The sequence below is a fragment of the Lentzea terrae genome (assembly GCF_003265345.1).
Lineage (GTDB): Bacteria > Actinomycetota > Actinomycetes > Mycobacteriales > Pseudonocardiaceae > Lentzea > Lentzea terrae.
Map to the genome: position 1 here is coordinate 362,403 of NZ_QFWW01000001.1, position 57,671 is coordinate 420,073.

Consider the following 57,671-nt stretch of genomic DNA (forward strand, 5'->3'; position numbering starts at 1 on the left):
CACGGTCGCCGTCGCGTACCAGGTCTACGTGCTCACCGGGTCGTCGTGGATGGTCGGTCTGCTCAGCGTGGTGGAGCTGGTGCCGCAGGTGCTCGGCATGTTGTTGGGCGGGGTGGTGGCCGATCGGATGGACCGGCGGCGGCTGTTGCTGGTCCTCCAGTGCGTGTCGGTGTTGACCTCCGGTGGGCTGGCGGTCGTGGCGTCGGGGGCCACTACTCCGTTGGTCGCGGTGTTCCTGTTGGTGGCCGTGCGGGCGTTGCTCGGGGGGCTGACCGCCCCGGCCTACACGGCTCTCAGTGCGCGGGCTGTCGGGCCGAGGCTATTGCCCTCCGCTGCGGCGCTCAACGCGATCGTCATCCAGGCCGGTGTGTTCATCGGGCCCGCGATCGGCGGTGTGCTGATCGGGTCGGCCGGGCTGCCCTGGGTGTACTTGGCGGACATGGTGAGCTTCGCGGTGTTCGCCGTGCTGCTGGCGATGACGAAGCCCGCGCCGCCCGAGCGTTCCGACGCGCACGGCGACGTGGGGCTGCTGGGCATCGGCCGGTCTCTGACACGTGGTCTCAAGTTCACCAAGGACCAGCCGATCCTGCGCGGGGTCATGCTGATCGACCTCAACGCCATGGTGTTCGGGATGCCCAGGGCGTTGTTCCCGGCGTTCGGCACCGCCGTGTTCGCCGCCGGGCCGGAGAGCGTCGGCCTGTTGTACGCCGCACCGGCGGCCGGCGCGTTGCTGGCGGCGCTGGGCAGCGGCTGGGTCGGGCGGGTGCACCGGCTCGGGCACCTGACCCTGTACTCGGTCGCGGCCTGGGGTGCCGCCATCGCTGTTTTCGGTCTCGTCACGTCGTTTCCGATCGCGTTGGTCGCGCTCGCCGTGGCCGGAGCGGCCGACGTCGTGTCGGAGATGTGCCGCAGCACGCTGGTGCAGCGCTCGGTCCCCGACGAGCTGCGCGGACGGGTCAGCGGACTGTGGCTGGCCCAGACGAACGCCGCGCCGCGACTCGGTGACGCCAGGGCAGGCGCGATCGCCAGCCTGGCGTCACCGGCGTTGGCCGCTCTCTCCGGTGGGCTGCTGTGCATCGCCGGCGTCGTCGTGTGCGCCTGGCTGCTGCCCGACCTGCGCAAGGCCGTCAACACCGAACACGAGCCCGAGCCACGAGCCACCGAACCCGCACAGGAGTGAGCCGCACGGGCCGGGCGGGTCAGCCGACCTGCCGGCCCCGGTACCGTTCCAGTCCCCGCACCGCCGACCGCACGTCCCCGGCGTGGCGGTCGGTCAACGCCGAGACCCACCGCTCCAGCCCCATTCCGAGACACGCCGAGTACGCGAACCCGTTGTCCGGCAAGGTGATGTCGCACCGCTCGGAGAAGAAATTGCGGTGGAAGTTGACCGATGCGATCGCCACCCCGCGTTCGCTGACGAGTTCCTGCTTGACCGGGATCAGCCGCTGCATCTTCGCCCGCGGCCCGTCGGAGTCGAAGAAGGGATCGGTCGCGTCACGCAGCGTCGCGTTCACGTCGAGCGCCTTCGCGAACGCGACGAGCCGCTGCCGGGCCTGTTCCACGAACTCGCCCACGGTGTCGGCGCCACCGATCCGGACGATCTCCCGCATCGAGAAGCTGAGCAGCCGGTCCAGCCCGACGTACTCCTTCTCCTGCCGAAAGCACCGGGCTCGGGTGGTGACCGTCGTCCGCTCGTCCACGGAGGTCCCGCTCAAGGAGAAGTACACGTTGTAACAGGCCGCCGAGGGCAGGACGTACCCGCTGTCGGCCAACATGTCGGCGCGCACGGTGTCCCGGTCCGCGGTGTGCGCCGACATGTCGGCGAGCTGGTCGGCACGCAGCCCCGTGACCATCATCCCCAGCTGGGGGAAGTTGTCGAAGTAGTCGATCCGCTTGAGGTCGGCGACCTGAAGCAGCGGCGGGTACGACACCTCGTCGGCCCCGAACTCCCGGGCCCAGTCGAGGAAACAGGCGTCCAGCAGCCCGACGAGCCGCAGCATGTCCGGACCGATGGTCGCCAACCCGTCGGCCGCTCCCGACCGGGGACTCTCCCGACGTGTCCGCACGGTCACCGCACCAAGAAGTGGTCGTTGATCATGCGGAGGGTCCGGAAGGACTCCAGCTGCACGTCGTCGGACAGCAGCGGCTCACCCCTCAGCTCCTCCACGAACAGCAGGAGGGAGATGAACTCCAGCGAACTCACGATCCTGCTGTCGATGATGTCCAGGTCAATGTCGATGTCCTCCAGCTCCGGGTGCTTGTCCAGCACCCACTTGCGCAACTCGTCGAGCAGGCCGTCGTTCATCGTCGTCTCCTCAGCAAAGTGGTCCACCGACCCGGAATGCCGCGTCACCGGCGGCGCAGCCGCACGGGGATGTGTCCCGCCCGGCGGAAGATGTGGCCGGTGATCCCGGGCGGCGAACCGCCGACCGCCTCCGGCTCGAGGAACCGTTCCCGCAGGACGCCGAGCAGTGTGTGGAACTCCCGCTCGGCCAGGAACATGCCCGGACACGCGTGCTGGCCGACCCCGAACGTCAACGCGCCCCGCTCGGCGCGCCCGAGCCGGAACCGCTCCGGCTCGGTGAACGCCCGCTCATCCCGGTTGGCGCTGGCAATCGAGAGCAGCACGGCGCTGCGCCTGCCGATCGGAGTTCCGCCGATCTCCAGGTCCTTCGCCGCGAACCGCAGCACCGAGTGCAGCGGCGGCTCCCAGCGCAGGCTCTCCTGGACGGCGGGTGCGATGGCGTCCTGATCGCGCCACACCTCGGCCAGCACGTCGGGGAAGCTCAGCAGGCAGTGCATGATGTTCGAGATCGCCGAGACACTGGTCTCGGTACCCGCGACCAGCATCAGCATGATGGTGCCCAGCAGTTCCGACTCGCCGATCCCCGCCGACCGGGTGGTGTCGGCGTGGCGCAGCCGGTCGATGATGGAACCTTCGGGCAGCCGGTCGCGGTCGGCCAGCAGGTTGCGGAAGTAGTCCTCCACGACCTGTTTGGCCTTGTGCGCCGGTTCGAGCTCGCCTTTCGGGTAGTCGAGCACCCGCACGATCGGGCGCATCTGCTCGTAGAGCCACGGCGCGTCATCCGGCGGGACGCCCATGAGCCGGCACACCACCCCGTACGGCACGGCGACCGCGATCCGCGAGACGAAATCGACCTCGCCGTCGTCGGGCAGGCCGTCCACCACTGAGTCCACCACTGGTCTGATCACGTCCCGGAGGTGGACCGCTACCGCCGACGCGCCGAAGAACGGGTTGACCAGCCGCCGCAGCGTCCGGTGCGCCTCTCCGTCGGTGTCGAGCATGTTGCGGCCGAACATGAGTCGGCTGGCGCGCAACACGAAGTCCGCCGCGAGATCGGCGCGGGCCAACCCGTCACGTACGTCGGCATGTGCGGTGACGACGTAACAGCCGCTGGGCTCCGAGAAGTGCACTGGCTCGGTGGCGCGCAGGTGCGCGTACACGGGCCACGGGTCGAGCAGGAACTGGTCCTGTCCGAAGTCGAGGGTGTGCTGCACCGTCATCGCTCCGCCAGCGCCCTGTGCAGCCGGGCGACCTCCACCGCCATGGTGATCTGCCGTCCGAGTTCGCCCGCGAGCGCGACGTCGGACGCGCCGAACTCGGCCTTCTTCCGGACTCCGGCGCGCACCAGTGTCAGCGTCCCGAACATCCGGCCGCGCGCCGAGAGCGGGATCAGCAGCGCCGAGAGCACCCCCAGTTCGGCCGCGTCGCTCCGCGACTTCTCCGTGGCGCTGCCGCCCGACTCGGCGTAGACGACCTGCTTGCCCTCGGCCAGCACGTCGGGTGTCCGGTCACCGAGTCCCGCCGCGCCGTCGGCGAAGAACGCCAGTTGGCGTGCCACCACGGCGGGATCGAGGCCGACGACGTGCTCGGTGACCGTCTCAGCGGGTACTTCCCCGTCCACCAGGGAGATGCGGCTGACGTCGGCGAGGAACGCCACGCTCGCACGTGCCACTTCCCGCAGCGAGACGTCGAGGTCGACGGTGCCGGACAGCGCCGCTCCGCAGTGCGCGAGGAAACCGAGCGCCTCCTCGGCGGACTTGCGGCCGACGATGTAGCGGATCGCCACGCCCCAGGTCTCCTGGGTGCTCGACGTGCTCGAAGTGGTGGATGTGGTGGATGTGCCGTTGTCGTCCATGTGATGCTCGCTTCCCGCTCAGTCGTTGCGTGGCCAGCCGAAACCGCTCGGAACGGTGAGCTCGGCGTCCGGGTCGTGGTCGGAGAACAGGAAGCAGCGGGTGTTCTCGAACCTGCCGTCCTTGAGCCGCAGACCGGAGTAGATGATCACCGGCTCGGACTCGCCGTCCTTGCGCAGCAGCCGCGCCCGGAAGTTGATCACCGGTTCGCCCTCGACCAGCCTGCGCAGCAGGTCCTCGACGATCGCCTTGTTCGAATGGATCTTGCGGACGTGGTGGCCGACGTACTCGTCGCGGTGGTCCTGGTAGCCCAGCAGTTCCAGTTCCATCCGGTTGGCCCGGAGAATGAGGCCGTTGAACCCGACGAAGTGCACCCCGGCGGGCGCGCCCTCGAAGAAGTCCTCCAGCTCCTCCAGCCGGGTCTGCTTCTCCTCCTGGCTGAGCCCGGCGAGCACGTCGTCCGCGTCGTGGTTGACCAGCTGGGCGCCCCAGATGAAGGCGTCCTCGTTGGTGCCCGGCGCGCCGTGCACCTCGATGTGCGGGTTCACGCTGGGCAGCTGCGAGATCAGCCGCCGGCGCACGAACCACCGGGTCGCCACCCACTCGCCGGCGACGAACCGCGCGGACACGTCGATCAGCACGTCGCACGTCGAGCCGTCCGCGGTGCGCAGAGCCGCTTCGACGTTGTTCAGCCGCGCACCGCCGGCGAGCCGGTCCCGCAGCGACCCGGCCAGGGCGGGATCGGCGAAGAAGTCGGCGAAGTTCCGGCCGACGATCTCGTCCCGCCGGTCCAGCGCACCCAGGATCTGCAGCATCGCGATGTTGGCGGACCGCACCGTGCCGTCGTTGTCGGTGATCTGCAACCCCAAGGGGGCGTTGACGAAGAAGTCCTCCAACTGCTGGAGCCGGGCCAGCTCCTCGTTCGTCGTGGCCTGCTCGATACCTGAACTCACGGTGTCTCCTCGTCGTCGGTGTCGTTGACGTCTCGCGGCGCGTGCTCCACTGCTCCGGCCAGCGCGCGGACGGTGCGGAGTTCGAAAAAACGCTGGAACGGGATCTCGACGCCGAGCGAGTCCCGGACCCGACCCAGCACGCGCATGGCGAGCAGGGAATGCCCGCCCAACGCGAAGAAGTCGTCGGACAGCCCGATGTGGTCGGCACCGAGCAGCTCGCTCCAGATCGCCGCGATCTCCCGTTGTGCGGCGGTGACCGGCAGCGGGGCGGGAACAGGCGACGGATCGGCCTTTTGTTCGGCCAGTGCCCTCCGGTCCACCTTGCCGCTGGGCGTCAGCGGCAGGTCGGCAACGACGCGGATCGTCGACGGAACCTGGTGGGCGGGCAGCGACAGCCGCAGGAAGTCCAGCAGCAGTTCGGGTGTCGGTTCCGTCCCCGGCTCGGGTACCACGGCGCACACCAGCCGGGTACCGCCCGCCGAGTCGACCGGGACGACCGCCGCCCGTGCGACCTCCGGGTGGGACCGCACGGCCCGCTCGACCTCCGCCAGACCGACGCGGAATCCGCGGATCTTCACGATCCCGCTGTCCCGTCCGAGGAGTTCGAGGGTGCCGTCGGGCCGGTAGCGGCCCCGGTCACCGGTTTCGTACAGCAGGCGGCGCGATCCCGCCGGGGCGAACGGATCCGGGCGGAACCGGTCGTCCGAGTCGAGGTAGCCGTCCGCGGGTGCGGCACCTCCGACGTGGACGGAGCCGGGCAGCCCGGCCGGAACCGGCCGCAGCGACGGGTCCAGCACGTACACCGAGGTGTTCGCGATGGGCCTGCCGAGCGGCACGGTCGCCGCGTCGCCCAACTCCGCGGTGTCGAACCAGGTGCAGTCCGCCGCGACTTCGGTGGACCCGTACAGGTTCCACAGCGTCGCGCCCGGCACCTGGCGGTGGAAGCGGGAGACGAGGTCCACGGGCAGTTCCTCGCCGCTGCTGATCCAGTGGCGCAGCCGCGGCAGGCGGTCACCGAGGTCGGGGAACGCCTCCAGGAGCGCGTGCAGCAGTGACGGGACCAGGGTCATCCGGGTGACGCGGTGCGCGTCGAGGCTCCGCACCAGGGCAGGAGCGTCGCGCACCACCTCGTCGGGCAGCACCACCGTGGGAACGCCGCGCAGCAGTCCGCCGAACATCTCCCCCAGGGAGTCGACGAACCCGAGCGCCGTCTTGTGGACGCACACGTCGTCCGCCTCGAACGGCCGTTCGTCCCACAGCCACGCCAGGCGGTTGACCATGGCCGAATGCACACCGCGCACGCCCTTGGGGCGGCCGGTGGAGCCCGACGTGTAGAGCACGTAGGCGAGGTCGTCCGGCGCATCCGCCGCCGGCGGTGCGGTTGTGGGCCACCCACCGAGGTCGGCGTCGACGGTGATCGTCGGCAGGTCGGTGCCGGGCAGGCGGTCGCGGTCGCCGGTCGTCGTGAGCACGAGCCGGACGGGTGCGTTCTCCAGCGGCCACGCGAGGTGCGCGGCGGGGTAGGCGGGGTCCAGTGGCAGGTACGCGCCGCCCGCCTTCAGCACGGCCAAGACGCTGATCACCGACAGCACGGACCTCCGCTGGTGCACCGCGACGAGCGCACCCGCCTCGATCCCCTTCTCCCGCAGCAGGTTCGCCAGCCGGTTGGCCCGCTCCTCGACGTCGCGGTAGGTCAGTGCGGTGCCCGATGCCGGCACGAGCGCGGGCGCGTCCGGGGTGCGGGCGACCTGCTCGGCGAACAGTTCGTGCAGGCGACGTGCCGGAACCTCCAGCGAACGCCCCCGGACGTGCGGCGCCACCGCGTCGGCGAGGGTCAGCCGCGACAACGGCTCGTCCGGGGCGTCCAGCGCCACCCCGATCAGACTGCTCAGGTTGTCCGCGAACATCCCGGCGCCGCCCTCGGTGAACAGGTCCCGGTTGTACTCCCACGCACAGCGGTAGCCGTCGGACTCGCGCACGGACAGCGCCAGGTCGAACCGGGTCGTCTCCCGTTCGACGCGCAACGCGCCGACGTCCACGCCGGGCAGCCGCCACGGCACCGGGTTGGCGTTCTGGTAGGTCAACACCACCTGTGCCACGGGGTCGCGTGCCGGATCGCGGTCCGGGCGCAGGTGGGCCACCAGCTGGTCGAAGGGCAGGTCCTGGTGGGCGAACGCGTCCACGTAGCTCTCGTGCACCCGCCCCAGCAGTTCGCGGAACGACGGGTCCCCGGACAGGTCCACCCGCAGCACCAGCGTGTTGATGAAACAGCCGACGACCTTCTCCAACTCGGCTCGGTTGCGGTTGGCCACCACCGTGCCGATCGCCAGGTCGTCCTGCTCGGTGTACCGGTGGAGCAGCGCGAACAACGCCGTCATGAAGAACACGAACGGCGAGACGTCCTCCAGCCGGGCGAATTCGTCCAGTCGCGCCGCCGACGCTCCGGTCAGGGCGAACCGCGTCCGGCCGCCTCGGTGGCCGCGCCGGGCGGGACGGGCCAGCTCGGCGGGCGGCACGCTGACCGGCGGCAGGCCGTCCAGCCGTTCCCGCCAGTGGCTCACCAGCCGCTCGAGGGGTTCACCGGTCAGCCACTCCCGTTGCCAGCGGGCGAAGTCCCCGTACCGGATCGGTGGTGGAGCGGGCTCGGGCCCACCCCGGTAGGCGTCCGCGAGCTCGCCGGCGAGGATGCCGAGCGACCAGCCGTCACCGACGATGTGGTGCAGGCACAGGACGAGCACGTGGAGGTCGGGACGCGCACGCAGCAGCCGCACGCGGAACAGCGGCCCTGCACCGAGGTCCATCGGTTCGGCGACGATCCCGGCCGCCCGTCGCGCCAGGTCGTCCTCGGCCGCCTCGTCGACCGGCAGCCGTACCGGCCGGAACGGCGTCACCCTGGCGACAGGCTCGCCGTCGACCACCGGGAACGCGGTGCGCAGCGTCTCGTGCCGCCGTACGAGGGTGTTCAGCGCGGCTTCCAGCGCGGTGACGTCGAGCTGTCCGCGCAGCCGCAGCACGACCGGCATGTGGTAGGCCCCGGCCACCTGGTCGAGCCGGCCGAGCAGCCACAACCTGTTCTCGGAGAAGGACAACGGCCGGTCGCCGTCGTCCGCCCGTGCGCGCAGGGGCGGTAGTCCGCGCTGCCGCGCGTGCACCGCCCGGACGGCGTCGAAGAACCGGGCTCCCCGGCACTCCCGCTGGTCTGCCGCGTTCACCGCCCCACGCTCCCTTCTGGTTGGCGCATCACGGATTCGAGGGTCCGCCACAACCGGGGCCAGTCCTCGGTGAAGTAGAGGTGCCCACCCGGCAGCTCGATCAGCTCGAACGACGATGTGGACCAGTCGGCCCACCGCGCGCACAGCCTGGCGGGCACCGCGTCGTCGTCCACGCCGCGCAGCGCGGTGATCGGGAAAGGCAGCGCCTGGACGACATCCGCGCGATACCCGGAGAACAGCGCCACATCCGCGCGGAGCGCGGGAAGCAGCAACTCCCGCAGCTGGGGCACCGACCACACATCCGACTCGGTTCCCGCTCCCCTCCGGACCCAGGCGATCAGCTCGTCGTCGTCCAGCGCCGCCAGGTGATCGGGCCGGCGGGACGCCGGGTCGGCCGCGCCGCCCACGACGAGCCGGCTCGGCAGCGGACCTCCGGCGGCCACCAGCTCCCGCGCGGTCTCGAACGCCAGCACCGCACCGAAACTGTGCCCGTACAAGGCGAACGGCTCTCCGCCGGCCAAGTCGAGCACCTGCCCGGCACACCGGCGCGCGGCCTCCGCCATCGAACCGGAGTGCGGCTGGGTGAACAGTTCCTCCCGGCCCGGCAGCTGGACCGGCACCACGCGCAGGACGTCCGACTCGTAGTCCTGCCACGGCCGGTACAGCCCCGCGCCGGCACCTGCGTGCGGCAGGCACATCAGCCTCGTCCGCGTCATGGCCGCCCCGCTCCGTCGAGCCGAGCGGAGAACGCGGTGGACAGCGCGTCGAGCCGGCTCGCCCAGCCGGCGTGTTCGGGCGCCTGGAACACGCCTTGCCAGCGCTCACCGTCCCGGACCTCCAGCAGCACCTCGGCGTAGCCGCCGCGCGGACTGACCGGTCGTGACCGCAGCCGAGCGGGACCGGCGTCGTGGTCCACCCGCGGCCAGCTCTGGTAGAGCAGTGTGGCCTGGTAGAGCGGCATCCTGCGGCGGTTGCCCGGCGCGCAGGCGGCGACGATGTCCTCGATCGGCAGCTCGCTGTGGGTCAGGGCGTCCACTGTGGACTCCCAGACGCGGGCGAGCCCGCCGTCGCGGCCCGCGCCGACGACCCGGATCGGCAGCATGTTGATCATGCAGCCGATCTCGTGGTCCGCGCCGGGCGGCCGGTCGGCGAACACCGTGCCCACGCAGAAGTCGTCGGCGCCACCGACCTCGCCCAGCGCGGACGCGAACGCCCACAGCGCCAGGGTGAACACCGACATCCCCGCTCTCCTGGCGTACGCGCGCAGTCGTCCGGCTTCCTCGGCCGGACGGCTCCACTCGTGCTCGACCACGGTTCCGCGGGTCAACTCGCGCAAGGTGGTCGGCGCACCCAGGTCAGGCAGCTCCGGCACACCGTCCAGCCGGGCCCGCCAGTGCCGTTCCAGCAGGGCCCGGCGCGGCGCGGCGATCACCGGCTCCGGACGGCGGTCCGACACGCCCAGGTCGGCGCGGCCGGTGTCGAACGCCTGGCGGTAGGCCGCGGCGAGGTCCTCGGTGAACACCTGACCGGACAGGCCGTCGAACACGATGTGGTGCACCACGACGAACAGGTCGCCACCGCGCAGGCCGACCCGGATCAACGAGCCTCCGGCCAGGTCGAACGGGACGGCGGTCAGCACCCGCGGCACGTCGGCGAGTCCGACGTCCGGTGGCAGGCGCACCAGTTCCGGGCCGCCCTGCCCCGCGTGCACCTCGCGGACCAGCGCCGTGCCGCGCAGCGCGAACCCGGTGCGCAGCGCCTCGTGCCGGGCGCACACCGCGCGCAGCGCCTCGGCGAGCGCGATCTCGTCGACCAGGCCGTCGATCTCGATGTGCAGCAGCACCGACCGGGTGCCGGCGCCGATCTGTTCGGCGAACCAGAACCTGCGCTCACAGGTCGACGCGGGTTCGGTGCGCGGGCTCACGAGCCGGCCTCCTCGATCGTCTTCGCCAGGTCGGACAGCGTCGAGTACTGGAAGACGTCCCGGAGCGTCACGTCCGGGTGCCCGGCGTCGTGCAGCGCGGTCAGGACCCGGACCGCCAGCAGCGAGTTGCCGCCGATCCGGAAGAAGTTGTCCTTGCGCCGCACGTCGAGGCCGAGCACCTGCCGCCAGATCCGCGCCACGGTGGACTCCACCCCGGTGAACGGCTCCTCGTCCGGCTCCGGCACCGGCACCGGACGCGGCACGAGAGCGGTCACGTCCAGCTTTCCGTTGGCGGTCAACGGGAACTCCCCGACCGGCGTGATGGTCGACGGCAGCATGTAGGCGGGGAGTGCGCGTTCCAGGTGCGCCCTGAGCTCCTCCCCCGGCGTCTCGTCGTCGAGCACCACGTAGGCGTCCAGCCGGGGCGGGGAACCGGTGGCGACGACGGCCGCCGCCCGTACGCGCGGGTGTCCGGCCAGCACGGCGCGGATCTCGCCGGGCTCCACGCGGTGGCCGCGGATCTTCACCTGGTCGTCGATCCGGCCGAGGAACTCCAGTTCGCCGTCAGGCCGGTAGCGGCCCAGGTCTCCGCTGCGGTAGCAGGCGCCGCCGGGGAACCGCAGGGCGGTCAGCTCCGGCCGGTTGAGGTAGCCGGCGGACACGCCCGAGCCGGCGACGTGGATTTCACCGGCGACGCCGACCGGGACCGGGTGCCCGGCGGTGTCGCGCACGTGCAGTTCCCACCCCGCGAGCGGCCTGCCCACCGAGCGCTCGGACCGGGCGGTGTCGGCGGCGGTCAGGTCGCGCAGGGTGCAGTGGACCGTCGTCTCGGTGATCCCGTACATGTTGACCACGCGACCGGGTTCCGGCCGGTGGTCGAACCAGGGCCGCAGCGATGTGGTGTCCAGGGGTTCGCCGCCGCAGACCAGCAGCCGGACCGCGAGCCGGGACAGCCCGCTCCCGACCGAGCCCGACAGCACCGCCAGCGCGGACGGCGTCTGGCTGAGCACGGTGACGCGGTGGCGCACCAGCGTCCGGTGGAACTCGGCCGGGTCCCGCGAGGTCCACCGCGGCACGACGACCAGCCGTCCGCCGGTCAGCAGACAGCCCCACACCTCCCACACCGAGAAGTCGAAGGCGACCGAGTGGAACCAGCTCCACACATCGGACTCGCCGAGCCCGAACTCGCCGGACGTCGCGCCGATCAGGCTGACCACGTTGCCGTGGGTGACCACCACACCCTTCGGCTCGCCGGTCGAACCCGACGTGTGGATGACGTAGGCCGGGTCCCCCGGTGACACCGGGACCGGCGAACGTCCGGTGGCTTCCGCTGCCACGTCCACCGTGCGCAACCCGGTCAGCGCCGTCGCACGGTCGGTGACCGCCACCCGGAGCCCGGCGTCGGCGGCCGTGAAGGCCAGTCGCTCGGCCGGGTACGACGGTTCGAGCGGCACGTAGGCCGCCCCTGCCTTCAGCACGGCGAGCAGCGCGACGACCAGCCCCGCCGAGCGCTCCAGGCACACACCCACGCGGTCCCCGCCGACGACGCCGGCTTCCGCCAACGCTCCGGCCAGGCGGGTCGACCGTTCGTCGAGTTCGCGGTAGGTCAAGTCGCCGTCCACGTCGCTCACCGCGACCCGCTCGCCGGAGCGGGCCGCCTGCCGGGCGAACAGCGAGGTGACCGTGTCCACCACCGGAGCGACCGGCGCACCGCGCCCCAGGGCGAGCACCGCGTCCCGTTCCGCGGCCCCCAACGTGGGCACGTCGGCCAGCGGGCGGTCGGCGCCCCTGGCGAACTCGGTGAGCACGGTCCGCACCTGCCCGGCGAACCGCTCGACGGCGACCGGGCTGAACACGGCCTGGCGAAAGACCAGAACGCCGTGCATGGAGCCGTCCGCGCGGTCCTTGACGTAGCAGGTCATGGGGAACGGCGCGGATCCAGGACCTGGTGCGGGCACCGGCTCGCAGCGGGTCGGACCGGTGCTCAGCGTCGGCAGGTCGGCTCTGGGCACGACGACGACCTGAGGGCCCGCGCCACCGTGTTCGCCGAGGACGAGGGGCAGCGGGAAGTGCGACCGCCGGTAGGCGCGCAGACCGGAGTCGTGCGTGCGGCGCAGGTACCCGCCCACCGTGAGGTCCCCCGCGGCTTCGACCAGGACCAGCACGGTGTTGCCGAAGTAGCCGATCGACGCGGCGTGCCGGGGCGAGCGGCCGTTGACGGTCACACCGACCACCGGCGTCGCGGTGCCGCAGTTCCGGGAGAGCACCAGCCCCACGGCGGCCAGGCACGTCGCGTGCCAACTGGCACCGGCCGCCGCCGCGACCGACCGCACGCCGCCCCACGTCACCGGGTCCAGCGTGAACTCGACCCGCCCGGATCCCACGCCGTCGTGCGCGGGCATCCCCCACGCCAGATCGAGCGCCGTCGTGGCGGCACGCAGTTCCGCGCGCAGGTCGGCGAGACCCGCCCCGTCGCGGGCGACGCGTTCATGCCGGTTCGCGGACCACTCACCGAACCGTCCTGGCTCGGGCGGCACGCCGTCGACCAGGAGCCACCGCGCGACGAGCTCGACGGACGGCTCGTCCACCACCAGGTGGTGCGCGCCGATGACCAGATCCGCGCTCTCCGCCGAGTACCGCAACAACACCAGCCGCACCAACGGTCCGCGGACCAGGTCGTACGGCCCGGCCACGGCGTCGTGCGGAGTCCGGCACCGGCCGGGCCGGTCCCGGACCTCCAACACCACCGGCCGGTCCGCCGCGACGAGGCGGAACCCGTCCCGTCCGGTGACGACGCGCGAGGCGAGCAAGGGGTGCAGGCGGACGAGTTCCTCGACCCGCTCGGCGAGCCTCGCGTCATCGCGGGGACCAGTCACCCGGTACACCGCGGACACGGTGTAGCCCACCGGGTCGGCCGCCGCGGTGTCCGCGAGGTAAACGCCTTCCTGACCGGGCGAAAATTGCACACCAAATGACACGCACAGCCCCCCGTGATCCACAGCGCCGGTCGGAAGAAACCGGCGCCCCCGATCCTGCGATCGAACGCGTCGAATACCCGGGCAAACCCGCCGCAAGATTTGCGCGAATCTGCCTCGGTTGAAGTACGAGACCCCCCTCATACCGGCCATGACGTCCGCGTCCCTGCCCGAGCTCACTGGCAGGACCGGCTGACCTGCTTCGAACATAGCGGCGAGGTGGAACTTGTCAAGCCGCCCTGCATCGACGCCCAGGTCTGCCGAGCCGGCTTATTTACAGCTGGACACCGCCTGTGGTACCTGTGGAATGAGCCTCGGACGAATTGATCGGGGCCACCTGGGGGAAATAGTGTCTTTTCGAATGCCGAATTCACCGGGTAGAGTCCGCGCCCGACCGCCCGCAGCGCACTCCGCTTGGGCGGAGTTGCGCGCGTACAGCGACGTGTTCACCTGCTACAGCGCGGCCGTCGCGGCGGCCTTGGCGGTCACCGGACCCGACTGGCGCGACGCGATCGACCCGCGCCTGACCCTCACCCTGACCGACGAGCCGGACGGCCTGTTCGGATTCGTGCACTTCGCACCGGACTTCGGCGCACGCGCGCGCCTGGTCAGGGCAGGCACCGACTCGGCCGACGAGGCGGTCGGCCGGATCACCGCCGCGCTCGGTCGCGGCGAGCCGGTGGTGGTCGCGGGCGACACCCGGTGGCTGCCCTGGCAGGTCGGCCACGGAGGGGACCCCGCACCTCACTGGTTCACCGTGGTGGCCCACGACGAGGGCGTGGAGGTGCTGGACGCGTTGGCGATGCGCAACACCCGCGGAGAGCAGCGTCCCGTTCGGACGGTCGTGGACGACCTGCGCGGGCTGCTGCTCTCGGTTCCGGTGCACAACCCGGTGATCGCGCTGCGCGAGCGGTACGCGCTCGGTGACGATGCCGGCCCGATCACCCACCGGCACAGGTGGCTCGAGATCGGGGAACGACCCGCCGGCCCCGCGCCGGGCGGGTCCCGCGGGCCGGCCGCGCTGCGCACCCTGGCCCGGCACTTCCGCGACCACGCCACCGACCCGGACGCCTACCGCCAGGTGGACGACCTGTGGAGCGTCGGACGTCACCGCGCGTTCGCCGTGCGGCGGTGGACCGAGCTCGCCGACGACTGTCCCGCCGAGCGGGACCGGGTGCAGCGCTACGGCGACGACCTGCGACGGCTCTGGGCACAGGTCCCACCCAGGGCGATGTACGCGGCGACGAGTGGTGGCGCGGGCGCGGGCGTGTTGTCCGACCTGCTCGACGAGTTGGCCGACCTGGAGTCGGCGGCGGGCTGCGGAGAAGGCGTGGCGACTTGACCGACATCGAGCTGTCCGAGCGCGTCCGCACGCTGGCCGCCGAGGGCGGTTTCGCCGAGGCTTGGGCATACCTGCGCCCGGCGTTGCGGCTCGGCGGCGACTACGGGCTCTTCCGCCGGGCCGTGCGGCTGCTCGCCACCGCCGCCGGCCGGGGCTGGACACCCGGGTACCGCCGCGCGGCTCGGCTCGCCCTGGTCAGCACGTTCGAGACCGCCGAACTCGGCGAACTGCTGCCGGCCGCGGGTGCGATCCACGGCCTGCGGGTGGAGATGCACGTGCCGCCGTTCGGCCAGGTGGAACAGTGCCTGCTCGAGCCGGCCGGGCTCGCGGCCTTCGCGCCGACGCACGTCCTGCTCGCTCCCTGCACGCAAGACCTGGGGCTGTCGGACCTGGTGGAGAAGCCCGAGGCGGTCGTGGACGCGGTCGTGGCGCGGTGGACGGGCGCGTGGCGGCTGGTGGCGGAACTGGGCGCACGGCCCGTCCAGCTGCTGTTCGCCGTGCCGGACAGCGACGTCCTGGGCAACCTCGCTTCGACGATGCCCCGGTCGCGGACAACCGTGGTGCGGGAGATCAACCGCCGGCTGGCCGCCGCCGCGAGCCGGAGCCACGTGCTCGTCGTGGACGTCGACCGGATCGCGTCCGACCTGGGCAAGCGGACCTGGTTCGACCACCGGATCTGGCACGCCACCAGGCAACCCGCCGGGTACGAGGGCCTGGCCGCGACCGCACGGGAGATCGGTGCCGTGCTCGCGGCCGACGCGGGCCTGGGCTGCAAGTGCCTCGTGCTCGACCTGGACGGTTCGCTGTGGGGCGGAGTGGTCGGCGAGCTCGGCTGGGACGGTGTCGAAATCGGTCCGGGGAGTGCCAGGGGTGAGGCGTTCCGCGCGTTCCAGGAGTTCCTCGCCAGTCTCCGCGAACTGGGCGTGATGCTGGCGGTCAGTTCCAAGAACGACGGGGCGGCCGCACGGGAGCCGTTCGAGCGCAACCCCCACATGCGGTTGCGACTCGGCGACTTCGCGGCGTTCGTCGCGGACTGGCGGCCGAAATCCGAGCAGGTGCGGGACATCGTCGACGCGCTGGGCGTGTCACCGGAGGACGTCGTGCTGCTGGACGACAACCCGGCGGAGTGCCTCGAAGTGCGCCAGCGCCTGCCCGACGTCGGCACGGTGGTGCTGGCCGGTCCCATCGCGGACTTCCCCCGGCTCGTCGCCTCGTCCGTCCTGCTCGAACCGGTGTCCCGGACCGAGGAGGACACCGGCCGCGCCGCGTCCTACACCGCCCGCGGCCAGGCCGAGCGGCTGCGTGGCGCAGCGGCGTCCCTGCCTGAGTTCTGGCACTCGCTGGAGATGACCGCGCGGGTGCGGCCGGTGACCGAACGAACCGTCGAGCGGGCCGCGCAGCTCAGCCAGAAGACCAACCAGTTCAACCTGACGCTGCGCCGCCGCTCCCCCGCGGAGATCGACGCGCTGCGCCGCTCCGCGGACTGGACCTGCCTGACCATCGGCCTGGCCGACCGGTTCGCCGACCACGGCATCGTCGGACTCTGCCTGGCCGGCCCGGTGTCGGGTGGAGAACTGCCCATCGACACCCTGGTGCTGAGCTGTCGCGTGATCGGCCGCACGGCCGAACACCACCTGCTGGCCGCCCTGTCCCGGCAAGCCGCCGATGCCGGGATCCGCCGCCTGCGCGGCCACTACCGACCGGGACCGCGCAACGCGCTGGTCGCCGACCTCTACGACCGGCTCGGATTCCAGCGCGACGACGACGGCTGGTTCCTCGACCTCACCGGGACATCGCCCATCGACAGCCCCTACATCCGGGAGCAACCATGACCGCCCGACTCCAGGAGATCCTGATGGACCTGCTGGACCTCGACCACGAGCCGGCTGACACCGACGGGCGGCACACGATCGAGGACTGGAACTCGCTGGCACACGTGCGGATCGTGCACGCCTTGGAGTCCGAGTTCGACGTCCGCTTCCCCGACTGGGTGCTGACCGCGGACCGGGTCACGGTCGCCGAGTTGGCCGAGCTGATCGAGCCCGCGTGACCGGCACCGTCCGGTTCACCGACGCGGACGTCGCCGCGTTCGCCGACGCCTCCCACGACCACAACCCCCTGCACGTCGACCCGGCGTTCGCCCGCTCGACACCGTTCGGCCGGACGGTCGTGCACGGGGCACTGGCCGGGATCACCGCACTGCACCGGCTCGGTGCGGACATCCGCGGAACGCGCCTGCTCTTCCAGGAACCGGTGTTCACCGACGAGCCCTACACGGTCGTCCACGACGGCCGCCGGGTGTTCCTGCGCGGCCGAGGCCAAGTGGTGCTCAAGGCCGTGCCGCGCACCGGCACGCTGAGCCGTCCGCCGGCCGCGGCATCGATCACGCCCCTCCACGACCCGACCATCCGCACCCGACCGCGGGAACACGCGGAGATCACTCCAGGCATGGAGCTCACCGGCCGGTACGAACCCCGCTGGGACGGCTTGGCCGCTCTCACCGGGGGACCGACCACTCCCGCACACCTCGCGCTCGCCTTCGGCAGCTACGCGAGTGGCATGGTCTTACCGGGCCGCGACGGGGTCCTCGCCGAAATCGACCTCCGCCTCTACGCGCCACCATCGCCGCACCGGCCCCTCGGCTACCGGTTGCGGGTCGAGAACCACGACCCGCGAAGCCGCATCACCACCTGCTCGGCTGTTCTCACCGCCGAGGAGACACCGGTCGCCGAGCTCCGCCTGTGCTCCTTCGCCGGCCGCCGGGTCGAACGGCCCACGCTCGACCGCGTCGCGCGGTTCCTGCCACCGGGTTCCGGTCTGACCGGCCGGACCGTCCTGGTCGTGGGGTGCAGCCGGGGTTTCGGCGCGGCCCTGACACTGGCGCTGCTCAGCCAGGGCGCGGTCGTGCACGGCACCTACGCGAGTTCGCGCCCGGCCGCCGGCGCCGCCGGGCCACACGCCGATCGGCTGCGCCTGCACCAAGCCGACGCCACCGACCCAGCAGCCATGGCGAAGGTGCTGGAATCGATCACCGGCAACCTGACCGGCGTCGTTCTCAACGCCACTCCACCGCTGCGCCCGATCGCACTGTCATCCGAAGCGGCAGCCGACGCCAGGCACCACGCCGACCAGGCCATCGCCGCCGCCATGGTGCCCTTGAGCTGCGCGCTGCCCAAGCTGAACCGAACCGGCCACTGGGCCTTGTTCGTCTCGACCGAAGCCGTCACCGCACCGCCCGCGCACTGGCCCCACTACATCACGGCGAAAGCAGCCATCGAGGGCCTCGCGTCCTGGCTGGCCCACAACCACGCCGAGGTGGACACGGCCGTCCTGCGCCTCCCGCCGATGCGCACCGAACTGACCAACACCCCCACTGGTCATCTGAACGCCCGAGCACCCGAAGAGCTGGCCGCGGCCGTGGTGCGACGACTGCTCCGTCAGGACTGGCCAAGCACACCCTGGTCGTTCCCCGCCGAAGCCACGATCCGCTGAACCGCCGAGCAATCGGTGGCCTCCAGCACATCCAGGTAGTCCACTTCAAGGCCGTACTCCTTGAACACCCGAACGGCGAACACCGTGGCTTTGAAGGAATCCCCACCATTGGCCGTGAAACCGACGTCAAACCGGGCCTGTGCGCCAAGCACTTCCAACCACAGCGCGCGCAACCCGTCGACCGGACTCCCCATTGCGCCCCCTCGTTCCGGTCATCACCGGACAAGTCTGATTCAACCAGGAACGTGACACCGACGGCCAGTACGAATGCCGTGTGGTCAGGGGTCGGCTCTGGCGGTCAAGGCGGCGGGGAGCACCCCGCCTGAGCTCACCTGCCCTGGAGAGCGTCCTCCAGGCTGAAGTACAGCTCCAGCGTCTCGTTCAGCGTGGTGGCCCGCAACGCCCGCAGCACACTTCCGGCCGGAGAAACCAGCCGCAGCGGAGTGCCGCGATCGTCGCCGAGCAGGTGGTACTCCACGAGCACGGAGAGTCCGGCCGACGCGAAGAACTCCACGCGGCTCAGGTCCAGCACGACCGGCAGCCGCGTGTTGAACGCCGCTGCCAGCTGATCGCGCAGCAAGCCCGCGGTGTAGGAGTCGACCTCGCCCTCGGCGCGCAACACGACGGCGGTGTCGCGCCGCTCCGCCTCCACCTTCAACGTCGCCTCGTCCACGTCACGCCTCCCAGGCCTGCGTCAGCGCACGCCCGAACAGTTCGGACGGCTGGGCGCCGGCGACGGCGAGACGTTCGCCGACGACCACGAACGGAACACCGGAGACACCGAGCTCACGTGCGCGCGCTTCGTCGGCACGCACCTCGTCGGCGTAGCGGGCGGGATCGGTGAGAACGGCCTTGACGTCGACGGGGTCCAGTCCTGCCTCGGCGGCGATCTCGGACAGCGACTCGGCGGTGAACAACGTGCGCGCCCGGGCGAAGTTGGCGTGCAGCACGGCGTCGAGGACCTGCTGCTGGATGCCCCGCTCCCCCGCCAGGTGCAGCAGGCGGTGCACGTCGAACGTGTTGCCCACCTCGCGGTCCAGCCGGTACTCGAGGCCCTCGGCGCGTGCGAGGTCAGCGACGGAGTTCTCCATCTCGCCGGCCCGCGGCCCGAACTTGGCGGCGAGCATCTGCAGCACCGGCTCGACGGTGCTTCTGGCCGGATCCAGCTCGAACGCGCGGTGCACCACGGTGACCTCGGCGCGGTGCTCGAACCCGGCGAGCGCCTGCTCGAAGCGCGCCTTCCCGATGTAGCACCACGGGCAGATGACGTCAGACCAGAACTCGACCAGCATCGTCCGATCATCTCACGGACCCAACCTGCCCCGAAACGATAATCGTTGTCATGTAGGCTTCCGGTCCATGGCAGCACGCGTTGTATTCGTAGCCGGGTTCACCGACCACGACGTGGCCGACGAGCTCTGGCGGGCGTCACCGGAGTCAGTGCTGGTCAAGCACGATCTGAGCGATCTCGCCGAGGGTGTGGTGCGACGCTGGACGGACGGCAGGCTCACCGTGCTCGAACTGGCGCACGGGTGCGTGTCCTGCACTCTGCGCCTGGACCTCGTCCCGTTGCTCGAAGGGCTGGACGGCCCGGTGATCGTGCACCTGGACCCGGTGCTCGAACCGGAGGCCGTCTGCTTCGCGCTGAGCGAGACCGACGTCGAGATCGAGGCCGTGCTGACGGTGATCGACAGCGCGACGTGGCTGGAGGACGCGACCGGCGGTGACTCGCTCGCCGACCGCGGCATGCGCGCTGCTCCCGAAGACGACCGGACCGTGGCGCAGGTGGTGGTCGGGCAGGCGGAGTTCGCGGACGCGCTGGTCCTGACCGGCGAGGGCGACCCCGTGCTGGCCGCCGTGCTCGACCGCCTCACGCCGCACGCGCCACGCCGGTTGCTCGACGGACTGGACGTCACCGAGTTGCTCGCGGCGATTCCCGTCACCGCCCGGCGCGGTGAGATCGACGACGGTTTCGGGTCACTGCTCTACGGGCCACCGCCGCTGGAACCGGCGCACGGGGTGTCCGTCGTCCACTTCACCGAGCCGCGCCCGTTCCACCCCATGCGCTTGCACAACTCCATCGACGTGCTGCTCGACGGCGTGGTGCGGGTGCGCGGCCGGGTGTGGGTGGCGAGCCAGCCCGACGCGGCGCTGTGGCTCGAGTCCGCGGGTGCCGGGTTGCGCGTGGGCAACCTCGGGCCGTGGGAAGAGCACCGCCGCAGCCAGGAGGTCGTCGTGATCAGCACGTCCGCCGACGCCGCGGAGATCACCGCGGCACTGCGCGAGGCGCTCGTCACCGACGAGGAGCTCGCGCTGATCGAGGAGCTCGACTTCGCCGACCCGTTCGCCGACTGGCACGAAGAAGAACTGGAACTCTGATGCGCACACCCGTGACCGTGCTGTCCGGCTTTCTGGGCTCCGGCAAGACCACTCTGCTCAACCACGTGCTCGCCAACCGCGAAGGCAGGCGGGTGGCGGTGATCGTCAACGACATGAGCGAGGTCAACATCGACGCCGCCCTGGTCGCCGGCCAGGGCACGCTCGACCGCACCACCGAACGGCTCGTCGAGCTCACCAACGGCTGCATCTGCTGCACGTTGCGGGAGGACCTGCTCGACAGCGTCGGCGAACTCGCGCGCTCCGGCCGGTTCGACACGATCCTGATCGAGTCCACCGGCATCTCCGAGCCCATGCCGGTGGCCGCGACGTTCGACTGGACGTTCGAGGACGGCACGAGCCTCTCCGACCACGCGCGGCTCGACACGATGGTGACTCTTGTTGACGCGGCAGGTTTTCTGCGCGAGCTGACCACCGGCGACCGGCTGGACGAGCGCTCGCTGGCTGCCGCCGAGGAGGACGAGCGCACCATCTCCGACCTGCTCGTGGACCAGGTCGAGTTCGCCGACGTGCTGGTGGTGAACAAGACCGACCTCGTGACGGCCGAGCAGCTCGCGATGCTCGACGCCGTGCTGCGGCGCCTCAACCCCTCTGCGCGGTTGCTGCACACGCGGCAGGGCGTGGTCTCGCTGGCGGACGTGCTGGACACCGGCCGCTACGACCCGATCACCGCCGCGCAGGCGCCGGGCTGGGCACAGGAGCTGGCCGGCCGGCACACGCCGGAGACCGAGGAGTACGGGATCAGGTCGGTCACCTATCGCGCGTCCCGCCCGTTCCACCCCGCCCGGTTGATGGACGCGCTGGTGGACTGGGAAGGTGTGTTGCGCAGCAAGGGGTTCTGCCACATCGCGACACGGCCGGACGTGCTGGCGGTGTGGTCCCAGGCCGGGCCGAACCTGGTGCTGGAACCCGGTCAGCTGCTCGCCGACCCGCACGACGGTCACGACCTCGCCCTCGAACCGCGGCAGCCGCTCACCAATTCGCAAGCGCGGCAAGAACTCGTGTTCATCGGGGTCGACCTCGACGTGACCGAACCGGCGCGCCGCCTGGATCCCGCGCTGCTCACCGACTCCGAGCTCGCCGCCGGCCCGGAGGTGTGGCGTACGTTCGAGGATCCGTTGCCGGAGTGGGACTTCAGCGATCTGCACGATCACTCGTTCCCGAGGTGAGCCCGGCCGCGCACCCGGCCGGGCTCCACACCCTCAGTTGCCGATGCGCGCGCCGACGGCCTGCAGCGCCCTGGTGACGGGCTGGAAGAACGTCACACCACCCCTCCGGCAGTCACCGCTGCCGCCCGAGGTCAGGCCGATCGCGTCGCCGTTGCGGGCGAACATCGACCCGCCGCTGTCACCGCCTTCCGCGCACACGGTGGTCTGGATCAGGCCCGTCACGGCGCCCTCCGGGTAGTTCACGGTGGCGTTGAGGCCGGTGACGCGACCGGAGCGCAGACCGGTGGTGCTGCCCATGCGCTGCACCTGCTGGCCGACCCTGGCTTCCGCGGCGCGGCGGATCCGGACCTTGCCCCCGTTGCCGGTGTCGACCTCGCTGGGCGCGTTGGTGTTGCGGTTGTTGTAGGTGAGCAGGGCGAAGTCGCCGTTGCCGGGGAAGGTCGACTCGACGACGGTGGCCACCGGCCGTCCGCCTGCGGTCAAGGAGAACTGACGACCCGCCGCGGTGCAGTGACCCGCGGTGAGGATGGCCGGGCGGTTGTCGTCCGTGACGACGTTGAACCCGAGCGAGCACCGGCTCCCACCCGCGAAGATCGCGTCACCGCCCTCGGCGAACAGGCGGAAGTAGCCTGGCGAGCGTTGCAGGGTCGCGCGGTCGCCCATCGACTCCACTGTGGACACCAGGTTGTCCCAGCGAGCGCCGGTGACGGACTCGTCCGCGGTGACGATGACCTTGTTCCTGCTGGGGTCCACCGCCCACGCGGTGCCGGGCGTGGAAGCCTTCTCCCGCAACATCGCGGTGGCCTGGGCAGAGGTCAGTCGCTCGTCCGGTGCGGCCTGGCTCGCGGTGAAGGTCGTGGCGGTGATCGTCACCGCCACGAGCCCGATGGCCGCCGCGATCGTCTTGGCCCTGCGGTTGTCATCGTGATGTTTGCCCATGTGGTTGTGCCCTCTCGTGGGATTCGCGACTGCGTGAACAGTGAATCTCGTTGTGCGGCAACGGCAAGTTGCCGATCGTCTCGACCTGCGAGCCGGTCGTCCCTGCCGGTGGCCCGATCGTTTCGAGGATGCGGAAACGATGAACGTGCACCGATCAGGGCCGCGTACTCCGGGCCAGAAGGCACCGCAGCACGAGCGGGCCGGTTGGGAAAGGAAGCGGAAAATGGTGGAGTACAAGGCAAAGCAGGGCTTGGTCGTCGCGGTGCTGGCGGCGGCGGTGGGGTTCGGCGGTGCCGGGACGGCGCTCGCAGGTCCTTCGACCACAACAAGTCCGTCGAGCACGACGAGCTCCGCGCCCACGACGACTTCGGCACCTGCGGCGAGTTCGAACCAGCGGGCCGGTGCCTGCAACGCGCAGCAGAAGCAGCAGGCCCAGCAGGTCGCGAACAACGCGCGCAACCAGGCCGCGCGGACACAACGCGCAGCGAAGCGGGTGGCGAACACGGCCAAGCGCGTCCAGCAGGCGGCACAGCGGGCTCAGCAGCGTGCGAACCAGGCCAGGCAGGCGGCACAGGCGGCGGCGCAGAAGGCGCAGCAGTCCAGGCAGCAGGCTGACCAGAACCAGGCGAACCAGGCTCAGCAGAAGGCGCAGCAGGCCGCCGCGCAGGCGAACCGGGCCAGGCAGCAGGCTGCGGCGCAGGCGAACCGGGCAACGCAGGCCCGCAATGTCGTCGCCCAGCAGAACCAGCGGGCGAACCAGGCAGCCGCGGCGGCGCGCAGGTGTGGCGCGTAACTGCGGCGGTCGGAGAGGAGCCCAGGCACGGCGGTCCTGGGCTCCTTTTCCTGTGGCGCACGGGAGTCATCCCGCCGGCAGCAATCCGGCGTCATGGGCGATGATCGCCGCCTGCACCCGGTTGGCGCAGCCCAGCTTGGCGAGGATGCGGCTGACGTAGGTCTTCACGGTGCCCTCGCCCAGGTAGAGCAGCCGCGCGGCCTCCGCGTTGGAGGCACCGACACCGACCAGCACGAGGACGTCGCGCTCGCGTTCGTTCAACCGGTCCACCAGGCCCTGTGCCTTCGCAGAACGGCTGTCCGCCGGCACCACGTGCGTGGCGATGAGGTCCTTGGTGATCCGGGGCGAGAGGATGGCGCCGCCGTGCGCGGCCGCCCGCACGGCGTGGATCAGCTCCTGGGGACCGCTGTCCTTCAACAGGAATCCGGCCGCACCGGCGCGCAGCGCCCGCGTGATGTACTCCTGTTCGCCGAACGTGGTCAGCATGACGACCTTGACTCCCGGCGCGCGCTCGGCGAGCTGCTCCGCTGCGGTCAGACCGTCCGTTCCGGGCATGCGGATGTCCACCAGCGCGACGTCGACAGGAGTTTCGCAGGCCATCCGCACCGCCTCGGCGCCGTCGCCGGCCTCCGCCGTCACCTCGATGTCGTCCGCGTGCCGCAGCACCAACCGGACGCCTTCGCGCAGCAGCTGTTCGTCGTCCGCCAGCATCACCTTGATCATGGTCACACCCTCGGCAGAGCGAAGCGGGTCTTCTCCACGAGAAGGTCCCTCCGGAAGCAGTAGCGCTCGACCATGGCTGTCCCGTTCTCTTCGAAGTGGGTGTACGAGCAGTCGGCGCCCCTGGGCGGCAACGGTTCGACGCCGCGCGACGCCATGCGGGCGATCGGGCTGTCCAGTCCGACGTTCTGGGCCACCAGCTCACGCGTGCTGCCGAGCGCGAGGGTCTCGTACGGCGGCCGCGCGTCGAAGCCGCCGGGGACTGCGAACATCGCCGTGTTGAAGGTGACGACGAGAATCGCGACCGCGCCGATCAGCCCGGTCGCGAGCACCGCCGACATGCCGGCCCTGGCGAAGGTGTCCTCCGGCTGCTCCGTTCCGGCGTCCGCGGCGAGCGCCAGCGGGGCCGTCGCGGCGAGCGAGAGCTCGGCCGTGACGCGAAAGCCCCTGCCGGGCACGGGTCCTGCCGCGAAGGTGCCGCCGAGCAACCGGACCCGTTCCTGCACACCGGCGAGGCCGAGCCCGGTTCCCGGTGTCGCGCGGGCCCCGCGGCCGTCGTCGAACACGCCGACCCGGACGATGTCGTCTCCGTGCTCCACCACGACTTCCGCCGCTGCGCCCGGTGCGTGCCGGCAGACGTTGGTGAGTCCTTCGCGCACGATCCGGTGCACGGCCTGCCGCACGGGTCTGGCTACTTCGGACAGATCAGCGCCGGTCCAGCTGAGCGTCACCTGGACTCCGCCGGCCTGGGCCTGCCGCACCAGTTGGAAGATGTCGGCTCTCGTGCCGGTGTGGTCGGCCGGCTGGGTGGCCGCGGGCTCGGACTGGCGCAGGATGCCGAGGGTCGACCTCAGCTCGTCCATCGCGGTGCGCACGGTGGTTCTGATGAGTCGTGCCGGCTCACTCACGTGCTCGGGCGCGTCCATCTCCAGGCTGCCCGCGTACAGCGAGATCAGGCTGAGGCGGTGCCCGAGCAGGTCGTGCATCTCCTGCGCGATGCGGGACCGTTCCTGCAACCGCGCGGTCGAACCGGCGTACCGGGACTGCTCCCGCAGCGCGCCGATCAGCTGCTCCCGTTGCGCGAGCAGGGTTTGCACCACGACCGGCCCGGCCACGGTGACGAGCGCGGCGATGCCGAACTCGATGACGACGACCCGCCACTGGAAGCCGGAGCCGACCAGCCCGATCGTCAACGGCAGCAGCGCGGCCACCGTCAGCACGACCGCCCGCCACCGCAGCGGCCGCACCCGCGCGGCCACGCTGTAGGACGCCAGCGCCAGCGCGATGCCGGTCGCCGGATACCAGCCGAACAGCGCGGCCGCGACGAGCACCGCCCCCTCGGGCAGCTGGCGCCGGAGCACGACGGGCAGCACCGCGGCCACCGCGACCAGTGCTCCGACGGCCGGGTCGTCGCACGGAGCGGGGCCCCAGGCCACCGTCACGTACTGGGTCGCCGTGAACGTGACGCCGGCGACGAACACGAGCAGGGCCAGCTCGCGACCCAGTGCCACCACTCGCGGCGACGCCAGGGCGTGAACTGCGCTCATGTCTGGGTGTACGTACAGCGTCACCGACTGGTTTAGGCCGGTGCCTTCTGCACCGGCGACAGGCAGTAGGTGGTGGGCGGTTCGGGGTAGACGATCGAGATCAGGTCGTCGCCGGCGTCCGGGCACTCGGTGTCGCCTCCTGCGGCCTGGATCACCTTCGCGACCTTGACCGTCTCGTCACCGGAACAGGCCGACCGGCCCCAGCTGTCGTCGTTGTCGGCCGGCTGGTAGCAGGCGCCCTCGACGAGGTTGGGCAGCAGGCAGAGCTTGCCGCCGGAGCGCGCCACCTGGATGTACTCGTCGTCACCGCCGGGGCAGCTCGTGCCGGTGTCGGCGAGCACCTTGCCGACCTTGAACCGCGCGTTCTCGGCGGTGCAGCCGGTGGTCGCGAGGTCGGGGTTGCCGGTGAGGCACTCCCCCGCCTTGGCCTGGGGCCCACCGGCGAACTGGATGACGGCGAACGCCGTGGCCGCGACGACCACCACCACCGCACTGAGCAGGACTGGTTTTCTCATGTTCAGGGGTACGGCTGTGACGCACGACGCAGGCGACGGAGAACGTCTTCACGATGGAGACGATGGAAGACTTGATTTTTCCGACGACCCGTGAGACCCGGCCCCTGCTCCAGTCCTCTTAGGACGCATCGGCGAAGATGAGGCACATGAACTCCCTGCTCCTCGCCGCCGCGTTCGCCATGGTCGTCAGGTCGCTCGCGGCGAACCGGCTGGACCGGTTGAACCTCGGCGCGCCGATCCTGATGGTGCTGGCGGGCGTGGCGGTCGGGCTCCTCAACCAGAGCAAGATCGCCGAGGGCCTGAACACCGAGACGGCGCAGCACGCGGCGGAGATCATCCTCGCGGTGCTGCTCTTCGTCGACGCCACCGAGGTGCGCGCGGGCCGGCTGTGGGGCGCCTACCCCGGCCTCGTGAGCCGCGTGCTGCTCGTCGCGATGCCTCTCTCGCTCGCCGCGGCCGCGCTGCTGGGCTGGCTGCTGTTCCCCAGCCTGCCGTGGGCGGTCCTGCTGCTGATCGCATGCATCACCGTGCCGACCGACTTCGCCCCGGCGGAGCAGGTGGTGCGCGACCGGGCGCTGTCGGTGCGGGTGCGCACCACGCTGAACCTGGAGAGCGGGTACAACGACGGCATCGTCTCGCCGCTGTTCCTGTTCGCCCTGATCCTGGCCGGTTCGACGACCGAACAGCGCACGCCGCTCGAGGCGCTGGCGACGGTGCTGCCGTTCGCCGTCAAGGCGCTCGTCGCCGGTGTGGTGATCGGCACCCTGCTCGGCTGGCTGATGGACCGCGCGCACCAGGCGGGCTGGGTGACCGCGCAGTCCGGTCGCGTCGCGGTGCTGCTGGCGCCGTTGCTCACCTACACGGCGACGGTCGCCATCGACGGCAACGGCTTCGTGGCCTCGTTCGTCTGCGGCATCGCGTTCCGCTACGTGCACGGGCTGCTGAAGGCCGCCAGGGTCCGCGCCGGCCGGGCCGACCGCGCCGAGTTCCGCTCCGACGCCCTGAGCTCGGACCTGCACCTGCTGGAGGACGTCACGGGCCTGCTGACGATGACCATGTGGTTCGTCGTCGGCATCGCGGCAGTGCTGATCTTCACCTTCGGCATCACGTGGCAGGACGCGTTGTTCTGCGCCGCGGTCCTCACCGTGATCCGCCTCGTGCCGGTGCTCCTCGCCTTCACCGGGTCGAGGTTGTCCGGCCGGGAGCGCGTGCTCGTCGCGGCGCTGGGGCCGCGCGGCACCACGACGATCGTGTTCGGACTGCTCGCGTTCAACCGCTTGCCGGACGGCCCCGCCGCCGACACGATCCTGACCATCACGGTGGTCTGCGTGCTGGGCAGCGTCCTGCTGCACGGCATCGGAGCGCGGCCGATGGCAGACCTGCTGGCGCCGAGGGGAGACCGCCGATGACCGACCTGCTCACCCGCTTCCGCCGGGTCGACACGACCGCCATCTGCGACGCCGACCGCACCACCAGGGTCCTGGACAGCGCGATCCGCCCCCGGTCCGCCGCAGTGCGCATCTGCGGCCCGGCGTTCACCGTCCGCTGCCGGGAGGACTTCCTGGGCGTGCTGCGAGCGGTGGAGACGGCGTCGCCCGGCAGCGTGATCGTCGTCGACGGCGGAGCGCGCGAGACGGCATTCGGCGGCGAGCTGTTCGCGCGGGCGGGCCTGGCGCGGTCGCTCGGCGGCATCGTCGTCGACGGCGGCTACCGCGACATGTCCTACGTCTCGACCTGCGCGCTTCCGGTCTACAGCCGGTTCGTCACCCCGCGGGCCGGCACCGCGTCGCAGCCCGGTGAGCTGCAGGTGCCCGTGACGTGCGGCGGGGTCGTGGTCAGTCCGGGGGATCTCGTCCTGGCCGACGACGAAGGTCTCGTCGTGGTCGATCCCGCCCGCGTTGACGCCCTGCTCGACGCTGCTCAGGCCATCAAGGACCGGGAGCACGGGGTGATCGAGCTGCTGAACGGCGGGGCGTCGTTGAGCGAGGCGTTGGGCCTGGAGTGATTGCGACGTTCAGTGCCTAACGACGCACCGCTGAGATGCGATGTAGTGGCATGGCAGAGGAGAAGCACGCAGAGCTGGCACGCCGGTTCAACCGCGACATGGACAGAGGCGTCGCTGAACTCGCCGCACTCGGATACGACCCGAAGATCTTCCGCACGATGCTGGCCAACCACGGAGCGGTGGAAGCTGCCCGGCGGCTGATCAAGAACACGAAGCCGTCGTACGGGCTGTGGGAACTGCAGAAGTTGAACAGGCTCGACACCAGTGTGGAGATGTGGGTGCTGCTCCCCTGGTACGAGCCACTCTTCGACCAGCCCACCAGGGACCAGGCGAAGCGAAAGCTCCGGCAGCTCGGGGTCGACGTCGACCGCGAGCTCCGGCAGCTCGTTGCCCGGTTCCAGCCGGAAGGCTAACGACGCCGGCCGCGTGGCCCGATGCGCCGCCCGTTGTCCAGGTCGAAGAAGTGCAGCTGCTCCAGGCACAGGTGCACCCCGACGTGTTCGCCCTGCACCGGCCGCACGTCCGGGTGCACCCGCAACGTGAGTTCGCCGGTCCGCAGCTCGTGCAGCCCGCTCGGCTCGACACCCCACGCACCGACGTCGACCGACACCAACGTCTCGTGCCCGTGGTGCTCGAGGTGCCGCACCTGACCCGTCAGCACAGCACCCGACGCCCCGGGTGCGGCCGGCCGCAGGGCTTCGGTCCGGGCACCGACCGCGATGTCCTCGCCGTCGTAGTGGGCGACGGCACGCGCGCGCATGTCCGGCCACGGCAGGTCGATCACCTGGCCGCCGATGTGCAGGGCCACGTGGCTGTCGACGACGACCTGGACGTACGCCTTGAACAGGCTCATGCGCGGGCTGCCCAGGAACGCCGCCACGTGCATGGTCGCGGGGTGGCGGTAGACGTCGTCCGGCCTACCGAAGTCGTCCAGGACACCGTCGCGCAGGACGGCGATCCGGTCGGCCATCGTCTGGGCCTCGATCTGGTCGTGCGTCACGTACAGCACGGTCAAGCCCAGCGAGCGCGCCAGGCAGGCGATTTCCGCGCGCAGACCGGAACGCAGCACGGCGTCCAGATTGGACAGTGGTTCGTCCATCAGCAGCACGCGAGGGCCCCGCACGATCGCCCGCGCCATCGCCGCGCGTTGCCGCTGACCGCCGGACAACTCAGCGGGCCGGCGACCCAACAGATCCCCGATGCCGAACGCCGAAGCGACCTCGGCGATCCGTTCCGCGCGTTCGTCACGGGGACAACCGCTGACGTCCAGCGGAAACCCGATGTTGTCGGCCACGGAAAGGTGCGGGTACAACGCGAAGTCCTGGAACACCATGGACACGCCGCGCGAACGGGCCGGAATGTCGTCGGCGGGTGCGCCGTCCAGCACGACCTGGCCGCGGGTCGGGCGTTGCAGACCCGCGACCATCCGCAGGATGCTCGACTTGCCGCACCCGGACGGGCCCAGCAGCACCATGAACTCGCCGTCGGCCACGGACAGGCTGACGTCCCGCACCGCGACCGCGCCGCCGGGGTAGACCAGGCTCACGTCCCGCAGCGCGACGGCGGTCATTTCGTCGACCCCGCCAGGACGCCCTGCACGAAGTACTTCTGGAAGACCAGGAACACCGCGAGCGGCACGATCATCGACAGGAACGCGCCGGTCGCGAGCACGTCGATGTTGGTGCCGAACTGGCGCAGCTGGGCCCGCAGCGCCACCGTGATCGGCGCCGAGTCCTGGTCCGCGAAGACCAGGGCCACCAGCAGGTCGTTCCACACCCAGAGGAACTGGAAGATCGTCAGCGAGGCGATGGCCGGTTTGGCGACCGGGAGCACGACCCGCTTGAAGATCACCCACTCGGTGGCGCCGTCCATCCGCGCGGCCTCGATCAGGTCGCGCGGGATGCCGGCGAAGAAGTTGCGCAGCAGGAAGATGGCGAACGGCAGCCCGAACGCGACGTGGAACAGCACGACGCCGGTGATGGTGCCGAACAGGCCGAACGCACCGAACAGCTTCGCCACCGGGATCAGCGCCACCTGGATCGGCATCACCAGCAAGCCCACGACCACGACGGTCAGCGTCTCGCGGCCGGGAAACTCGATCCACGACAAGGCGTACGACGCCAGGGACGCCATGACCACGACCAGAACCGTTGCGGGGACAGCGATGTAGAAGGTGTTGAGGAACGACTGCCACACCGCCTGGTTCGCGACTAGCTCCGCATAGTTGCGCAGGGTCAGCTCGGCGGGCTTGGTGAAGATCGTCCACCAGCCGCTCGCGGTGTTGGCCTGCTCGTCGCGCAACGACGCGATCAGCAGGCCGAACACCGGAACCAGCCAGAACACCGCCACGACGGCCAGGAACAGCTGCATGAAACCGTTGCCCAGCCGTCCGAAGACGCGGGACAGCACACCTCGGCGAGGTGAACCGGACACGGGCACCTCGATGCGGACCTCTTCGGCCACCAGGGTCATGACCGCTCCCGTCGGAATCGGCGGATGTTGAACAGCATCGCCGGGGCGACCAGCAGGAACAGGATCACCGCGAGCGCGCTGCCGGCCCCCTGGTCACCGCCGGTGCCGAAGGAGACCTGCCACATCTGCAACGCCAGCACGTTGGCCTCCTCCTGCGCCGAGCCCGGTGCGATCACGAAGACCAGCTCGAAGATCTTCAGCACGTTGATCACGAGCGTCACGAACACCACCAGCAGCACCGGCGACAGCAGCGGGACGGTGACGCGGCGGAACACCTGCCACTCCGTCGCGCCGTCGACCCGCGCGGCCTCCAGCGCGTCCCGGGGAATCGCCGAGAGACCCGCGGCGATGAACGTGATCGCGAACCCGGTCATGATCCAGATCCAGCACGAGATGATCACCGGGGTGATCAGCGACTCGCCGAGCCAGGTCAGGCCGCGGAACGGCAGCTCGAAGTTCGACAACGGCAGGCGCACCACGACCTCACCCCTCGCCAGGTCGGGGAAGGTGAACCTGCCGTCGTCACCGGTGGTCGTGCGCGCCACGACCTGCCCGTCCCGCACGGCTTCCACCGCGATGCCCGGCAGCCCGCGCTCGATCCCGTCGATCTTGCCCGCGTTGCCGTTGAGCGACACGTCCAGCCACACCACGCCGCGCAGCTCGCCGGCACCGGCCTGCGGTGTGGAGGCCGGCAGCGCCTGCGCGGGCACCTGCTGCGCGTTGACTCCCACGAGCGGCAGCATGATCACGTCACCTGCCTGCGCCGGAGCGTCGGCGGCGAAGCCCGCTTCCGTCTGGGTGTACCCACTGCGCGGCCGGGCGTTGGGGTACTGCGACGACGGGCTGAACACGTCGTGCACGCCGACCATGACCGCGTTGACCACGCCCTGGTTCGGGGCTTCCTCGTAGACGAGCCGGAAGATGATGCCGGAGGCGAACAGCGAGATCGCCATCGGCATGAACAGCACCAGCCGGAACGCGGTCGCCCACCTGATGCGTTCGGTCAGCACGGCGAAGATCAGGCCGAGGCCGGTGACGGCCGCCGGGGCGACCACCACCCAGATCACGTTGTTGCGGAACGCGATGAGCGTGCGCTTGTCGGTGAACGTGTTGACGTAGTTGCTCAGACCGACGAACTCGTCACCCGTGGCGTCGAAGAAGCTGCGGATCAGGGAGAACACCAACGGGTACAGCACGAGCGCCGCGAGCACGACCAGCGCCGGGAGCAGGAACGGGATCGCCTGCCGGGGCGAGCGCCCCGGCGCGGCGTCCACGCTCGAACTGAGCCTTTTCATTTGACGTAAGCCTTCGCCGCGTTGGTCTCCAGCCTCGCCATGATCCCGTCGACGTTCTTGGGGTCGGCGAGGAAGTCCTGCAGGTCCTTCCACTCCCCCGCGCCCTTCGTGCCGCCGAACGCCGCCGGCGCCAGGTCGGACATGTCGAACCGCACGTTGTCGCCGGCGTCGACGATGCGCCGCGCGAGGTCCTGGGTCACCTCGTCCGGGTAGGCCGAGGACTTGATGTCCTTGTTGGGCGAGAGGAATCCGCCCAGACCCGCCCACACCTCACCGGACTCCGGCGAGGCCAGGAACTTCATCAGCTCGGTGGTCGCCTTGTCGTCCTTGAACTGCACGGCCGTGTCGCCGCCCGCGACCACGGCGTCCTTGCTGCCCGCGACCGACGGGAACGGGAAGAACTTCGCGTCTTCGCCGACCTTCGCCTTCGTGTTCTTGGTGATCACGCTCGCCGCGAAGTCCGCGCCGAAGACCATCGCCGCGGTCGGCGACTCACCGAAGACGTTGATCACGGACTTGGGGAACTCGGTCTGCAGCGGACCGCCGGCGACCAGCGTCTGCTCGCCCCACAGCTTCGCCAGTTCCTCCAACGCCTTGCGCACGGTCGGGTCGGTCCACGGGATCTCGTGCTTCGCGAGCTTGTCGTAGTTGTCCGGCCCCGCGGTGCGCAGGTAGACGTTCTCGAACCAGTCGGTCAGCGTCCAGCCGTCCGCACCGCCGACCGACACCGCCGCCAGGCCCGTCTCCGCGACCGACCTGCTGGTCTTCACCAGGTCGTCCCACGTCGCCGGCGGGGTCGCGCCGATCTGCTGGAAGGCCTTCTCGCTGTACCAGAACGCCGACTTGTTCGCCGTCTTGAAGGTGAACCCGTAGAGCTTGCCGTCCACACTGCCGAACTGCTTCCACACCGCCGCGTTGTGCCGGGTGACGGCCTGCTCGACCTCAGCGCTGACCGGCTTGAGCGCACCGGCCTTGGCGAACTGGGCGACGAGACCGGGCTGGGCGACCATGCCGACGTTCGGTGGTGTGCCACCCGAGATTCTCGTCTGCAGCACGGTCGGCAACTCGTCACCGGCGGGCGTGTACTTGACCTCGGCGCCGGTCTTGGCCTTGAACGCCGCCAGCACCTTCTCGAAGCTCTTCTGCTCGTCACCGGTCCACGGTCCGACTACCTCGATCGTCTGGCCCTTCAGGTCCTCGCCGCTGCCCGCCGCGCCTCCGGTGCACGCGCCCGAACCTGCGACCGCGGTGAGTGCGAGCAAGGCGATCCACTGCTTCTTCATTGAAGCTCCTCTACTTCCAGATGGAGGACCCGGTAGCCGGGTCGAAGAAGTGCAGCCGGGACGTGTCCACCCAGGCGGCGACGGGTTGTCCTTCGTAGATGCGGGTGCGCGGGCTGAACCGTCCAACCAGGACGGTTCCCTTGCCGCCGGTGTTCGGCAGGTCGTCCGTGCCGGCGTCCTGTGCGAGCTCACGGGTGTCGTCGGTGACCACGGGCGGGACGTCGACCGGGAAGTGCACGAGAACGTCCGAGCCCATCGCCTCGACCAGATCGGCGACGGAGTGCAGGATCTGGCCTTCGCGGGCGTCCGCGAGAGCCGTGTCCTCCATGTCCTCCGGCCGGATGCCGACCACGACGTCGCGGCCGACGTACTGCCGCAACGCCGGACGTTGCCGCAGCACGGACTCGGGCAGCAGCAGGGCGTCGGAGTTGAGCGAGACCCAGAACCGGCCGTTGTTCTCGTCGAGCCGCGCGGACACGAGGTTCATGCCCGGCGAACCGATGAACCCGGCGACGAACAGGTTCACCGGACGGTCGTAGAGCTCCTGTGGCGGGCCGACCTGTTGCAGCACACCGCGCCGCATCACGGCGACCCGGTCGCCGAGGGTCATCGCCTCGGTCTGGTCGTGCGTCACGTAGACCGTCGTCACGCCGATCTCGCGCTGGATCCTGGCGATCTGCGCCCGCATCTGCACGCGCAGCTTGGCGTCCAGATTGGACAGCGGCTCGTCCATCAGGAACGCCTGGGGCGCCCGCACGATCGCCCGGCCCATCGCGACGCGCTGCCGTTGACCGCCGGAGAGGTTGCGGGGCTTGCGGTCGAGGTGCTCGGTCAGTTCGAGCACCTCGGCGACCTCGCGGACCCGGTGGTCGATCTCCTTCTTCGCCAGCTTGCGCAACGTGAGACCGAACGCGATGTTGTCGTACACGTTCAAGTGCGGGTAGAGCGCGTACGACTGGAACACCATCGCCACGTCGCGGTCACGGGACGGCACGTCGTTGACGACCTGCTCGCCGATGCGGATGGTGCCCTCGGTGATCTGCTCGAGCCCGGCGATCATCCGCAGTGCCGTCGTCTTGCCGCAGCCCGACGGGCCGACGAGCACCAGGAACTCGCCGTCGCGGATCTCGAGGTTCAGGTCGGTGACCGCACGGGTGCCGTCGCCGTACGCCTTGCCCAGACCCGTCAGAACGACTTCTGCCACGTGAACTCCCTGGTTCGGTGTGACTGCAGACCGTAGGGCCGCCCGCCCTAAGGAAGATTTAAGGACGAAACACGATCTGCATAAGCTCACAACATCTCTCCCAATCGGCGGGTTCGCTGCTTACGCTGCGTGTATGTCGAAGGTGCTGGTGGTCGAGGACGACCCGGTGGTCCAGGCGGCGCTCGTGCACGCGCTGACCGACCTCGGGCATGTCGTGCAGGCCGTCGGCACCGCGGTCGCCGCGTTGCGGGAAGCCGGCACGAACGAACTCGACCTGGTGATTCTCGACCTCGGACTGCCGGATCTGGACGGGGTCGCCGCCCTGCGGATGCTGCGCGGGGTGAGCAACGTGCCGGTCATCGTGGCCACCGCGCGGGGTGCCGAGAGCTCGGTCGTGAGCACCTTGAACGCCGGTGCGGACGACTACATCGTGAAACCGTTCTCGTCCGAACACCTGGCGGCGCGGATCAACGCGCTGTTGCGACGAACGGGTGGTTCTTCGGCCGCGGCGTCGGAAGTCGTGGTGCTCGGCGAGCTGTCCGTCGACCTCGCGCAGCGGGTGGCGACGCTGGGTGACACCGCGCTCGCGTTGAGCAGGCGGGAGTTCGACCTGCTGGCCTATCTCGCGCAACGGCCGGGGCGGGTGATCTCGCGGCGGGAGCTGATCCAGGCCGTGTGGGGGCATCCGTACGTCGGTGACGACAAGACGATCGACGTCCATGCCTCGTGGTTGCGGCGCAAGCTGGGCGAAACCGCGGCACATCCGCGTTATCTGCACACGATCCGGGGCGTGGGGTTCAAGCTGGCGGCGCCGGAATGAGATCGGTCATCACCCGCGCGCTGCTCGCCGCCGCGGGTCTGATGACGGTGGTTTTCCTTGCCACCGCTGGGTTTCTCCTGTTCTCACGGGCTGCGGCCGTCGCGGAGTCGGCTGATCAGCGGGACGCGGCCGCCGTTGCCGCGGTGCTGGCGGTTTCGCAGGACGCCGACGACGTTCGCGGGACGATCGCACGCACCGCCGCCGGAGCCGAGGGACGGTTGTCGGTGGTGCTCGTCGACGGAACAAGACTCGGTGCTGGCGGCGGGTCCCCGGTTGCTTCCGTTGGTGGCGCGGTGGTTTCGGTCGTGCCCGCAGCGGTGCCGTTCCCGTTCGCCGCGGTGTTCTCGGTGCTCGGCGTTGCGGCGGTGGCGTTGGGAGTGGCGGTGTGGCTGGGACATCGGCCGTTCACGCCGGTGCTGACCGCGTTGCGCGTGCTGGCTTCGTCGACGGGACGCCGGGTGCGGCTGCGCGGCCCCGAAGAGCTCGAAGCGCTGGCCGAGTCGATCAACGCGGCTTCCGAGCGCACTTCCCAGCTGCTGGCCAAGGAACGCGAGATGATCGCGGACGTCTCACACCGGTTGCGCACGCCGTTGGCAGCACTGCAGCTGGACGCCGACGCGGTGGGATCGGGACCGGTGGCCGACCGGATTCGCAGCGCGGTCAGCACGCTGGGCCACGACGTGGACCGGATCATCCAAGCCCTGCAACCGGTCGAGGGCGAGTCGGCCAGTACGTGCGACGTGGCATCTGTGGTCGAGGCGCGGATGGCGTTCTGGTCCGCGCACGCCGCCGACCAGGGCAGGACGCTCGAGGTCGACGTCAACGAACCGGCCTGGGTGCCGCTGTCCCCCGATGCGCTGGGCGCGGTGGTGGACGCGTTGCTGGAGAACGTCTTCCGGCACACCCCGGCCGCGGCACCGGTCGGGGTGTCGGTGGTGCGGCACGCCGGGTGGGTGACGCTGGTGGTCGAGGACGGCGGCACCGGGGTGGCGGACCCGTCCTCGGCGTTGCACCGCGGCAGCAGCGCCGGCGGGTCGACCGGGCTCGGGCTGGACATCGCCCGTGCCGCCGCGGAGGCCACCGGCGGCACGATCCACCTCGAACGCGGCCGGCTCGGCGGGGCGCGCGTGCGGCTGCGGTTCGGGGAGGCCAACAGCCACCACTCACCCGCCAGCCCACGCGCCTGGAGATTGTGGCGAGGTCATCCCTGACGGGATGTCGAAACGGCGTCATCGGCTTCGACACATGTCTGTAAGCGGTACAGACATGCTTGGAGGACGCCATGACACGCCCGCCCGTCGTCGACTTCGACACCTGGCAGGCAGCCAGCGACGAACTGCTGGTTCGCGAGAAGGCGCACACGCGTGAGGGGGATGCCATCGCCGCAGCTCGGCGGCGGTTGCCGATGGTCGAGATCGACGGCAAGGCCGAAGTCGTCGGGGCGAACGGACCAGTGCCGTTCCTGGACCTGTTCGAGGGCCGCGACGAGCTCGTGATCTACCAGCACATGTGGTGGGACGGGACGCCGCACCAGGGCCAGTGCGAGGGCTGCACCCTCGCGGCGTCGCACCTGCAGAACGCCGCCTACCTGCACGCCCGCGGGGTCTCGTTCGCCATCGTGACCGTCGGCGCGTGGGCCGAGGTGGAGCCGTTCGTCGAGTTCATGGGCTACACCCAGCCCTGGTACTCGGTGCGGGACCTGCCCGCACCGATCGGGGGCGACATGGGCTACTTCTCGTCCTTCCTGCGCGACGGCGAACGGGTCTTCCTCACCTACCGGTCGACCGGGCGCGGCACCGAGCGGTTCGTCGGGTCGTTCGCACTGCTCGACATCACGCCGTACGGCCGCGGCGAGAGGTGGGAGGACAAGCCGGAAGGGTGGCCGGAGGGCCAGGACCCCTGCTGGTACTGGCGCACCGACGTGGACGGCAACGCCACCTGGGGACCGACCGGCAGGCCGGCCGCGCAGTGGAGCAGGCCCGGCGTGACGGCGGAGCAGACGCTCGGCCGCGACGGACACTGCCACTGAGCTCACCTGCCGGCTGACAACAGCCGGGCACACCGGATCAGCCCCAGGTGCGAGTAGGCCTGCGGGTGGTTGCCCAGCGCTCGTTCGGCGACCGGGTCGTACTCCTCGGGCAACAGCCCGGTCGGCCCGGTCAGCCGGACGAAGCTGTCGAACAACTCCTCGGCGTCGGCGTGGCGGCCCACCTTGAGGTAGGCCTCGATCAGCCACGCCGTGCAGAGGTGGAAGCCGCCCTCGTCGCCGGGCAGGCCGTCGTCGCGCAGGTAGCGGTAGACGGTGGGGCCGCTGCGCAGGGTCTCCTCGACCGCGACGACCGTGGCGCGGAACCGGTCGTCGGCCGGGTCGAGCAGCCCGGACAGGCCCACGTGCAGGGAGGCGGCGTCGAGGTCGGTGCCGTCGTAGGCCGTGGTGAACGCGCGGACGTCCGGGTTCCAGCCGCGGTCCAGCACCTCGGCGGCGATGACGTCGCGGAGGGTGAGCCAGTTCCGGTCCAACGGGCGGTCGAACTTCGTGGCCAAGGCGATGGCGCGATCGAGGGTCTGCCAGCACATCACCCGCGAGTAGACGCGGTGGCGCGGCACGTGGCGTTCTTCCCAGATGCCGTGGTCCGGTTCGTGCCAGCGGTGCGTCACGGCTTCGGCCATCGCGGTGACGACATCCCAGTCGCGGTCGTCCAGCCGGGCGCGGGCCAGCGCCAGGTCGTGGACGAGGTCCGCGATCGGGCCGAAGACGTCCAGCTGCACCTGCTGGTCGGCGAGGTTGCCGACGCGCACCGGTCCGGAACCCGCGTAGCCGGGCAGGCAGTCGATCACCTGCTCCGGTCCGAGTGCGGTCCCACGCACCGTGTAGAGCGGGTTCAGGTGTTCCGGTCCCGGGACGGTGGCGAGGACCTCGTGCAGCCAGCCGAGGAAGGCCTCGGCTTCCGCGGTGGATCCCAGCGACACCAGCGCCTGCACCGCCAGCGCGGCGTCCCGCAGCCAGCAGTAGCGGTAGTCCCAGTTGCGGACACCGCCGATCTGCTCGGGCAGCGACGTCGTGGCGGCGGCCAGCACGGCGCCGGTGTCGCGGTGGCACAGGGCGCGCAACGTGAGCGCGGATCTGCGCACCAGCTCTCGTTCGACCGCGGGCAGTTCGAGTGCCGCCGACCACACCGGCCAGTCGGATTCCACTTCGGACGGTGCGCCGAGCTGGAGCTCGAGGACGAACGGCGGGGCGATCACGGCGGTCGCGGTGCCGTCGGCGAGCTGCCAGTCGACGCCCGGCGAACGCAGGAAGATCGATGTGCCGACCAGGTGCAGGCCGTCCGAAATCTTTTCGAGCACCACCGGCGCCCGGCCGAAATCGGGGCGTGGTGCGAACTCCACGACCGCGGGCACCCTGCCTTCGACCGTTCGCACGAGCGATTCCGCCAAATGGTCGGTCACCTGCAGACCCGTCCAGCGGGTCTGGACCGTCATGGTGCCCGGTACGTACCGTTGACCCAAGGGAAGCTGGTGCTTCTGGGGCCGCACGGAGAAATGGCCGGAGCCACCGAGCAGCGCGGCGAACAACGCGGGCGAGTCCGGCGCGGGGTGGCACAGCCAGGTCACGTCGGCATCAGGGGTGACCAGGGCGAGTGCACGGCGGTCGGAGAGCAGGCTGTGCCGTTCGATCGGCACGGCCAGGCGCACCGGCAGGGCGGTGAGGGAGTCCGTCACAGCAGGAAAACTAAGTACGCGACAGGGCCATCCGACCTGAGTTGGTCAAGACTTAGGTCCGTCCTAAACCTCTTTTATTACATCAGTTTCGTATGCGTGGATTGTTCGCGTTGAGTCATCTCGATAGGGTCCGCGTATCAGTCCAGGGCATGACGTAAGGCGGCATTCTTTGATCGGGCAGCGTGGGCGACCGCCGTCGGACGCCGACCTGATAGATGCCGTCCGCGACGGCAAGGTCGAGGCTTACGGCAAGCTCTACGAACGCCACGTGCGTGCCGCCACCATCTTGGCCTTGCAGCTGTCCTCGTCCTCCTCGGACGCGGACGACCTGGTGTCGGACGCGTTCGCCAAAGTGCTCGCCGCACTGCGCGGCGGCGGCGGTCCGGGCGCGGCGTTCCGGCCGTACCTGCTGACGGCGGTGCGGCACGCGGCCTATGACAGAACCCGCAAGGAGAAGCGGCTCGAACTGGCCGGCAACATCGAGGAAGTGCCCGGCGCCGTGCGGGCGACGAGCGTGCCGTTCCGCGACAAGGCCGTCGAGGACCTCGACCAGACGCTGGCGGCCACGGCGTTCGCGTCGCTGCCCGAACGCTGGCAGACCGTCTTGTGGCACACCGCGATCGAGGGTCAGTCGCCCGGCGAGATCGCACCGCTGCTGGGACTCACCGCGAACGGCGTCTCCGCGATGGCGTTCCGTGCTCGCGAGGGTCTGCGCAAGGCGTTCCTGCAGGCGCACGTGGCTCAGGAGCCGGCCGAACGATGCCGTGCGACCGTGACGAAGCTCGGCGCGTGGACGCGGGGCGGGCTCAAGGGACGGGAAGCCGTCCAGCTCGACTCGCACATGGACGACTGCGCCGAATGCCGCAAGCTCGCGAGTGAACTGTCCGACGTGAACGGTGCGTTGCGCGGTCTTGTCGCGCCGATCGTGCTCGGGACGGGCACCGCCGGTTATCTCGCGGCCGCGGCGACCAAGGGCGCGGCGGTGTCCATCAGTGCAACGTCCTGGCTCGGTGTGGCCGCCTCGGCCGCGGTGGTCGTGGTCGTCGCGGGCTCCGGAGTCGTCACGTCGAACAACGAGCCGGGCACCTCGCAGGGCGCCGCGCCGGTGATCACGACGAGCACTCCGTCCGGGACCTCACCGGTCGGGACGTCGAGCTCCTCCACGCCGACCTCCGGCGCTGCGGCCACCGGAACCACCGCCGGCGCCGCGACCCCCGCCACCGATCCTGGCAGGACCACCGGACCAGGACCCACGACCACGGTGCAGGCAGCGCCGGGCGCGGCGAAGCTGTCCGGGAGCGCGCCGAGCACGTTCGCCATGTCCACCCAGGGCCCGCCCGACGAGATGACCATCGGCATCACCAACACCGGCACCGCGCCGACCGAGGTGCCAACGTTGACGTTGAGCCTGCCGGACAAGATCAAGACGGTCGGGCCCGGCAACGTGCCGGAGGGTTCGGTCGGCTGCCCGGCCGGCAAGGACACCGTCACGTGCACCGGCGGCCAGACGCTGGCACCGGGTCAGACGATCACCTTCAAGGCCCGGCTGCAGGCGGGACCCAAGGCGGGCAACGGGACGATCACCGGCACCGCGGGGCCGTTGACGATGACCATCAACGTGACGATCTCCTAGGTATTCCACCTCGGGCAGCGAGATCGCCCTGGGCACCGCACCATGAGCGGGTGGACGAGCTCACGGCGGCACTCACCGAGCTGGAGGCGCCGTTCCGCACGCTCGTCGACGACTCCGAGTGGGCGCACGCGAGCGTGGAAGGGCTCGTGCTCGACATCGGCACGTGGTGGACCGCCGACGCCGGCGCCCGCCTGACGCCGCACGTCACGTTCAGCGTCGCTTTCAGCGAGGCGGGCCGGTCGCAGGGCGCGGTGTACGTGGAGGGCTACCTCTGGACCGACGGCCACCCGGTCGCCGCCGCGTGGTGCGGGCTGCACGACCGGGTCGTCTACGGGCCGCGGGCGCAGGCGTACCTGGGAGTCGCGCTGGCGCCCCACTTCTGTCGCAAGGTCCAGCAGCGCAACGGCACCGCCGCAGTGCTGATGAGCAAGCACCCCAAGCTGTTGCCGTTGCTGCGCGATGGGTTGCCACGCGGTGCCGTGTTGCCGGGCGGAAAGCCCGGGCCGCGCTCAGTCGGTTCCTAACGCCGCGAACCGCTCGTCGGCTTCCCGCTGATGCCGTGCCGCCTCAACCGGATCCGCGACCGCCTTCGCCAAGTGCTTGTGCGCGTTGGCCGCCTCACGCCGGTCATCGATCCGTTCCGCCAGCTCCAACGCCTCGCGCAACGGCGCCAGGGCCTCCGCCGGACGTCCGGCCGCCGTGAGCACCTCGCCCAGGTAGTTCAGCACCACGGTCTCGGTCGTCACGTCACCGATCGCGCGCACCGCCGCCAGCGCCGAGCCCAACGCGTCCAGCGCCTCGTCGTGCCGGCCCATCGCGTGCAGGATCATGCCCAGCGCGCTCTGCGTGTCGGCCTCGTCGCGGCGGCTGCCCAGCTCCCGCATCAACGCGAGCGCCGACGTGCAGGCCTCCAGCGCCTCGTCGTAGCGGCCGAGTGCGCGGTAGATGTTGCTGACGTTGCTCATCGCCTGCGACTCGAGGTGCCGGTCGCCGAGCTGCCGCGCCACCGTGATCGCCTGTTCCAGCAGCTCCGCGGCTTCGGCGTGGCGTTCGATCGAGCGGTAGACGAGTGAAAGGTTGTTCAGCGTGCCCGCCACGGCCTGCAGGTCGCCCAGCTCGCGCAGCATCTCGATGGCGCGCTCGTTGTGGAAGATGGCGTCCTGGTACCGCGCGGTCTGCCAGAACACCATCGCGTAGTTCTTCGTCGTGATCGCGAGCGCCATCGGGTTGTCCTTCGCGGCCTCCAGCGCCAGCTCGTTGATCGTGGCCCAGTCGCGCGTGTGTCCGCGCACCATGCAGAAGAACGTCAACGCGCGCGCGAGCTGCCACGTGTGTGTGCGCCAGTCGCCGTCGAGTGACAACGCGACAGCGGCGACGAGCGTCTGGCGTTCGGTCTCCAACCACTCCACCGCGTGGTCGTAGTCGCGCAGCACGAGCCGCGACTCCGGCCGGTAGGTGATGTCGACCTCGTACTTGCGGGCGGCGGGCGACATCAGCCGGGTCGCCTGGTTCGCCGTGTCCAGGAAGTGGTCGAGCAACCGGGTCAGCGGCGCGCGCGACGAATCCACTTTGGACTGCGCGTACTGCCGGAGCAGGTCGTGCATCCGGTAGCGGCCGACCGTCGTCACTTCCAGCAGGTGCACGTCGACGAGGTCTTCGAGCATCCCGTCGCACTCCAGCAGGTCCAGCTCGCCCAGCGCCGCGGCCTGGTGGACGTCGAAGTCCGTGCCGTGGTGCAGGCCGAGCAGACCGAAGAGTGTTTGATGCCCCGCGGGGAGCTGGCCGAACGACAACGCGAAGACCGCGTCCAGTTCGGATAATCGTCCCTCGCGCAACCGCGTCGCGAGGTGCGCGGTGGTCCACGTCGGCCGGGACCTGAGGCGACCGGCCGCAAGTCGCACCGCGAGAGGCAACCGGCCGCACAGCTCGACGACCTCGCGCGCCGCTTCGTCGGTGCCGCGTTCGTCGCCCACGATCGTGGCGAACAGCTCCAGCGCCTCCGCCTCGGACAGCACGTCCAGTGTGAGCGTCGAGGTGCCCTCCAGCTCGACCAGCCGCGCCCGTGACGTGACCAGCACCAACGACCCCGGCATCCCCGGCAGCAGCGGACGGACCTGGTCGGCGCTCGCCGCGTTGTCCAGCACGACCAGCAACCGGCGCCGGGACAGCTCCAGCCGCCACAGCGCGGCCCGCTCGTCGAGGCTGACCGGGATCTCCTCCAGGCCGAGCGCACGCAGCAGCACGTCCAGCGCGTCCGTCGGTTCCACGGGCGCACGGCCCGCAGTGTGCGCGTGCAGGTCGATGAACAGCTGACCGTCCGGATACTCCAGCCGGTGCGCCAGATGCACGGCCAACGCCGTCTTGCCAACACCCGGCATGCCGTCGATCGCGGAGATCACCACGGCCGACCGCCCGGTCACGGCCCTGGTCAGCCGTTCCATCTCGGCGGCGCGCCCGGTGAAGTCCGCGACGTCGCGCGGCAACGTGTTCAGGGCGGGCCTCGGCTCGTCACCGCGCAACAGCCGTTGGTGCAGCTCCCGCAGTTCCGCACCGGGGTCCGTGCCCAGCTCGTCGGCCAGCAGCACCCGCACGTCCTCGAACGCCTGCAGCGCCTCGGCCTGCCTGCCCGCCCGCTGCAGCGCGTGCATGAGCTGCAGCCAGAGCTGTTCTCTGAGCGGGAACTGCGTGGTCAACCGCCGCAGCTCGGCGATCAGCCGCTCGCCCTGACCGAGCTCGATCGCCAGCCGCGCGTGCTGCTCGGCGACCGTGAGCCGGCGCTCCAGCAACAACGTCAGCTCGGCGACCAGCCGTGGTCCGACGGTGAGGCCGTCCAGCGCCGGGCCGCGCCACAACGCGAGCGCCTGCTCGTACCGGGAGACCGCCGTCCGGTGATCTCCCTGGCGCAGTGCCTCGTCACCGGACGCGCACAGCTGCGCGAAGACGTTGACGTCGACCTCGTCCGCGGGCACCGTCAACCGGTATCCACCTGGGACGGTGACCAGGTCGTCGAGCACGAGCTTGCGCAACGCAGCCACGTAGGTGCGAATGTTCGATTCCGGTGCCGCGGGCGGCGATTCCCACACCGCGGCACTCAAATGTTCAAAGCTGACAGTCTCGTTGGCGTGCAGGGCCAACGCTGCCAGCAGCGCCCGTTGCCGGGGCCCGCCCAGCCGCAGTTCCACGCCCTCACGCCAGATCTGCAGCGGCCCAAGAAGCCGATACCGCACTGACCCTCCTCGGGGGTGCATGGTGCCAGATGTGCGGTCGGCTGTGCGGAATTTGTGCAGACGTTCTTCGACACTTCTGACATGCCGCCACCAGCAGAAATACATCGCCGACTGATCATTTCGGACGTGCCCGTGCGACGCGCGGGAACCCGCCCGCCGCACTGGCGAGGTGAAGCCGCACGCTGATCGCCGACGCAAGACATCGGACCTCACCGCCACTCTTCAGCCATGGAGCCCCTCCGCAGCCTTGACTGGCAACGACACGCGGTCAGACCCACCTCAACTGTGGTCCGATGTTTAGTCGCGGCTCTACGATGACTGTCATGACCGAGACGGCGAAACGGCGCCCTGGGCCGCGCATCGAGGAGGTCGCGCGGGTGGCCGGGGTCTCCAAGTCGACCGTCTCGCGCGTGATCAACGACGAGCAGTACGTCAGCGCGAAGGCCCGCGAGGCCGTCCACGCCGCCATCGCGGAGCTGGGCTACTCCCCCAACCTGGCCGCGCGTGCGCTCGCGGGGAACCGGGCGAACGCGATCGCACTCGTCGTCTCGGAGCCGACCGGCCGGGTGCTGGCGGACCCGTTCTTCGCCGGCGTGCTGCGCGGAGTGCACAGCGAACTCGCCGGCCGGCACATCCAGTTGCTGCTGATGATGAGCCAGCCGGCGGACACCGACGACCTGGTGACGTACCTGAGCAGCGGCCACGTCGACGGCGCGCTGCTGGTGAGCCTGCACGGCGACGACCCGCTGGTGCCGATGCTGGCCGAGATCGGGCTGCCGGTCGTGTCCGGCGGCAGGCCGCTCGGGACGACGTCCGTGCCGTTCGTGGACGCCGACAACTTCACCGGCGGCCTCGAAGCCGCCCGGTACCTGGTCTCGTTGGGGCGCAAGCGGATCGGCACCGTCGCGGGCCCGAAGGACATGGCCGTCGGCGCGGACCGCCTGAGCGGCTTCCGGCGCGGCCTGAGCGAGGCGAAGATCGCCACCGATCTCGTGGCGCACGCGGACTTCACGCCGGAAAGCGGCGCGCAGGCGATGGAAGGGTTGCTGCGCAAGGCTCCCGAGCTCGACGCGGTGTTCGTCGCGGCGGACATCATGGCGCTGGGCGCGTTGCAGGTGCTGCACGCGCACGGCAGGCGCATCCCGGAAGACGTGGCCGTGATCGGGTTCGACGACTCGGTGTTCGCCTCGAGCACGACGCCGCCGCTCACCACGATCAAGCAGGACGTCGAGGAGCTCGGCCGCACGATGACGTGGCGACTGCTCGCCGAACTGGCCGGTGAGGCCGGGCTCCCGCCGTCGTTGCTGCTGCCCACTTCACTGGTGGTACGGGCGAGCGCCTGACCGGCTCACCGCTTCACTCGGTCGGCCCAATCTCCGGACACCCTCGGTAACGCCTGGCGCAACCCTCCGATGGTCAGGCGTACGAACGCCCACCCGAGGGAGCCTAACCGTGATCGAGAACTCGGCCGCCGGACTGGTGATGGTGCCCGGCGAGGTGACCGTGACCGTCACCGGTGAGGAGCACCACCAGGGCGCGCTGGCCCGGTACTCGGTGCCGGACGGCGTGACGCGGCACGTCGCGGTGCACCTGACGTGGTGCATGATCGCGGCCGGCAAGTACCGCGGTCAGCGCGGGATCGAGGTGCGGCTCGACGGGCAGCGCGTCGGTGAGCTGACTTTCCTGATGTCGCAACGGTATGCGCCGGTGCTGATGCACGTGGAGTCCGGCGGTGGGTCGACCGGGTGCGCGGCGCTGGTCCAGCGGGGCACCAACGGGTTGCTGCAGATCGTGCTGCGGATGCCGCGCGAGGTTCCTCGTGGCGCGGTGGTGCCGGTGGCGTCGGTGGCGTCGAGGCACAAGTGGGTGGCGCCGGTCGCGATCTCCGCGGCCAGCCTGTTGGCGTTCTTCTTCGTGATCGGCGTCATCGGCGCGGCGATCGGTGGTCCGTCGAAGACGAGCAACGGGTCAGCACTGACTACAACGGCTGCACCCACCACTACGACCACGACCGTAGCGCCGACCACCACCACAACTACGACCACCACCACGACGACAACGACAACGACAACGACAACCACTCCGCCGGCCGTCGCGCAGCCGAAGCCGCAACCCCAGCCCCAGCCGCAACCTCAGCCCAAGCCTCAGCCGCAACCGGCGCCGGCGCCCGCTCCGGCACCGCAGCCGAAGTGCGACCCGAACTACAGCGGCTGCGTGCCGATCGCGTCCGACGTCGACTGCGCGGGCGGCAGCGGAAACGGGCCCGCCTACGTGGCAGGCCCGATCCGCGTCATCGGCAGTGACATCTACGGGTTGGACAGCGACAAGGACGGCGTCGCCTGCGAGTGACGTGGTCGCAGCATGGGCTTGAACGAGTCGCGGTAGGCCCACGCCAGGTAGATCTCGGCGGCCGCGAGCAGCACGGCCATGATCACGCCGCTCGGTGCCAGCAGCACGTGGAACCCGAAGATCCCCACGATCAGCGGCGCCAGCAGGGCCAACGCCAGCGGCGCGAACCTGTTGGCCAGCAACATGATTCCGGCCAGCAGCTCGACCACCTTGGTGACCGGCATGATGAATCCGCTCTCACCGAGGGCGGTGGCGAACGCCACCGCCTCGGCCGGCATGCCGTCCGTCGACTGCGACCCCAGGCCGAAGAGCCCGGTGAAGCCGGAGAAGGCGAACAGCGCGCCGAAGAGAACGCGAACGGCAACGGTGAGGTACTTGATCGTCATGCGAACAAGCGTCGAACCTCCAGTTTGCTGGAGGTCAACGCGGTTCGCTCACCGCTGAATGAAGACGCTGTTCGCCTTGAACGTGATATCGGGCTGGCCGGTCTTGCCGTCGATCGGGTAGGGCCGGTGCAGTTGGTGCTGGCGAACAGGGACGCGGTCTTGGTGCTGTTGTTGTAGGCAGAGCGAACGCGCTCGCCCCAGCCGTGGTCCGCGAGGTCGACGCATGCGGACGAGCCGAGCGGGATGACGTTGAACTTGGCACCCTCGTAGTTGATCTGGTCCCACGCGCAGAACGCGTCGGTGTAGGTGCAGTCCGGTTCGGCGGCGGCGTGAGCGGCGGGCGTGACGGCGAGACCCGCCAGAGCGCACAGCAAAACGGCGATCTTCTTCATGAATCCTCCCCAGTTTCCCCTCACCTGGCACCACTCCCGCATCGCGCGGCCGGGTCAAGGCTTTGCGGTGTCGAAAACTTGGCAGAATGATCAGTGTGGAGATCCCTGACGAGGTGCTGCGCGCGGTCGGCCCGGACGCCGCGTGGTCGCGCGACCACGACGGATTGTCCGGCGACGTCTGGAAGGCGGGCACCAGCTACGTGAAGCGCGCCGGCGCGGACGAGCGCGATCGGTTGCAGTGGCTGGGCGAGCGCTTCGAGGTGCCGTCGATCGAGGCGTTCGCGGACGGCTGGCTGGTGCTGGCCGACGTCGGCGCACCGTCGCTGGCCTCGGTCGACCCGGTGCGGGCGGCGACCGTCATGGGCACGGTGCTGCGGGCGTTGCACGCGTTGCCGGTCGCGTCATGCCCGTTCGACGCACGGGTGGCCGTCATGCTGGAGAAGGCGCGGCGCAACGTCGAGGCCGGCCTCGTGGATCCGGAGGACTTCGACGACGAGAACCGCGGGATCACGCCTGGTGAACTGTTGGAGCGGCTGGTCGCGACCGCACCGTCGGACGAGGATCTGGTTGTGGCGCACGGGGACTTCTGCCCGCCGAACGTGCTGCTGCGCCCGGACGGCTCGACCGTGCTCATCGACGTGTCGCGGCTGGGCGTGTCCGACCGGCACCGCGACCTCGCGCTGGCGCACCGGGAGCTGGACGAGGAGGCCGCAGCCGCGTTCGACCACGCCTACGGCCTCGTCCCCCGCCCGGACCTGCTCGCGTGGTACCAGCTGCTCGACGAGTTCTTCTAAGCGCGCTCGTACGGCGTCTTCTCCCCCGCCTCGACCGCGAACGGCAGATGGTTGCCCGCAGGCGGCAACGGGCAGGTGGCGAAGTCGGTGAACGCGCACGGCAGGTTCGTCGCACGGTTGAAGTCGAGCACGACCTTGCCGTTCTCTCGCGGTGTCGCCGCGAGAGAACGGTTCGCCGCGTACGTGGTCACGCCGCTGGTGCCGTCCGTGAAGAGGATGCTCAACCCTCCGTTGCGTCCGTTGAAGGCCGTCAGCGTGTGCTCGGCGCCGTCGTGCGTGAACCGCACACGGCCCGGTGCCTCGTAGACGTGGCTAAGGCCCTCGACGACCGCGCCGACGGTCGTGGGGATGGGTGCGTCGAACGGTTCGTACACGCCCTCGAGCACCCACTGCTGCTGCGGCTCGTACGACGGCACGCCGCGGAAGTTCCGCAGCACCTCGGCCTTCGGGTCGTGCACGCGGATCAGATACCCGCCACGGCGCGCGATCTCGATCTCCACGTCGCCGGACTGAACGCGAGCACCGGGGCCGCTCTGGACGAGCTCGAACCGCTGCGGCTCTCCTCCGTTGCGCCAATACGCGGCGTCGTCGTCTTGCCACCACTCGCCCGGTAGGCCGTCGTAGGCGCGTGGGGTGGTCTCCAGCCAGTCGAGCGAGACGAGCGCGAGCCACCCGTACGGGTCGGCCAGGCTCTTCTCCCGCTCCGTCTTCCAGGTCTGCCAGTCGTCCGCGAAGCTCATATCCGTACCAACGGACCGGGGGCGAGCGAGCTTCCCGTTCCACTCCTTGAGACCCACCCGGGAGTCGAACCCGGTGTCAACGCTTTTGCAGAGCGTTCCACGGCCGTCGTGACGTGGGTCGTATCGCGCGTCCTGGGGTCGAACCAGGCACCCCAGGCTCATGAGGCCTGAGTGATCACCGGATCCCGCGCGTGGGGTGACCGACCGGACTCGCACCGGCTTCGACCAGGACCACAACCTGGCGCCTCGACTGCTTCGGCTTCGGTCACAGCTGCCCGTCGAGGACTCGAACCTCGATCTCCGCGTCCAGAGCGCGGCGTCCGTGCCAATTGGACCAACGGGCAACAAAAAAGCCGCCTCGTCGCTACGGCGACGGGACGGCTCCCCGGGACATGAGACTCATGTCGGGGAGCACCAGACCTGCTGATGACACATGTGCTGCAGCACGGCTGGCTCCTTTCTCCGGTTCGTCGCGATCACTCTGACGGATCGTGGGACACCGGTGCAACGCATTATTCGAGTGTTGAAAAAGTTTGCAGGATTACGGCTGGTTCTCAAGTAATCCTCATGTCGACTTGCGGAAAACTTTTGCAACGTCTTTCCTGGACCGCTGACACACCCCATCGGAAGGCTCAGGACATGTCCCAGGACTGGTGGCGCCACGCCGTCATCTACCAGGTCTACGTGCGCAGCTTCGCCGACTCCAACGGCGACGGCATCGGCGACCTGCCCGGCATCCGCTCGCGCCTGCCCTACCTCCGCGACCTGGGCGTCGACGCGGTGTGGATCACGCCGTTCTACGCGTCACCGATGGCCGACGGCGGGTACGACGTGGCGGACTACCGCGCCGTGGACCCGCAGTTCGGCGGGCTCGACGACGTGCGCGCGTTGGTCGACGACGCGCACGAGCTCGGCATCCGGGTGATCGTCGACATCGTGCCGAACCACAGCTCGGACCAGCACGAGTGGTTCCAGGAGGCGCTGGCCGGGCGTGGCCGTGAGCGCTACATCTTCCGCGAGGGCGTGGGCGACCAGCCGCCGAACGACTGGGAGTCGGTGTTCGGCGGGCCTGCGTGGACGCGGGTCGAGGACGGTTCCTGGTACCTGCACCTGTTCGCGCCCGAGCAGCCGGACCTGAACTGGGAGCTGCCGGAGGTGCGCGCGGAGTTCCGCGACGTGCTGCGGTTCTGGCTGGACCTGGGCGTCGACGGCTTCCGGGTGGACGTGGCGCACGGGATGATCAAGGCGCCGGGCCTGCCGGACATCGGGCACGCGGACCAGCTGAAGCTGCTGGGCACGGAGCCGTTGCCGTTCTTCGACCAGGACGGCGTGCACGAGATCCACCGCGAGTGGCGTGCCGTTGTCGACTCTTACCCCGGTGAGCGCGTGCTGGTGGCGGAGGCGTGGACGCCTTCCGCCGAACGCACGGCGCTGTACCTGCGTAACGACGAGATGCATCAGGCGTTCAACTTCCACTACCTCACCGCGGAGTGGAACTTCGAGGCGCTGCGGGCGGTGATCGACTCGTCGATGGCGGCCATGGCTCCCGTTGGCGCACCTACTACGTGGGTGCTGTCGAACCACGACGTGCAACGGCACGTGACTCGGTACGGCGGCGGCGAGACCGGTGTGCGGCGGGCGCGCGCCGCGCTGGCGTTGATGCTGGCGCTGCCGGGCTCGGTGTACCTGTACCAGGGCGAGGAGCTCGGCCTGCCCGAGGTGCTGGACCTGCCGGACGAGGTGCTGCAGGACCCGATGTGGGAACGCTCCGGCCACACCGAACGCGGCCGCGACGGCTGCCGCGTGCCGTTGCCGTGGGCTGTCTCGGGTCCGTCGCTCGGCTTCGGCACCGGCGGTTCGTGGCTGCCGCAGCCGGCGGACTGGGCCAAGCTCAGCGTCGAGGCGCAGTCGGGCGACCAGGACTCGATGTTGTCCTTCTACCGCAACGCTTTGCGCGTGCGCCGCGAACACCCGGCCCTCGGCGCGGGCGACGGCGTGACGTGGATCGACGGCCCCGCAGACGTGCTGTGGTTCCAGCGGGACAACTTCGCATGCGCGGTGAACCTGTCCGGCGAGGTCGTCTCGCTGCCGGATCCGGGCGCGGTGCTGCTGGCGTCCTCCTACTACGGCGTGCGCGACGGCCAGCTGCTCCTCCCGCCGGACACCGCACTGTGGTGGGAGCTCTGACCAGCACTTCCACTTGATCGTCAAAGCTGTCAGACCCCCTGGGTAGGTTCGTCCGCATCGGCGTCGCACCAACGCAGGGGGTCTTTCTGCGTGATCGCCGAAAAATGTCAGACCGGCTGAGTACGGTCGCCGACATCAACTCCGGAGCTAGCCCAGGGGGTACGGCAGTGCGCAGGTGGGAGCTCGTCTCGGGCAGCTCGGCGAAGTTCTGGGAGATCGACCAGGCCGGCCCGGCGGTCACCGTCCGGTTCGGACGCCTGCAGACCTCCGGGCAGACCCAGACCAAGGAGCTCGCGTCCGTCGAGGCGGCGGCAGCGCACGTCGCGAAGCTGGTGGCGGAGAAGGAGAAGAAGGGCTACGTGGCAGTCGGCTCCGCAACAGCCGCTCATCCCACCACCGCCCAAGCCACCTCTGCAGCACCCACCGCCCAGCCCACCACCGCCTCAACTGCCTCCACCACCAGCCAACCCACCGCCACAGCTCCCGTCACCGCCCAACCCACCACCGTCCAAGCCGCCTCAACTGGCCTCACCACCAGCGCCCAAGCCGCCTCAACTGGCCTTACCACCAGCGCCCAACCCACCACCACAGCACCCGCCGCCCAACCAACCGGCGCGGCACCCGCCACCGCCCAACCCACCACCACAGCACCCACCGACGCGGCACCCACCAGCGCCCAACCCACCAGCGCCCAACCCACCACTGCAGCACCGACCACAGTCCCCATCACCCCCGCGCCCGTAATCGACGAAGACACCTGGGTCATGCCCAAGGCCTGGCTGCGAGACGTGGTGCGGCAGCGCGGATTCGATCCGGCGCCGACCTTCTCCCTGGACCCCGAGCTGGCGGCGAAGGCCAGACAGCGACCGGTCAAACAACCCGCCACCCTCGACCGAATCCTGGCCGCCCCGGACTCGGACCCGGACATCGTGCAGGCCACCCGCGACCACCTGGCAGGATCGCCGAATCCCCTTGGCGCGGCCGCGATCGCGGTGATGACGACGCGCGACGTGGCCTCGGTGCACCACTGGATCGCCGACCACGGGGTGGCGTTCGCGGCGGAGGCGACGATCGAGAGCATCGGGTTGTACGCCGGCGCGAGGTGGCTTCCGGGCCGGTCGGGCTACAGCGATCCACACCTGTACCGCCACGGGGGCTCCGCAGACTTCACCAACGGGAGCGTGGACGCCCAGCTGCTCACGGTGCTGCGATACGCGCTGGCCGTAGCGGAAGACGCCGAGCGCGAGGCAGCGGAAACCGCGCTCGCCCGGCTGAGCCACCCCGACGCGGTGATGGCCCGCACCTACCTGGTGCCGGAGCGAGCCGACTGGTTCGACGAGGCGTGCCGGCAGCCGAACTCGGCGACCCGCTGGTGGCTGATTCCCTGCAGCGCCAGCACATACGACGAGTTCGCGCAGTCCGGGACAGAGTTGACCAACGGTGCGTACATCCTCCACACGGCGGTGTACGTGCTGGGGCCGGCGGTGGCGCCGTTGCTCGCCGCGGAGCTCGACCGCCCGTACCAGCAGGCAGACAGCCGCAAGCAGGTGCTGAAGGTGCTCGCCGCGCTGCCCACCGACGAGGCGTTCACGATCCTGCTCGACCGGCTCGCCGCCAAGTACGTGCGTCCGACGCTGCTGTCCGCGATGGCGGCGTTCCCGGCACGGGCGGCGCGGCTGCTGGCGGAGCGCGTCGACACAAACGCTGAACTCCGCCAGCTGCTGAGCGTGCACCTGACGACCCACCCGTACCTGGAGACTCCCGAGGGCTTCACCGCGGTCGACACCACGAAGACACCGGAAGCACCCGCGGAGGCGTTACCGGAGCTGCTGGCGTCGCCGCCGTGGCTGCACCGCCGCCCGCAACCGAAGCCGATGGTGGTGCCGGACCTCCCGGTGCCCGCGCCCTCGATGGTGTGGGAGCCCGGCGAGCGCGACGCCTGGCTGAACGGCGCCTACTTGGGCGACCACCACGACTGGCGACAGCTGCTGAAGCAGTACCTCTACAACAAGAGCCGCATGATCGCCGACAACCTCTTCCTGATGGCGCCCGAGAACGAGGTGCGGCACCTGCTGGCCGACTGGAAGCCGAACTACAGCTGGACCGCCGAGCGTTCGGGCAAGCGGATCGCCGCGCGGTTCGGCTTCGACGCCTTACCAGCGCTGCTGCACATCGCCGAGTCGAACGCCGGCGCCGGGGCGATCCTGCTGCCCTTCGCGAGCCCCGAGGTCGCCGCGGTGATGGCCGACTGGCTCGTGCGCCTGAAGCAGGCCAGGCGCGTCGCCGTCGACTGGCTCTCCCGCCACCGCGAGACGGCTGCGGGCTTCCTCATCCCCGCCGCCCTGGGCAAACCGGGCCCGGAACGCCGCAACGCCGAAGCGGCCATCCGCCAGCTCCACGGGATGGGCGTCGACGTCGCGGCGGTAGCGCCCACCGCCGAAGCGAGCGCAGGCATCGAAACCCTGCTCTCGGTGGACCCGGTCGACGTGCTCCCCGCCAAGCTGCCGACCATCGGTGAGTGGGCAGACACCCGGCTGCTGCCCCAAGTCCTGACGAGCGACCGCAAGCACGCCCTGTCGCCAGAAGCCGCGAAGCACCTGCTGATGACGGCGGCCCTGTCCAAACCGGGTGACGTCTACGCGGGCCTGCCGATCGCCCGCGACGCACTCGACCGCGATTCGCTGGCCGAGTTCGCCTGGACCCTCTTCCAGCGCTGGCAGGAGGCCGGCGCCCCGGCGAAGGAAGGCTGGGCCCTCACCGCACTGGGCTGGTTCGGCGACGACTCGACGGTCCGCGCCCTGTCCCCGGTGATCCGCAACTGGCCGGGCGAGAGCCAGCACGCCAAGGCCGTGACGGGCCTCGACGTCCTCGCCGACATCGGCACCGAGGTGGCGCTGTCCCACCTGAACAGCATCGCGGAAAAGGTGAAGTTCAAGGGCCTCAAGGCCCGCGCCCAGGCGAAGGTCTCCCAGATCGCCGCCGAGCTGAACCTCTCCCGCGACCAGCTGGCCGACCGCCTGGTCCCCCGCCTGGGCCTGGACGACGAAGCCTCGCTGGTGATCGACTACGGCCCGCGCCAGTTCACCGTGGGCTTCGACGAACAGCTCAAGCCCTACGTCCTCGACCCGGACGGCAAGCGCCGCAAGGACCTCCCGAAGCCAGGCGCCAAGGACGACCAGGACCGCGCCCCGCAAGAACACAAGCGCTACACGGCCCTGAAGAAGGACGTCCGCACCGTAGCGGCCGACCAGATCCACCGCCTCGAACGCGCCATGGTCGACCAGCGCACCTGGACCGCCGAGGAGTTCCACACGATCCTGGCCGCACACCCGTTGCTGTGGCACATCGTCCGCCGCCTGGTCTGGATCACCGACGAGGGCCGCTCGTTCCGCCTCGCCGAAGACCGCACCCTGGCCGACGCGAGCGACCACGAGCTCACCCTCCCCGACACCGCGACCGTCCGCGTGGCACACCCGGTAGACCTCAACGACTCCCTCGAAGCGTGGGGCGAGGTCTTCGCCGACTACGAGATCCTGCAACCCTTCCCGCAGCTGGGTCGCCCACTGCACCTCCTGACGCCGGGCGAGGACTTCCTGACGCGCCTGAAGCAGTACAGCGAACAGCAGTACGCCGTGGGCAAGATCCTGAGCCTCACCAAACGCGGCTGGGTCCGCGGCGAACCCCAGGACGCCGGCGTGGAGTGCTGGATCACCAGGCCGTTCCCGAGCGGCGGCGCCCTGGTCGCCTCCCTCGACCCCGGCATCGCGGTGGGCGCCGTCGACTACTTCCCGGAGATCGAGTTCACCGAGCTCTGGTACTCCACCACCGGCGACGGCTACTGGTCGTCCCACAAGCACGGATCGTCCACAGTGGACATCGATCCGATCACGGCCTCCGAGGTCCTGTCCGAACTGGAGTCCCTGCGCTCATGAGCCGGAACCCGACCTCAGGAGGTGGAGCAATGCACAGGTGGGAGCTCGTCTCCGGCAACTCGGCGAAGTTCTGGGAGATCGGCCAGGACGGGTCTTCGGTGACCGTCCGCTTCGGACGGCTGGAGACAGCAGGCCAGACCCAGACCAAGGACCTCGCGTCCCCGGAGGCAGCCGCGGCGCACGTCGCCAAGCTGGTGGCGGAGAAGGAGAAGAAGGGCTACCAGAGCGTCGAGGCGGGCGACCCGGCACCGGCCACCCAGCCGGTCACCCGAGCCACGGCGCCCACCCTCACCCAAGCCACCGAGCCTGCTGCCGACGAGAACACCTGGGTGATGCCCAAAGCCTGGTTGCGCGACGTGATCCGGCAGCGCGGCTTCACCCCGGCCCCGGAGTTCACCCTCGACCAGGCCAAAGCCGCCGAAGCCCGTCGGCGAACCCTCGAACACGCCGAAACGATCGAACGCGCCCTGTCCACCCAGGGCACCGCCCCCGACCTGGTCGAGGCCACCCGCGACCATCTGGCGGGCCGACCGGATCCCCTGGGCGCGGCGGCGATCGCGACCATCACGGACACCGGGCTGGAGTCGGTGCACGCCTGGATCGAAGACCACGGCGTGGCCTTCGCCGCCGTCGCGACCGTCGGGTTCATGGGCACCTCGTTCGAGCAGCACTGGCACGAGCGGCGGCAGAAGTGGACCAACACCCACCTGCGCCACCACGGCCGCTTCCACGTCGACCGCACCGCGACCGAAGGGCACATGCTGATCGCCGTCCGGTACGCGCTCGCGGTCGCCGACGACGCGCAGCGCGAGGAGGCGGAAACCGTGCTGGCCGGGATGTGCGGCACGTCCTCCGAGCGGGAGGTGCGGTCGTTCCTGCTGCCCTGGCGGGCGGACTGGTTCGACGAGGTGGCCCGGCAGTCCCGGCAGTCCTACCCGTTCAGCTGGTGGCTGGTGCCGTGCAGTGCCAGCAGCTACGACGACTTCGGCAAAACAGGTTTGTCGCTGCCCAGCGTGGCGTTCGCGCTCTACACGGCGGTGTACGTGTTGGGGCCGTCCATCGCGCCGATGCTCGCGGACGAACTCGACAGCGAGTACCAGGCCGCGGACAGCCGCAAGCTGGTGCTGAAGGTCCTCGCGGCCCTGCCCACCGACGAGGCGTTCACGATCCTGCTCGACCGCCTCGACACCAAGTACGTGCACCCGGCGCTGCTGTCCGCGATGGCCAACTTCCCGGCACGTGCCGCCCGACTGCTGGCAGAACGCGCAAATCAACCGGAAATGAAGCGGCTCCTGACCGCACACCTGCTGTCGCACCCGCACCTCGACGTACCCGAACAGGTAGCAGCGCTCCTCGCCGAGGACAAGGCAGAAACCCTGCCGGAAGCCACCGAGGACCAGCTACCACCCCTGCTGGCCTCGCCCCCGTGGCTCAGCCGCCGTCCGCAGGCGAAGCCGGTCACACTCGAAGATCTGCCAGTTCCGACTGCGTCGACAAACTGGGAGCCAGGCGAACGCGAGCAGTGGCTCGAGCAAGGCAGCGACTGGATCTCGGGCCACAACGACTGGCGGGAGCTGCTCAAGGACTTCCGCGCGGGCAACGTCGGCTACTACGAGAACGACCTCTTCCTCGTAGCTCCCGAAGACCAGGTGCGGCCGCTGCTCGCGGACTGGAAGCCGAGGTACGCCTACGGTGTCGAGGAGTGGGGCAAGCGGCTCGCCGCCCGCTTCGGCATCGACGCGCTGGCTCCGCTCGTGCGCCTCGCCCAGTCGAACCCAGGCTCAGGCGGGGTGATCCTGCTGCCGTTCGCCACCGTCGAAACAGCAGCGATCATGGCCGACTGGTTCGCCAGGACCAAGCAGCCGCGGCGCTGGGGCATCGCGTGGCTCACCAGGCACCGCGAGCAGGCCGCGCGGCTCCTGATCCCGGCGGCCGCGGGCAAGGCGGGCGTGGCGAGGCGCAGCGCCGAGGCCGCGATCAGGTACCTGCACGGCATCGGCGTCGACGTGGTGACGATCGCCGCGGAGTGCGGTGCGAAAGCCGTGATCGACGTCGTGCTGTCCGTCGACCCGCTCGACGTGCTGCCCGCCAAGCTGCCGACGATCGGCGAGTGGGCCGACCCCCGGCTGCTGCCCCAGGTCCTGATGAGAGATCGCAAGCTCGCCCTGTCACCGGAAGCCGCGAAGCACCTGCTGATGACCGCCGCTCTGTCCAAGCCGGGCGAGATCTACGCGGGCCTGCCGATCGCCCGTGAGGCACTGGACCGCGAATCGCTGGCCGAGTTCGCCTGGGCCGTGTTCGAGCAGTGGCAGAAGGCCGGCGCGCCGTCGAAGGAGAGCTGGGCGCTGAGCGCGCTCGGCTGGTTCGGCGACGACAGCACGGTTCGCGCCCTGTCGCCGCTCATCCGCAACTGGCCGGGCGAGAGCCAGCACTCCCGGGCGGTCGCGGGTCTCGACGTGCTGGCCGACATCGGCACCGAGGTGGCGCTGTCCCACCTGAACAGCATCGCCGAGAAGGTGTCGTTCAAGGGCCTCAAGAACAAGGCCCAGGAGAAGGTCACCCAGATCGCCGCCGAGCTGGGCCTGTCCCGTGACCAGCTGTCCGACCGGCTCGTCCCGCGCCTCGGCTTGGACGACGCCGCGACCCTGGTGATCGACTACGGCCCGCGCCAGTTCACCGTGGGCTTCGACGAGCACCTGAAGCCCTTCGTACTGGACCCGGACGGCAAGCGCCGCAAGGACCTGCCGAAGCCGGGCGCCAAGGACGACCAAGCCAAAGCCCCGCAAGAACACAAGCGCTACACGGCGCTGAAGAAGGACGTCCGCACGGTCGCGTCCGACCAGATCCAGCGCCTCGAACGCGCGATGGTCAACCAGCGCACCTGGACCGCGGAGGAGTTCCACACGGTCCTGGCCGCGCATCCGTTGCTGTGGCACCTGGTCCGTCGCCTGGTGTGGATCACCGACGGAGGACTGTCCTTCCGGCTGGCCGAAGACCGCACGCTGGCCGGCGCGAGCGACGACGAGCTCACCCTCCCCGACAACGCGACCGTCCGCGTGGCACACCCGGTGGACCTCCAGGACTGCCTGGAAG

Annotated in this window: 47 protein-coding genes, 2 tRNA genes and 1 pseudogene (2 of these 50 cut by a window edge); 22 read left to right on the forward strand and 28 right to left on the reverse strand. The window is 70.3% G+C overall.

Annotation, left to right across the window (positions count from 1 at the left end; genetic code table 11):
• Window positions 1-1,180, forward strand: partial view of an MFS transporter gene (locus DI276_RS01605; protein WP_157984457.1) — the 3' portion only. It extends 80 nt beyond the left edge of the window; the window shows 1,180 of its 1,260 coding nt (coding positions 81-1,260); its start codon lies off the left edge, out of view; it ends in the stop codon at window positions 1,178-1,180.
• A 19-nt stretch (window positions 1,181-1,199) separates the two neighbouring features.
• On the opposite strand, the gene DI276_RS01610 is transcribed toward DI276_RS01605, so the two are convergent.
• From DI276_RS01610 to DI276_RS01650, 9 genes are read right to left on the reverse strand one after another with little or no spacing between them, the layout of a single operon-like run.
• Window positions 1,200-2,066 carry a class-II aminoacyl-tRNA synthetase family protein gene (locus DI276_RS01610; protein ID WP_157984458.1) on the reverse strand — a complete coding sequence of 289 codons (867 nt, stop codon included), beginning with the start codon at window positions 2,064-2,066 and terminating at the stop codon, window positions 1,200-1,202.
• 2 nt (window positions 2,067-2,068) lie between these two features.
• The gene (locus DI276_RS01615; protein ID WP_112261434.1) at window positions 2,069-2,305 is read right to left on the reverse strand and encodes an acyl carrier protein; all 237 of its coding nucleotides are present in this window, start codon (window positions 2,303-2,305) and stop codon (window positions 2,069-2,071) included.
• 44 nt (window positions 2,306-2,349) lie between these two features.
• Window positions 2,350-3,525: a cytochrome P450 gene (locus DI276_RS01620; protein WP_112261435.1), complete on the reverse strand. Its 1,176-nt coding sequence runs from the start codon at window positions 3,523-3,525 to the stop codon at window positions 2,350-2,352.
• Window positions 3,522-4,160, reverse strand: coding sequence for a GAF domain-containing protein (locus DI276_RS01625; RefSeq protein WP_112261436.1), 639 nt, complete (start codon window positions 4,158-4,160; stop codon window positions 3,522-3,524). Before DI276_RS01625 ends, DI276_RS01620 begins: the two co-directional genes overlap by 4 nt.
• An 18-nt stretch (window positions 4,161-4,178) precedes the next feature.
• Entirely contained in the window at window positions 4,179-5,111 is a 933-nt protein-coding gene (locus tag DI276_RS01630) for a PAS domain-containing protein (RefSeq protein WP_112261437.1), read from the reverse strand.
• Entirely contained in the window at window positions 5,108-8,323 is a 3,216-nt protein-coding gene (locus DI276_RS01635) for a non-ribosomal peptide synthetase (protein WP_198680399.1), read from the reverse strand. The genes DI276_RS01630 and DI276_RS01635 overlap by 4 nt, the downstream gene beginning before the upstream one ends.
• On the reverse strand, window positions 8,320-9,039 hold the full coding sequence (locus DI276_RS01640; RefSeq protein WP_112261439.1) for a thioesterase II family protein: 720 nt from the start codon (window positions 9,037-9,039) through the stop codon (window positions 8,320-8,322). The genes DI276_RS01635 and DI276_RS01640 overlap by 4 nt, the downstream gene beginning before the upstream one ends.
• Window positions 9,036-10,247 (reverse strand): condensation domain-containing protein, encoded by a 1,212-nt coding sequence (locus tag DI276_RS01645; RefSeq protein ID WP_112261440.1) that lies wholly within the window; start codon window positions 10,245-10,247, stop codon window positions 9,036-9,038. Before DI276_RS01645 ends, DI276_RS01640 begins: the two co-directional genes overlap by 4 nt.
• Window positions 10,244-13,225, reverse strand: coding sequence for a non-ribosomal peptide synthetase (locus DI276_RS01650; RefSeq protein ID WP_198680400.1), 2,982 nt, complete (start codon window positions 13,223-13,225; stop codon window positions 10,244-10,246). Before DI276_RS01650 ends, DI276_RS01645 begins: the two co-directional genes overlap by 4 nt.
• A 421-nt stretch (window positions 13,226-13,646) precedes the next feature.
• Between DI276_RS01650 and DI276_RS01655 the strand changes: the two genes are divergently transcribed.
• From DI276_RS01655 to DI276_RS01670, 4 genes are read left to right on the forward strand one after another with little or no spacing between them, the layout of a single operon-like run.
• Window positions 13,647-14,564, forward strand: a complete 918-nt coding sequence (locus tag DI276_RS01655; protein ID WP_112261442.1) for a cysteine peptidase family C39 domain-containing protein — start codon at window positions 13,647-13,649, stop codon at window positions 14,562-14,564.
• On the forward strand, window positions 14,561-16,396 hold the full coding sequence (locus tag DI276_RS01660; RefSeq protein ID WP_112261443.1) for an HAD-IIIC family phosphatase: 1,836 nt from the start codon (window positions 14,561-14,563) through the stop codon (window positions 16,394-16,396). The genes DI276_RS01655 and DI276_RS01660 overlap by 4 nt, the downstream gene beginning before the upstream one ends.
• Window positions 16,393-16,614: an acyl carrier protein gene (locus DI276_RS01665; RefSeq protein WP_112261444.1), complete on the forward strand. Its 222-nt coding sequence runs from the start codon at window positions 16,393-16,395 to the stop codon at window positions 16,612-16,614. The genes DI276_RS01660 and DI276_RS01665 overlap by 4 nt, the downstream gene beginning before the upstream one ends.
• Complete coding sequence (locus tag DI276_RS01670; protein ID WP_112261445.1) at window positions 16,611-18,056, forward strand: SDR family NAD(P)-dependent oxidoreductase; 1,446 nt, start codon at window positions 16,611-16,613, stop codon at window positions 18,054-18,056. The genes DI276_RS01665 and DI276_RS01670 overlap by 4 nt, the downstream gene beginning before the upstream one ends.
• On the opposite strand, the gene DI276_RS01675 is transcribed toward DI276_RS01670, so the two are convergent.
• The 3 genes from DI276_RS01675 to DI276_RS01685 all read right to left on the reverse strand — a co-directional run bounded on the left by DI276_RS01675 (window position 18,002) and on the right by DI276_RS01685 (window position 19,348).
• On the reverse strand, window positions 18,002-18,250 hold the full coding sequence (locus tag DI276_RS01675) for an acyl carrier protein (protein ID WP_112261446.1): 249 nt from the start codon (window positions 18,248-18,250) through the stop codon (window positions 18,002-18,004). The genes DI276_RS01670 and DI276_RS01675 overlap by 55 nt on opposite strands.
• 134 nt (window positions 18,251-18,384) lie before the next feature.
• Window positions 18,385-18,729, reverse strand: coding sequence for an STAS domain-containing protein (locus DI276_RS01680; protein ID WP_112261447.1), 345 nt, complete (start codon window positions 18,727-18,729; stop codon window positions 18,385-18,387).
• A 1-nt stretch (window position 18,730) separates the two neighbouring features.
• The gene (locus DI276_RS01685) at window positions 18,731-19,348 is read right to left on the reverse strand and encodes a DsbA family oxidoreductase (protein WP_112261448.1); all 618 of its coding nucleotides are present in this window, start codon (window positions 19,346-19,348) and stop codon (window positions 18,731-18,733) included.
• Between the two features lie 67 nt (window positions 19,349-19,415).
• On the opposite strand from DI276_RS01685, the gene DI276_RS01690 reads away from it, so the two are divergent.
• Window positions 19,416-20,435 (forward strand): GTP-binding protein, encoded by a 1,020-nt coding sequence (locus DI276_RS01690; RefSeq protein ID WP_112261449.1) that lies wholly within the window; start codon window positions 19,416-19,418, stop codon window positions 20,433-20,435.
• Window positions 20,435-21,622 carry a GTP-binding protein gene (locus DI276_RS01695; RefSeq protein WP_112261450.1) on the forward strand — a complete coding sequence of 396 codons (1,188 nt, stop codon included), beginning with the start codon at window positions 20,435-20,437 and terminating at the stop codon, window positions 21,620-21,622. Before DI276_RS01690 ends, DI276_RS01695 begins: the two co-directional genes overlap by 1 nt.
• A gap of 33 nt (window positions 21,623-21,655) precedes the next feature.
• Here the strand turns inward: DI276_RS01695 and DI276_RS01700 are convergent, their stop codons facing one another.
• Window positions 21,656-22,561 carry a S1 family peptidase gene (locus tag DI276_RS01700; protein ID WP_112261451.1) on the reverse strand — a complete coding sequence of 302 codons (906 nt, stop codon included), beginning with the start codon at window positions 22,559-22,561 and terminating at the stop codon, window positions 21,656-21,658.
• Window positions 22,562-22,784: 223 nt separating this feature from the next.
• On the opposite strand from DI276_RS01700, the gene DI276_RS01705 reads away from it, so the two are divergent.
• The gene (locus tag DI276_RS01705) at window positions 22,785-23,354 is read left to right on the forward strand and encodes a hypothetical protein (protein WP_112261452.1); all 570 of its coding nucleotides are present in this window, start codon (window positions 22,785-22,787) and stop codon (window positions 23,352-23,354) included.
• Window positions 23,355-23,420: 66 nt separating this feature from the next.
• Here the strand turns inward: DI276_RS01705 and DI276_RS01710 are convergent, their stop codons facing one another.
• The 3 genes from DI276_RS01710 to DI276_RS01720 are packed head-to-tail and all read right to left on the reverse strand — an operon-like array spanning window position 23,421 to window position 26,136.
• Window positions 23,421-24,077 (reverse strand): response regulator transcription factor, encoded by a 657-nt coding sequence (locus DI276_RS01710; protein WP_112261453.1) that lies wholly within the window; start codon window positions 24,075-24,077, stop codon window positions 23,421-23,423.
• Between the two features lie 2 nt (window positions 24,078-24,079).
• Window positions 24,080-25,621, reverse strand: a complete 1,542-nt coding sequence (locus DI276_RS01715) for a sensor histidine kinase (RefSeq protein WP_157984459.1) — start codon at window positions 25,619-25,621, stop codon at window positions 24,080-24,082.
• Window positions 25,622-25,653: 32 nt separating this feature from the next.
• Window positions 25,654-26,136, reverse strand: a complete 483-nt coding sequence (locus DI276_RS01720) for an LppU/SCO3897 family protein (RefSeq protein ID WP_157984460.1) — start codon at window positions 26,134-26,136, stop codon at window positions 25,654-25,656.
• A gap of 146 nt (window positions 26,137-26,282) precedes the next feature.
• Between DI276_RS01720 and DI276_RS01725 the strand changes: the two genes are divergently transcribed.
• The 3 genes from DI276_RS01725 to DI276_RS01735 are packed head-to-tail and all read left to right on the forward strand — an operon-like array spanning window position 26,283 to window position 28,554.
• Window positions 26,283-27,545 (forward strand): cation:proton antiporter, encoded by a 1,263-nt coding sequence (locus tag DI276_RS01725; RefSeq protein ID WP_112261456.1) that lies wholly within the window; start codon window positions 26,283-26,285, stop codon window positions 27,543-27,545.
• Entirely contained in the window at window positions 27,542-28,141 is a 600-nt protein-coding gene (locus DI276_RS01730; protein WP_112261457.1) for an RraA family protein, read from the forward strand. The genes DI276_RS01725 and DI276_RS01730 overlap by 4 nt, the downstream gene beginning before the upstream one ends.
• Before the next feature lie 50 nt (window positions 28,142-28,191).
• A complete protein-coding gene (locus tag DI276_RS01735; RefSeq protein WP_112261458.1) occupies window positions 28,192-28,554 on the forward strand; it encodes a hypothetical protein in 363 nt (120 codons plus the stop codon).
• Here DI276_RS01735 and DI276_RS01740 read toward each other — a convergent pair.
• Genes DI276_RS01740 through DI276_RS01760 form a run of 5 tightly spaced genes read right to left on the reverse strand, consistent with a single transcriptional unit; the run spans window position 28,551 to window position 34,395 of the window.
• A complete protein-coding gene (locus tag DI276_RS01740; RefSeq protein WP_112261459.1) occupies window positions 28,551-29,711 on the reverse strand; it encodes an ABC transporter ATP-binding protein in 1,161 nt (386 codons plus the stop codon). The genes DI276_RS01735 and DI276_RS01740 overlap by 4 nt on opposite strands.
• Window positions 29,708-30,613: a carbohydrate ABC transporter permease gene (locus DI276_RS01745; RefSeq protein ID WP_112261460.1), complete on the reverse strand. Its 906-nt coding sequence runs from the start codon at window positions 30,611-30,613 to the stop codon at window positions 29,708-29,710. The genes DI276_RS01740 and DI276_RS01745 overlap by 4 nt, the downstream gene beginning before the upstream one ends.
• Window positions 30,610-31,908, reverse strand: a complete 1,299-nt coding sequence (locus DI276_RS01750; RefSeq protein WP_112261461.1) for an ABC transporter permease — start codon at window positions 31,906-31,908, stop codon at window positions 30,610-30,612. Before DI276_RS01750 ends, DI276_RS01745 begins: the two co-directional genes overlap by 4 nt.
• Window positions 31,905-33,191 carry an ABC transporter substrate-binding protein gene (locus tag DI276_RS01755; RefSeq protein WP_232836382.1) on the reverse strand — a complete coding sequence of 429 codons (1,287 nt, stop codon included), beginning with the start codon at window positions 33,189-33,191 and terminating at the stop codon, window positions 31,905-31,907. Before DI276_RS01755 ends, DI276_RS01750 begins: the two co-directional genes overlap by 4 nt.
• Window positions 33,192-33,201: 10 nt before the next feature.
• Window positions 33,202-34,395 carry an ABC transporter ATP-binding protein gene (locus DI276_RS01760; protein ID WP_112261462.1) on the reverse strand — a complete coding sequence of 398 codons (1,194 nt, stop codon included), beginning with the start codon at window positions 34,393-34,395 and terminating at the stop codon, window positions 33,202-33,204.
• 133 nt (window positions 34,396-34,528) lie between these two features.
• Here DI276_RS01760 and DI276_RS01765 point away from each other — a divergent pair, with 133 nt between their 5' ends.
• The 3 genes from DI276_RS01765 to DI276_RS01775 all read left to right on the forward strand — a co-directional run bounded on the left by DI276_RS01765 (window position 34,529) and on the right by DI276_RS01775 (window position 37,244).
• On the forward strand, window positions 34,529-35,215 hold the full coding sequence (locus tag DI276_RS01765) for a response regulator transcription factor (RefSeq protein WP_112261463.1): 687 nt from the start codon (window positions 34,529-34,531) through the stop codon (window positions 35,213-35,215).
• Entirely contained in the window at window positions 35,212-36,426 is a 1,215-nt protein-coding gene (locus tag DI276_RS01770; RefSeq protein WP_112261464.1) for a sensor histidine kinase, read from the forward strand. The genes DI276_RS01765 and DI276_RS01770 overlap by 4 nt, the downstream gene beginning before the upstream one ends.
• A gap of 71 nt (window positions 36,427-36,497) precedes the next feature.
• Window positions 36,498-37,244, forward strand: coding sequence for a DUF899 family protein (locus tag DI276_RS01775; RefSeq protein WP_112261465.1), 747 nt, complete (start codon window positions 36,498-36,500; stop codon window positions 37,242-37,244).
• Between the two features lie 2 nt (window positions 37,245-37,246).
• On the opposite strand, the pseudogene DI276_RS01780 reads toward DI276_RS01775, so the two are convergent.
• Window positions 37,247-38,902 (reverse strand): annotated as a pseudogene (locus DI276_RS01780) (glycoside hydrolase family 15 protein); the annotation flags it as partial.
• A 205-nt stretch (window positions 38,903-39,107) separates the two neighbouring features.
• On the opposite strand from DI276_RS01780, the gene DI276_RS50700 reads away from it, so the two are divergent.
• On the forward strand, window positions 39,108-40,571 hold the full coding sequence (locus DI276_RS50700) for a sigma-70 family RNA polymerase sigma factor (RefSeq protein WP_112261467.1): 1,464 nt from the start codon (window positions 39,108-39,110) through the stop codon (window positions 40,569-40,571).
• A gap of 50 nt (window positions 40,572-40,621) precedes the next feature.
• The gene (locus DI276_RS01790; RefSeq protein ID WP_112261468.1) at window positions 40,622-41,095 is read left to right on the forward strand and encodes a hypothetical protein; all 474 of its coding nucleotides are present in this window, start codon (window positions 40,622-40,624) and stop codon (window positions 41,093-41,095) included.
• Here DI276_RS01790 and DI276_RS01795 read toward each other — a convergent pair.
• Entirely contained in the window at window positions 41,081-43,798 is a 2,718-nt protein-coding gene (locus tag DI276_RS01795; protein ID WP_198680401.1) for an AfsR/SARP family transcriptional regulator, read from the reverse strand. The two genes, DI276_RS01790 and DI276_RS01795, sit on opposite strands and share 15 nt — an antisense overlap.
• Window positions 43,799-44,121: 323 nt before the next feature.
• Here DI276_RS01795 and DI276_RS01800 point away from each other — a divergent pair, with 323 nt between their 5' ends.
• Both DI276_RS01800 and DI276_RS50705 read left to right on the forward strand, forming a co-directional pair.
• Window positions 44,122-45,141, forward strand: coding sequence for a LacI family DNA-binding transcriptional regulator (locus DI276_RS01800; protein ID WP_112261470.1), 1,020 nt, complete (start codon window positions 44,122-44,124; stop codon window positions 45,139-45,141).
• A gap of 109 nt (window positions 45,142-45,250) precedes the next feature.
• The gene (locus tag DI276_RS50705; RefSeq protein ID WP_198680402.1) at window positions 45,251-46,147 is read left to right on the forward strand and encodes a hypothetical protein; all 897 of its coding nucleotides are present in this window, start codon (window positions 45,251-45,253) and stop codon (window positions 46,145-46,147) included.
• Here DI276_RS50705 and DI276_RS01810 read toward each other — a convergent pair.
• Window positions 46,105-46,533 carry a DoxX family membrane protein gene (locus tag DI276_RS01810; protein WP_112261471.1) on the reverse strand — a complete coding sequence of 143 codons (429 nt, stop codon included), beginning with the start codon at window positions 46,531-46,533 and terminating at the stop codon, window positions 46,105-46,107. The two genes, DI276_RS50705 and DI276_RS01810, sit on opposite strands and share 43 nt — an antisense overlap.
• Window positions 46,530-46,925 (reverse strand): peptidase inhibitor family I36 protein, encoded by a 396-nt coding sequence (locus DI276_RS01815; RefSeq protein ID WP_157984461.1) that lies wholly within the window; start codon window positions 46,923-46,925, stop codon window positions 46,530-46,532. The genes DI276_RS01810 and DI276_RS01815 overlap by 4 nt, the downstream gene beginning before the upstream one ends.
• An 86-nt stretch (window positions 46,926-47,011) precedes the next feature.
• Here DI276_RS01815 and DI276_RS01820 point away from each other — a divergent pair, with 86 nt between their 5' ends.
• Window positions 47,012-47,719 (forward strand): aminoglycoside 3'-phosphotransferase, encoded by a 708-nt coding sequence (locus DI276_RS01820; protein WP_112261473.1) that lies wholly within the window; start codon window positions 47,012-47,014, stop codon window positions 47,717-47,719.
• Here DI276_RS01820 and DI276_RS01825 read toward each other — a convergent pair.
• From DI276_RS01825 to DI276_RS01830, 3 genes are all read right to left on the reverse strand, one after another.
• On the reverse strand, window positions 47,716-48,459 hold the full coding sequence (locus tag DI276_RS01825; RefSeq protein ID WP_112261474.1) for a DUF1684 domain-containing protein: 744 nt from the start codon (window positions 48,457-48,459) through the stop codon (window positions 47,716-47,718). The two genes, DI276_RS01820 and DI276_RS01825, sit on opposite strands and share 4 nt — an antisense overlap.
• A 192-nt stretch (window positions 48,460-48,651) precedes the next feature.
• Window positions 48,652-48,728, reverse strand: a tRNA-His gene (locus DI276_RS49670).
• 2 nt (window positions 48,729-48,730) lie between these two features.
• Window positions 48,731-48,803: transfer RNA gene (locus DI276_RS01830), tRNA-Gln, on the reverse strand.
• A gap of 295 nt (window positions 48,804-49,098) precedes the next feature.
• On the opposite strand from DI276_RS01830, the gene DI276_RS01835 reads away from it, so the two are divergent.
• From DI276_RS01835 to DI276_RS01845, 3 genes are all read left to right on the forward strand, one after another.
• Entirely contained in the window at window positions 49,099-50,646 is a 1,548-nt protein-coding gene (locus DI276_RS01835; protein WP_112261475.1) for a glycoside hydrolase family 13 protein, read from the forward strand.
• Window positions 50,647-50,813: 167 nt separating this feature from the next.
• Window positions 50,814-54,578 carry a DUF4132 domain-containing protein gene (locus tag DI276_RS01840; protein ID WP_112261476.1) on the forward strand — a complete coding sequence of 1,255 codons (3,765 nt, stop codon included), beginning with the start codon at window positions 50,814-50,816 and terminating at the stop codon, window positions 54,576-54,578.
• 29 nt (window positions 54,579-54,607) lie between these two features.
• Window positions 54,608-57,671 carry the 5' portion of a DUF4132 domain-containing protein gene (locus DI276_RS01845; RefSeq protein ID WP_112261477.1) on the forward strand. The gene runs 431 nt beyond the window's last position, so the window shows 3,064 of its 3,495 coding nt (coding positions 1-3,064); it begins with the start codon at window positions 54,608-54,610; its stop codon lies off the right edge, out of view.

Bases quoted from the DNA above. Each gene is read 5' to 3' on its own strand.
- DI276_RS01615 (WP_112261434.1), bottom strand. From the start codon at position 2,305: ATGAACGACGGCCTGCTCGACGAGTTGCGCAAGTGGGTGCTGGACAAG.
- DI276_RS01620 (WP_112261435.1), bottom strand. From the start codon at position 3,525: ATGACGGTGCAGCACACCCTCGACTTCGGACAGGACCAGTTCCTGCTC.
- DI276_RS01625 (WP_112261436.1), bottom strand. From the start codon at position 4,160: ATGGACGACAACGGCACATCCACCACATCCACCACTTCGAGCACGTCG.
- DI276_RS01640 (WP_112261439.1), bottom strand. From the start codon at position 9,039: ATGACGCGGACGAGGCTGATGTGCCTGCCGCACGCAGGTGCCGGCGCG.
- DI276_RS01665 (WP_112261444.1), top strand. From the start codon at position 16,393: ATGACCGCCCGACTCCAGGAGATCCTGATGGACCTGCTGGACCTCGAC.
- DI276_RS01675 (WP_112261446.1), bottom strand. From the start codon at position 18,250: ATGGGGAGTCCGGTCGACGGGTTGCGCGCGCTGTGGTTGGAAGTGCTT.
- DI276_RS01685 (WP_112261448.1), bottom strand. From the start codon at position 19,348: ATGCTGGTCGAGTTCTGGTCTGACGTCATCTGCCCGTGGTGCTACATC.
- DI276_RS01690 (WP_112261449.1), top strand. From the start codon at position 19,416: ATGGCAGCACGCGTTGTATTCGTAGCCGGGTTCACCGACCACGACGTG.
- DI276_RS01695 (WP_112261450.1), top strand. From the start codon at position 20,435: ATGCGCACACCCGTGACCGTGCTGTCCGGCTTTCTGGGCTCCGGCAAG.
- DI276_RS01700 (WP_112261451.1), bottom strand. From the start codon at position 22,561: ATGGGCAAACATCACGATGACAACCGCAGGGCCAAGACGATCGCGGCG.
- DI276_RS01705 (WP_112261452.1), top strand. From the start codon at position 22,785: ATGGTGGAGTACAAGGCAAAGCAGGGCTTGGTCGTCGCGGTGCTGGCG.
- DI276_RS01710 (WP_112261453.1), bottom strand. From the start codon at position 24,077: ATGATCAAGGTGATGCTGGCGGACGACGAACAGCTGCTGCGCGAAGGC.
- DI276_RS01715 (WP_157984459.1), bottom strand. From the start codon at position 25,621: ATGAGCGCAGTTCACGCCCTGGCGTCGCCGCGAGTGGTGGCACTGGGT.
- DI276_RS01720 (WP_157984460.1), bottom strand. From the start codon at position 26,136: ATGAGAAAACCAGTCCTGCTCAGTGCGGTGGTGGTGGTCGTCGCGGCC.
- DI276_RS01725 (WP_112261456.1), top strand. From the start codon at position 26,283: ATGAACTCCCTGCTCCTCGCCGCCGCGTTCGCCATGGTCGTCAGGTCG.
- DI276_RS01730 (WP_112261457.1), top strand. From the start codon at position 27,542: ATGACCGACCTGCTCACCCGCTTCCGCCGGGTCGACACGACCGCCATC.
- DI276_RS01735 (WP_112261458.1), top strand. From the start codon at position 28,192: ATGGCAGAGGAGAAGCACGCAGAGCTGGCACGCCGGTTCAACCGCGAC.
- DI276_RS01740 (WP_112261459.1), bottom strand. From the start codon at position 29,711: ATGACCGCCGTCGCGCTGCGGGACGTGAGCCTGGTCTACCCCGGCGGC.
- DI276_RS01745 (WP_112261460.1), bottom strand. From the start codon at position 30,613: ATGACCCTGGTGGCCGAAGAGGTCCGCATCGAGGTGCCCGTGTCCGGT.
- DI276_RS01750 (WP_112261461.1), bottom strand. From the start codon at position 31,908: ATGAAAAGGCTCAGTTCGAGCGTGGACGCCGCGCCGGGGCGCTCGCCC.
- DI276_RS01755 (WP_232836382.1), bottom strand. From the start codon at position 33,191: ATGAAGAAGCAGTGGATCGCCTTGCTCGCACTCACCGCGGTCGCAGGT.
- DI276_RS01765 (WP_112261463.1), top strand. From the start codon at position 34,529: ATGTCGAAGGTGCTGGTGGTCGAGGACGACCCGGTGGTCCAGGCGGCG.
- DI276_RS01770 (WP_112261464.1), top strand. From the start codon at position 35,212: ATGAGATCGGTCATCACCCGCGCGCTGCTCGCCGCCGCGGGTCTGATG.
- DI276_RS01775 (WP_112261465.1), top strand. From the start codon at position 36,498: ATGACACGCCCGCCCGTCGTCGACTTCGACACCTGGCAGGCAGCCAGC.
- DI276_RS01800 (WP_112261470.1), top strand. From the start codon at position 44,122: ATGACCGAGACGGCGAAACGGCGCCCTGGGCCGCGCATCGAGGAGGTC.
- DI276_RS01810 (WP_112261471.1), bottom strand. From the start codon at position 46,533: ATGACGATCAAGTACCTCACCGTTGCCGTTCGCGTTCTCTTCGGCGCG.
- DI276_RS01815 (WP_157984461.1), bottom strand. From the start codon at position 46,925: ATGAAGAAGATCGCCGTTTTGCTGTGCGCTCTGGCGGGTCTCGCCGTC.
- DI276_RS01820 (WP_112261473.1), top strand. From the start codon at position 47,012: ATGATCAGTGTGGAGATCCCTGACGAGGTGCTGCGCGCGGTCGGCCCG.
- DI276_RS01825 (WP_112261474.1), bottom strand. From the start codon at position 48,459: ATGAGCTTCGCGGACGACTGGCAGACCTGGAAGACGGAGCGGGAGAAG.
- DI276_RS01835 (WP_112261475.1), top strand. From the start codon at position 49,099: ATGTCCCAGGACTGGTGGCGCCACGCCGTCATCTACCAGGTCTACGTG.